This window comes from Streptomyces sp. NBC_01298 (assembly GCF_035978755.1).
In the GTDB taxonomy this organism is placed as follows: domain Bacteria; phylum Actinomycetota; class Actinomycetes; order Streptomycetales; family Streptomycetaceae; genus Streptomyces.
The window spans coordinates 853,370-910,122 of the sequence record NZ_CP108414.1; the positions used below are offsets into that span (position 1 = coordinate 853,370).

A 56,753-nucleotide genomic window follows, 5' to 3' on the forward strand; every position below is an offset into this window, starting at 1 on the left:
CTGGGCTACGAGAGAAACCATAGCCAGACGACAGCCCAATGTCTACTCCAGCCAACATAGATTTCCGTGTACACCTCGATGAGGAATCCAAGTGCTCCGCAAGGAGGAAATCGAGGCGGGCTGAGTTGATCCACGGCGGCGGCGCCTACGCGCCGTGTCTGGCCACGCGCCCAGGCACCGCCGAAGCCGCCGTCGGCGACACCAGTCCCCGCACGCCGTACATGCGCCTACCGGACCTGCGGGCCCTCTCGTCGGCACGGCGCAGAAGGCACCCGTCCCCAGCCCGTGCGAACGGGACACGGGACTGCCGTACGTGGATCTACCGGGGTTTTCCGTCCCTCTCAGCCAGGACCTCGACGCCTGACGCTCCGCCTGGCCGGCATGATCACAGGAGGCGACCGGCCGGGTCCCCGTCGGGGTCGTCGGCCAGCCCTATGGTGACCTTCACCCGCTTGCCCACGGGCTCGCGCCGTACCTCGAAACTTCGGCACACCGCCATCGCGATCTCCAGGCCGTGCTGCCCGACCCGGCCCGGATCAGCCGAGCTCACCGCGGGCAGCTGCGCCGCGGTGTCCCACACGCTGATCTCCACGACGCCGGCGCCCACCTCCAGCTCCAGCAGACACGGCCCGGGCGCGTACTTGTAGGCATTGGTCACCAACTCGCTGACCACCAGCTCCACCATGCCCATCGCACGGTCCGACACCGGAAGCCCGTGAACGGCCTGCACATCGGCCATGAAACCGCGGGCAGCACGCCTGGCCCCAGCGATCGGCTCACTGCCATCCAAGGCCATGGCCGACACGATCGGCCGGCTGACCAGCAGCTCACACTCGTCTTGGAACACCACAGCAGCCATACGCCACCCTCATCCTGAGCAAGCCACACGGCTGCTTTCAGCCGGATGCCCCGAAACGGCAGCCCTACACGAGAGTCACGAAACGAAGATCTGACCGCCCCATCTCTCTGCGGGGTGCCGCGAGGACGGAGATCGACCACGGGAATGAAGTGGCCCGGGCACGCCATGCGTCCTGGGCAGCGTGCGGAGCAGGAAGCAGCAGGCGGCTACGGCGTCTCAGACCGCGACCTCGGGGTCCGCAGCGGCAGCGGCGCTCTGCCAGGCCCTGCTGTCTCTCCGGGCTACGAGAGAAACCATAACCGCGCCGCAGCCCACTATCTACTCCGACCACCGCAGATTTCCAGGTCCCCGCTACTCAGATTTTCGCGTGCCGTTGAGTTCGACAGCTGCGGGTGGGGGCACAACGCCCGACGCGGCCAGCACTCGAAGGAGCAGCGCCCAGGGCTAGGCCGTCTCTTTCGGATCTTGCCGGGCCCGCGACGCCTGGCACCGCGCCTGGCCGCACTGCCGAGGCGGCCACGTACGCCCAGTACGCGAGCGCCCCGGCAGCACGCCCAGGCACGGCACCAGACGCCGCGGGCTCGGCCGACAAGATCCGAAAGAGACGGCCTAGCGGGGCTCACTGTGCCCGCCGAACCATTTGGTGCGCCTGCGACCCGTGGCCGGGGCGGCCGTCGGGGTGGGGCGGTCCTCGCCGAGGGCTTGGGCGGTTTGCGCGCGGGCGGCGTCACGCTGCTCGATCAGGTCCTCGCGTTCGCGGTCCACGACCGCGCTCTCCCGCTTCGAGCTGAGGGAAGCTTCGTGGCGGGCGAGGCGGTTGCGGCGGGAGGCCCGGCGGGCCGCCGCCAGGACGAGAGCAAGGCCCAGGACGGCGGCCGCTCCGACAGCGATGCCGTAGAGGAACAGCGCACCGGTCGAGCTGGTGACGTGGTAACCGAAGACAGAGAAGTCATTGGTGAGCTCGTGGGCACTGCCGAGATTCGCCATGACCCCTGCCACGGCGAAGATCAGGGCAGCGATCAAAAGGATGAGACCGAGGATGAGGATCATGGAGCACTCCCTGCTCCGCACCGCCACGTGCGAATGAGCCGCGACCGGCGGAAGCCCGCCGTTCCAATCAGCGTCTGCCCTGAGGCGACGGGGCCAAGCATCCCGGCCCGGCTTAACCGGCGGCCCACTGTGTCTCCTCATTCCTCTCCCTCGCGCCGGATGAGCCCGGGGCCGATCAGCCGCGGTGGAAGATGTCCACGCCTGCGGGCCAGCGCCTGTCTCGCGGTGCGGGATCCTGTCGGCCGGGGACCTCTCGGCCCTCGCACAGCCACTGCTGCTCAACGGCGTCGTAGATCGGCGACTCCGAAACCCACCCGCCGCCGGCCCGCGGGTCAGTGAAACCGAGCTGCGCCGGAACGTTTCTCTGATCCATGCCCAACCCAACGACCGACGCGGGATGCCGTGGTGGGCCGTGATCCACCCGTCACCACTCCGCGGCCCTTCCACCCGGACGGCGGCGCCGGGGTCGGGGTCCCCCGCTGTCGGCGCCGGCGGCGGACTCCTCGATCTCCCAGGCCCGGTCGGCCAAGGTGGAGGCCGAGCTGGTGCCGTAGAGAGGCTGCCGGCCGGGCCGCATAAAGCGGAATCTTTCATTCACGCCAGCTGAAACGATCCGGCAGGCACAAGCGTCACCGGGTCCGGGTCCGGGGATATCCGCTCCCGCTCGACCCGGATCCGGTCCGCCCTCAGACGAGGACACGCATCCGAACGCCAGGTCACCGACACGTGGCCCCCGCGAGACGCACACCGTGCGGAAATCGCTGTGCCGGCCCGTGGCACCGGTGGCGCGCGTGGGTGCGCCCACGCGCCGGTCGGTAACCAGCCAGAAGCGGCCTGCTTGCGCCCCTCCGCCGATACCGGCACCGGGCTATGCTCCGAACAGAGCGTTCCCGTTCCAGACCCTGACGGCGCGTTGCATGCCAGATTTCCGCGTCGCGGCCGGTCACCATCCGTCGGCCCCGGCGCATCCGAGGGCTTGGTCCGTCCCTTTCCTGGAACGCAGGTTGCCGGACCGGCCCTGCCCGCCGCGCGCACACCCGCACCGGGAAGCGACAGGAGGAGCCGGAGAGTCCGGCTCCGACCGGTACGTACCCGGCTGGTCCCGAACCGAGGCACCCCATCATGCGTGTCCCCGATACGAACGCCCACAGGTATGACAGGAACGGCCGGGTGCTGATCGCTCCGGCCGGTGAACTCGACATCTCCACCGTCCACTCGCTGCGCACGGCACTGGCGCGACACCCGCGGGACGGCGTCCGCGCCATCGACATCGACCTGTCCGCCGTCACCTTCTGCGATTGCAGTGCCCTGGGCGTCCTCCTCGCCGCATGGTGGCGCATCACGGCGGCCGGAGGAACCCTGAGGCTGCACCACCCGCCGCCCGCACTGGTCCGGATCATCGACATCACCCGTTCCGGCTTCCTGCTCGGCGACCGTCCGGCTCCCGCCGTCCCCGCCGTCCCTGTACTCCCCGCCCTCCCCGCCGCCCTGGGTGGTGTGCGGTGACGGACACGTCGCCGATGGGGCGTGCTCAGAGGGGCCGCCGCGGGGCTCCGTACGGTCCCGAGGACATGGCCTCGATCCGCCTGCGGCGGCTGAACCGGTGGCAGGCCGAGGCGCTGAGGGAGGATGTCGCGGACCTGTACGTGGAGTCCTCCCACCTGTTGGCGTTTACGGCCCACAGCAGCCGGGAAGCCTTCCTCCGCCGCCTGACCGGCGATGTCCGGCGACCCGGATTCGCCATGCTGGTCGCGGAGCGTGCCACCGTGCTCGGATGCGTCTTCGGCTTCCCCCTGCGGCGCGACGGTTCCTGGTGGAGGGGATTCCTCGGCCCCTTTCCCCGGGACATCGAACAACTCACCACCTCCGGCCACGTCTTCGCCGTCACCGACGTCGTGGTCGCCCCGCACGGACAGGCCCTCATCCTCGGCCGACGGCTGCAGGAGCGGCTGCTGGACGACCACGGTGCGTCCCTCGGTGCCACCCTCGTGCCCGAGTCCGACGTCAGGAGCCTGGCAGCCTTCCGGTCCTGGGGATGGCGCGAGGTCGGCGAGGTCCACAGGCCGCCCGGCACCACACGGCAACGGGCGCTGGTTCTGCCGCTCGGGAGGGCGCCGGCAGGTGCGTCCGGCCAGAGACTCCCCACAGGCACCCGGCGGCCGCAGCGGTGACGGGTGGCCGGTCGGCCAGGATCCGGGTACTGGTCGCCGAGCAGGCGGCTCGGCGCGGCGAACGGATCGCGGTGATGGACGTGTGCACGGCCGCGGTGGCCGCGCTGCCGATCGACGGAGCAGGAGTGTCGGCCATGTCCAAGGCCTCGGCCGGCCATCCCCTCTACGCCACCGGCCTGGTCAGCGAGCGGATCGAAGAACTCCAGCTCACGCTGGGCGAGGGCCCGGGTGTGGATGCCTTCGCCTTCGGGTCGGCCGTCCTGGCGCCCGATCTGCGGGCCGACGGGGAACGGCTCCGATGGCCCGTCTTCGCCCTGGAAGCCGTCACCGCCGGAGCGGTGGCGGTGTTCGCGTTCCCCTTGCGGATCGGCGGGATCAGCCCCGGTGTGCTGGACCTCTACTCCGGTGCACCGGGCGAGCTGGACTCCGCGGCACTGGCCGATGCCATGGTGTTCGCGGACACGGCCACGCTCGTACTCCTCGGGGCCCGGATCGACGGGGTGGGCGGCGAGGAACTCGGCGGCTACCGGGCCGAGATCGATCAGGCGACCGGCATGCTCACCGTCCAGCTCGGTGTGGGCATCGAGGAGGCGTTCGTCCGTCTGCGCGCCTACGCCTATGCCCACGGACGGCGGCTCGCCGAAGTGGCGGCCGACGTGGTGGCCCGCAGACTGCGGCTGTCGCCGGACCGAAACGCGAACGAGGAACGGAGCGCCGCCGACGATGCCTGACAACGGAAGGTGTACACGATGAATGAACAGCTCCTCGCCAAGGCATTCGTCGAACTTGCGGACAACCTGGTCGCGGACTTCGACCTGATCGACTTCCTCCGCATGCTGACCGACAGATGTGTCGGCATGCTCGACGTGAACGCGGCCGGCGTGCTCCTCGCTGACCGCAACGGCGAACTCCGCGTGATGGCCGCCTCCGACGAGCAGGTCCGCCTCCTCGAACTGTTCCAGCTCCAGAACGACGAAGGCCCGTGCCTGGAGTGCTTCCACACCGGCGCACCCGTCACCATCCCGGACCTGAGCACGGAAGCCGGCCGATGGCCGCGCTTCACCGCGCAAGCCCGCCACAGCGGCTACTCGGCGGTCCAGGCCCTGCCGATGCGCCTGCGGGACGAGGTCGTCGGAGCGCTGAACCTGTTCCGCGCCCGCCCCGGACCCTTCGATCCGGCCGCCACGCCCGTAGCCCAGGCCCTGGCCGACGTCGCCACCATCAGCCTCCTCCAGCAACGCTCCTCCCGGCAAAGCACGGTGCTCAACGAGCAGTTGCAGTCCGCGCTGAACAGCCGTGTGCTGATCGAGCAGGCCAAGGGCAAGCTCGCCGAACGCCAGGGCATCGGCATGGAGGAGGCCTTCACCGCACTGCGCAGCTACGCCCGCTCGCACAACCGGCGCCTGTCCGACCTGGCCGGCGCCTTCATCGACGGAACCGAACCCCTCGCCGACCTGGCCGTCTGACGGTCAGTGCGGTTCTTCGCGGTCACGGTCACGGTCGCGGTCGCGGTCGCGGCGGTTTTCACGGCCCTGGCGGCCACGGTGCTGTCGGGCATAGCGGCGGTCCCAGCGGTGCTGCTGGTCACGGTGGTCCCGGTAGTCGCCGTAGTCGTCGTAACCGTGGTGGTCGTGGTGGTCGTGGTGGTCGTCGTAGCCCCGATGATCGCCCTGCCGTCCCGAGCCGCCCCGCCGTCCGCGGTGCACGAGTGTGAAGAGCAGTACGGCAGCGGCCACCCACAGCAGGTGGCTGGAGTAGCCGAGGATGAGCAGAGCCACCAGGAGCACGAGAAGCAGTACGGACACGAGCGGTCCCTTCCACAGCGGAACAGATCATCGCTGCCGGGGACCAGGGCTTCACCCCGCAGCTTAGTCTCCCGGGGAGCGCAGCGACAGTCGTCGGGCCCATTGACAGGCGACACCGCCCGGCGTTCACTGACGCAGACGGTGTTGGGCCGTACCGCCCGGAAAAGCTCCGGAGCCAGGCCTTCCGACCCTCCGCTTCGCCCGGACCCCGCGGAACGCAGGTACCACCCCCTGTGACCGCTGTGCAGGTCCCGGCCATGCCCTTCCGGATTCTCCTCCTCCTGCCGGCACCAACGCGCCATCAACCGAGGAGAGTCGACGCGTATGCGGCAGAACGACTTACGGGCCGGGGACAGCGGGGGGCCGCCATGTCCAGGGCCGTGATCATCATCGCGGCCCTCGTCGTCGCGACCCTCGTCGTGGTGACGGCCGTCCTCCTGGCCGCGCTCGGCCACCGCCGGATCGGGGGCGGTCTGAGACGGCGCTTCGGCCCCGAGTACGAGCGCCTCGTGACCCGCCACCAAGGGGACACGAAGGCCGCCGACCGAGAACTCGACCAACGCCTGAAGCAGCACGGATCCGTCAGGGAACGGCCGCTCTCGTCGGCTTCCCGTGAGCAGTACGCGGTCCAATGGGCCGGAATCCAGAAGCGGTTCGTCGATTCCCCTCAGGAGGCGGTCGCCGAGGCCGACGCGCTGCTGGCGCGATTGACCGCGGACCGGGGCTTCCCGGCAGACGGGCCGTTCGAAGAGCGGCTCGCCGCGCTCTCCGTCCACCACGCGCAGCACGTCGACGGCTATCGCGGCCTGCACGGAGCCGCCCGCGCCCGTGGCAGCACGGAGGAGAACCGCATGGCCATGACCGGGGCGGGGGAGCTCTTCGACGCGCTGGTCGCGGAGCAACCGGCCGACTCGGGCCGGCACCGTCCACAGCGCCACCACGCCCCGGGAAGCGGTCCGCGATGACGTACGACCAGGAACGCGCACAGCAACTCCCGCCCCCCGGTCCGCTCCCCGGGCGGCACGATCCGCGCGGGGGCCCGGTTCCACGGCCCCTGCCCCCCGAGGGGCCGCCCGAGACCCGCACGGACATCCCGGCCTTCGTGTCGCTGCTCCCGCAGAGCGACCGGGACCGGCTGACCCTCCGCCTCCAGCACGCCCTCGGCACCTTCGTCCGGAGCCCGCGCGAAGCGGTCGACGAAGCCGACACCGCGTTCGCCGACGCCACCACCCGCGTGACGGCCGCGCTCGTCGAGCGCCGGCGCGTCATCGACTCCGGCCACCGCGACCTCGGATCCGAAGCCGAGACGGAGGACCTGCGCCTCGCCCTGCGTCAGTACCGGGAGATCACCTTGCGCCTGCTGCGCATGTGAGTTCTCCCGCTCCGACCGGCCCCTGACAGCCGGCGGGAACGGCCCGTCCTCCCCGACGGGCCGCCCCCGCCGGCCTCTCGTCGTCGCCAAGGCCGTTTCGCTTCAGCCGTGGGAAAGCGTCGTTCTCGGCTGCGCGTGGAACGCGGACCGTACGAAGCGGGCCGCGGTGAATCCGATCAGGGCTGTGGCTGCCGCCAGTCCGATGCCGGTCGCGTTGAGCGGTTCGGTCTCCAGGATCGACCGGAGCGCCGGGAGGTACAGCGCGGCTGCCGCGAGGAGTACGGAGGCGAGGACCGCCAGCGGGAGGAAGAGGTTCTCCTTCGTCAGCAGGCGGGCTCGCAGGCCCAGGACCACTCCGAGCTGGCCGGCGAGCAGGGCGAGGAAGAGCACGCTCTGCCAGGGCAGGTTCCAGGCGCGGGCGAGGAGCGCCGCCGCGAGACAAGAAGCGGTGACCACAGTGGCGAGGAGGAGCAGCCGCTGCCAGGCACCGGCGCCGAGGATGTGCTGTCCGGGTGGACGGGGCGGCCTGTTCATGGCGCCCGGTGAGACGGGTTCGGCGCCCATGGCGACACCGGTGAGGCCGTGGGTGAGGAGGTTGACCCAGAGGATCTGGCCGGCCCGCAGGGGCAGGGGGAGGCCGATGAGGGGACCGGTGAGCATGACGAGGATCTCGGCCGCTCCGCCGGCCAGGCCGTATACGAGGAAGCGCCGGATGTTGTCGTAGACGCGACGGCCTTCCTCGACCGCGGCGACGACGGTCGACAGTTCGTCGTCGGTGAGCACGAGGTCGGCGGCCTGCCGTGCGACCTCCGTGCCGCGTGCGCCCATCGCGACGCCGATGTCGGCCTGGCGCAGGGCGGGTCCGTCGTTCACACCGTCGCCGGTCATCGCGGTGACGGCACCGTGGGAGCGCCAGGCTTCGACGATGTCCAGCTTCTGCCGCGGAGTCGTACGCGCGAATACGCGGACGGTGGTGAGGTCCGTGACCCGGCCGGCGGCGAGGTCCGCACCCGTGACCACATTCTCGTGCGGGCTGTCGGCGGACAGCAGGCCGACCTCGGTCGCCACGGCGCGCGCGGTGGCGGGGTGGTCGCCGGTGATGAGGATGGGGGTGATGCCGGCGGCCCGGCAGGCGGCGATCGTGGCCGCGGCCTCCGTTTTGGGCGGGTCGCTGATGGCGACCAGGCCGAGCAGGTGGAGGCCGGACTCGGCGTCGGCGGGGTGGTCGGGGACCTCGTTGCGCGTACCGGAAGCGATGGCGAGGACGCGGAAGCCATGGACGGCCAGCAGAGCGGCCTGCTGTTCCGCCGTGTGGAGCAGGTCCGTGGGGTCGGCGAGGACGGCGGGGTCGAGGATCGCTTCGGGCGCGCCCTTCAGGCACACGAGCACTCGGTCCTCGGGCGTGGTGTGCAGGGTGGTCATGCGTTTGCGCAGGCTGTCGAAGGGGGCTTCGTCCGCGCGCGGGTGGCTTTCGTGGAGGTCGGACTGATCGGCACAGCCCGCTTTGGCCGCGGCCGTCAGGAGGGCAGCCTCGGTGGGGTCGCCCACCGGGGTCCAGCGGTCGTCGGGCGGGACCGGTCCCGTCGGAGGGCGGAGGGAGGCGTCGTTGCAGAGCACCGCGGTGGTCAGCAGTTCGCGCAGAGGATCCATCTCCGTCGGCGTCGGGCGTCGGCCCGCGATCAGGACCTCGCCTTCGGGCTCGTAGCCGACACCGGAGAGGTCGGCCGTGGCCTGGGGCATCCAGACCTGCTGGACCACCATGCGGCCTTCGGTGAGGGTGCCGGTCTTGTCCGTGGCGAGGACCGATACGGAGCCGAGCGTCTCGACGGCGGGAAGGCGGCGTACGAGCGCGTGCCGGGTGGCCATGCGGCGGGCGCCGAGGGCGAGGGCGAGGGTGACGACGGCGGGCAGCGATTCCGGTACCGCGGCGACCGCGAGACTGATGGCGGTCACTGCCATGATCCCGACGGGCAGGCCTCGCAGGAGGCCGAGCGCGAAGACGACCAGGCAGAGTCCGAGTGTGGCGGCGGCCAGGATCCGTCCGAGAGAGGCGAGGCGGTGCTGCAGCGGGGTCGGTTCCCGCCCGCCTTCGAGGAGGGCGGCGATCCGGCCGAGTGCGCCGGCCGCGCCGGTCGCCGCCACGGTGGCCACTCCTCTCCCCCGTACGACGACGGTTCCGGCGCTCAAGGTCGTACCCGGATCCTTGTCCACCGCGACGGACTCGCCGGTGAGCATGGACTCGTCGACGAGGAGGGCCGATGCTTCGGTGAGCTCGGCGTCGGCGGCGACGATGTCGCCTTCGCCGAGGAGGAGCACGTCACCGGGTACGACCTCGGTGGCCGGGACCTCGCGCGGCGTGCCCTCCCTCAGTACACGTGCTCCCGGGGCCGACATGGCCGAGAGGGCGGCCACCGCGTTGTCGGCGCGGATCTCCTGGGTCACGCCGACGGTGGTGTTGAAGAGGATCACCAGGCCGATGACGATGGAGTCGGCGTGGTCGCCGATGGCGAGCGTGAGCAGGACCGCGCCGATCAGGACCGTGACCAGGGGGTCTCGGAGCTGTGCCAGGACCCGCGCGTACAGGGGTGTCGGCGACCGGGCGGCGATTTCGTTGCGGCCGTGCTCGACGAGGCGGCGCTCGGCTTCCCGTTCGGTGAGTCCGCGGGGCTTCAGTGGGGCGGCGGGTGCTCGGCCGGCCGCGGGCGCGGACATCAGGTCCCTTGCGCTTCGGGGACCGTAATGACGGGGCAGTGGGCCCGGTGCAGCAGTCCATGGACGACGGAGCCGAGCCTCATGCCGGTGTAGCCCCCGTTTCCGCGGCGGCCCAGGACCAGGGCCAGGGCGTGTTCGGCCGCCTTCGCCAGCTCCTCGACCGGGTGGCCTGCGAGCACTTCGTGGGTGAGCGCGACGTCCGGGTACTTCTCCGACCAGCCGGCGACGGTCTCGGACAGCATGCGGCGCTGCGCCTGGACACCGTCGTTTCGGTCCTGGAACGAGAGCAGGGGCTGGTGCCACACCGAGATGGCCCGCAGCATGCATCCGCGTACGCTCGCTTCCTCTAAGGCCACCGCCAGTGCCGCCTTCGAGGACTCACTGCCGTCGACCGCGACCACCAGGTACGGCGACAGTTGGCTGACGTGCTCCGCATCGCCGACGACCACGACCGGACAGCGCGCCTGCGCGACGACGGGCACCACCAGCGACCCGGCGCTGAGGAACTCCTCGGTGCGGCTGAGGTGTCGCGAGCCGAGCACCAGCATGGGGGCCTGCAGGGAGAGCCGGCCGAGTACGGGGGCGGGAAGCCCGTCGAGCAGGTGGGTGGACGGTTCGAGATCCGGGTGCCGCGAGCGCGTCCAGACGGCGGCTGCTTCGAGGGTTTCCGCTCCGGTCCGGCGCAGGTCGATGCGGTGCGTGCTCCCGTCGGCGTGCTGGGTGTTGTGCTGCGGTGGCACCACCAGTGCGAGACCCAGTCCGAGCGCCCGGCGGTGCGCCTCGTCGGCGGCCCACGCCAGGGCCATGTGCCAGTCCCTGACCGGGTCGATTCCGACGACGATCTCACGGCCTGTCATGTTCTCCATTACGACTCGCTCCCCTGATCGTTGCCGTGCCGCGGGATGAGCAGCACGGGACAGCGCGCGTGGTGCAGGAGGCTGTGGGTCACGTGCCCCAGCGTCCGGCCGATGTAGCCCGGCGATCGCCTCCCCCCGGCGACCAGCAGGTCCGCGTCCTGTGAGGCCTCGGCCAGTACACCGGCCACCGAGAAGCTCTTCGCCAGGTCGGCGTGCACGGTCAGATCCGGGAACTCCTCGCGGATCAGGACGGCCATGGCCGTCAGGCGCTCCGCGTGCCGGCCGCTGATCTCCTCGACGTCGTCGAGCATGCTCGCGACGTTGCCGACGGATCCCAGCAGGTTCCATACGTGCAGCAGCCGCAGCGAGGACTTGCGCAGCTCTGCTTCGCACGCGGCGTACCGGACGCAGTCGAGGTCGTGTTCGTCGCGGACACCGGCCAGCACGCTGCCCGTCTCGACCCGCGGGTCCGTACCCCGAACCACGGCCAAGGGGGTGGTGGCACTAGCGGCGGCCTTGAGTCCGACGGAGCCGAGCATCAGCGAGGCGAACCCGCCGAAACCGCGGTTGCCGACGACGATCGTGCCGTGGACGCCGGCGGCCCGGTGGAGGCTGGGTACGGGTGCGCTGCGGCTGAACTCCGTGGTGACGTGCAGATCGGGATGGAGTTCCGCTACGGCCGCGGCGGTGTCATCGAGTAGTTCGCGGCCCGCCGCGCGGACCCGTTCAAGGGTTTCCGCCGATGCGTATACGGCTCTGCTGTCCGTGTCGGCGGCGTGGAGGACGTGCAGGGTGCTCCCCCGCCGTGCTGCTTCGGCCGCGGCCCACAGGACTGCCCCGCGTGCGGGGTCCGACCCGTCGACGCCGACGATGACCGTCCCGAGTTCCGGACCGGCAGTGATGCCTTCCATGGTGTCTCCTGATCGAGGGCCATCGCGCTTGCGCTCTCACGCTGGCATCGCGGGCGTGGGGTCGGCGAGGGCCATAGGGGCCAGGGGAAGGGCCGACCGGTCCCTCCCCGGCTCCGGGAACCCGCATGAGGCTTCGCGGACGGACCCGGTCGGCCCTCGTACAGGACCGTTCGGCCCTCGATACGGGCGCCGGCCGGGCGGATGGTGGCCCTGTACGGGTGGTGCACACCAACCCTCTGCGCCCCGCATGACGACGTACAGGAGGTCCGCTCGTGAAGCACACTCAGGTCGGCCAGGTGATGACGGCAGATGTCGTCTCGGTGGACCGTTCGACGACGTTCAGGGAGATCGCCAAGCTCCTCGCCGACTACGACATCACCGGACTGCCCGTCGTGGACGAGGAGGACCGGGTGGTCGGCGTCGTCTCCGAGAGCGATCTGCTCGCCCGCAAGGCCCTGACGGCCGCGGACATCATGTCGGCTCCCGCTGTCACGGTCCACGCTCAGGAGAGCGTCTCGGAGGCCGGGCAGCTCATGACGCGCCTGGGCCTGCAACGCATTCCGGTCACCGACGAGCAGGAACGTCTCGTCGGCATCGTCACCCGGCGTGACCTCCTGCGCGTCTTCCTGCGCCCCGATGCCGAGATACGGCGGCAGGTGAGCGAGGACGTGCTGTCCGGCAGCATCGGGGCGCCCACGGGGGCGGTGGACATCCACGTCCTGGACGGTGTCGTGACCCTCGCGGGCCGGCTGGAACGGCAGAGCCAGGTCCCCCTCGCCCTGCGGCTCACCGCACGACTGGACGGTGTCGTCGTCGTGGTGGACGAGCTCACCGCCCGCACGGACGACTCCCGTCTGATTCCGCCGGAGCGCGGAGCGCAACCCATCACCTGGTGACCGCGAAACACCCGCACGGCCTGAGGAGGCCACCGTCATGAACCACCACGTAACCGTCGGCGTCGACGGCACCCCCCAGAGCCTCTCCGCAGCCCGCTGGGCAGCCCGCGAGGCCACGCTTCGGCAGGCCCCTCTGCGGATCGTCCACGCCGAGGACTGGTCCTCCGGCACGCTGATCCCCGAGCTGGACCCCGGGACGCGCGACCGGTGGGCAGACGAGGTCCTTGGCTCTGCCACCGACGAGCTGAAGCAGGCGTATCCCCGCCTGGAGATCTCCACGCGCCGCCTCTCGGGCAGGCCTTCCGTGGCTCTGGCGGCAGAGGCCGAGAGCGCCGGCCTCCTGGTCCTCAGCTCCCGCGGACTGGGCAGTGTGGTGGGCTTCATCGTCGGCTCCGTGAGCCTGTCCACCCTCACGGCCACCGAGACACCTGTCGTCCTCGTACGGGCGGAGGAGGACGACGGGGAGAGCGCGGCCGCCACCCCGTACGGCGAGATCGTCGTGGGCGTCGACATCCACCAGTCCTGCGACAGGGTCCTGGCCTTCGCCTTCGAGGAAGCCTCGCGCCGCGACTGCGCGTTGCGGGCGGTGCACGGCTGGAAGCTCCCTCCCGCGTCCGGCTACTCGCCCGTCCTCAATCCCTCGGTCGCGCGCGAGGTCGACCGCACCGTCGCCCAGATGCTCGACGACATGCTCATGCCGTGGCGGCTGAAGTTCCCGGACGTGCGACTCGAGGAGAAGACGTTCATCGGATCGGCGGGACGGGAGCTCGTCCAGGCCACCACGGGCGCGGACCTCGTCGTCATCGGACGCCGCATCCGCCGCTCCCCCATGGGCACGCACCTCGGCCCGATCGCCCACGCGGTGCTCCACCACACGGCCGCGCCGGTCGCCGTACTCGCTCACGACTGACAGTGAGGATGTACGGGAGCGTTCCCCGGCGGGGTCTGACCCAACGACTGACTGACTCAGGGTCCTCAACTGGATCTGTCGGCTCCGGCCGGGGGACGCTCACGTGCATCCGCCGGACCGGGGGACGTGACTTCATAAGAGCCTGGCCAGAGGCCCCATCACTGTCTTGTCCGCCCTCCCGGCCGGCGGGTGCCATCCTGCCCGGTCGAATGGAGAGGACGGCACGATCCACGATGGCACAGCATGAGGTCGAGGTCACCGGCGGCGTCGACACCCACAAGGACACCCACACCGCGGCCGCGATCGACTCGGCAGGGCGGGTGCTGGGGTCGGCCCAGTTCCCAGCCTCCACAGTCGGCTACCGCACACTGCTGACCTGGCTCCGCTCCTTCGGTGCCCTGCTCCTGGTCGGGGTGGAGGGCACCGGTGCCTACGGCGCCGGCCTGTCCCGCTACCTGCGCGAGAACGACGTCACAGTGGTCGAGATCGACCGGCCAGACCGCAAGACCCGTCGCTGGCAGGGCAAGTCCGATCCGGTCGATGCCGAGGCAGCAGCCCGGGCCGCGCTCGCAGAACGCCGCACTGGGACCCCGAAGTCCCGTGATGGCCGTGTCGAGGCCCTGCGGGCCCTGCGGGTCGCCCGTCGCAGCGCGGTCCAGCAGCGGGCCGACGCCACCCGGCAGATCAAGACCTTGATCATCACCGCGCCAGAGGGAGTCCGCACCATGCTGCGGCACCTGAACGACAAGGACCTGCTGACCATCTGCGCGGGTTTCCGCCCCAGCCTCGACCAGGCCGGCGACCCGGTCACCGCGACGAAGATCGCCCTGCGCTCCCTCGCCCGCCGCCACCGCGACCTGGGCCAGGAGATCGACGAACTGAACGAGCTGATAGCCCCGCTCACCCAGGAGATCAACCCGGCCCTGACCGAGCTCAACGGCGTCGGCCCGGACGTCGCCGGCCAGCTGCTGGTCACCGCGGGCGACAACCCCGACCGGCTCCGCTCCGAGGCGGCCTTCGCGATGCTCTGCGGCGTCGCCCCACTGCCGGCCTCATCCGGTCGCACCCATCGACACCGCCTCAACCGTGGCGGCGACAGGGCCGCGAACGCGGCCCTCTACCGGATCGTTCTCTGCCGCCTGCGCTGGGACCAGCGCACCAAGGACTACATGGAACGACGCACCAAAGAAGGCCTCTCCAAGAAGGAGACCATCCGCTGTCTCAAGCGGTTCGTCGCCCGCGAGATCTTCCGCGTCCTGACCGCTACCCATGCCGCAACAGCAACCTCAAGTCACCTCACAACCCCTGCTTGACATCCATAAGAGCATCCAAGGGCCGGCCGGCTCCACAACGGACTCCTCGGCCCTCTCGGCACCCGTGGCCGGGGCGGAGCCTGGAACTCACACGTCAACCGAGGGAGATGGGAACCATGGCCAACCTTGTGACCGCGGGCCTCGACGGCTCGCGCGAAAGCGTCGCGGCGGCCCGATGGGCCGCGCACGAAGACCACCTCCGAGGGGTGCCCCTGGCCCTGGTCCACGTCGAGGAGTGGCTGGAACAGCCCCCTCTCGCCGTCGCGACCACCGAGGTCCAGCGCCAGTGGGCCGAGGGACTGTTGCGCGAAGCCTCCGAGGAGATCAAGCGGCTGTATCCGGATCTGGAGATCACCTCCCGCCGGCTGTCGGGGGTCCCGGCCACGGCCCTGGCCCACGCGGCCGCCTCTTCGGACATCCTGGTGCTGGGTTCCCGAGGGCTCGGCGGCATCGCCGGATTCGTCCTCGGGTCCATCGGCGCCGGCACCATCGCCGCGGTCGATCAGCCGGTCGTCCTCGTGAGAGCGCCGCACGGTGAGGCGGCGCCTGCCGAGGGATCCGGTGCCGACGGCCCGGTCGTGGTGGGAGCGGACATCGGGCGCCCGTGTGACGCGCTCCTCTCCTTCGCCTTCGACGAGGCAGCACGCCGCGGGTGCGCCCTACGGGTGCTCCATGCCTGGGCACCACCGCCGATCATCGGCTACGGCCCCCCTCTCGACCCCGGTGCCCAGGAGGAGATCGGGCAGCGGATCGCGACGGCCGTGGAGGAGCTGATCCGCCCCTGGTGCGACAAGTACCCCTCGGTGGCGGTAACTCCCGAGGTGCGCATAGGACAGTCCGCGATCCAGCTCGTGGACGCCTCCAAAGGTGCCGCGCTGGTCGTCGTCGGCAGGCGGATCCGACGGTCCGCCTACGGCACCCACATCGGCGCGATCGCGCACGCGGTCCTGCACCACGCCACCTCGCCCGTCGCCGTCATCGCCCACGAGTAGGAGACGGCCTAGTCCACGGGAAGCCGGAACCAATGCTCGTCTCCTGCCGCCACCACGACGGCCTGTTCGCCGGGCAGCATGAGGGCCAGAGGACCTTGGCGGGATTCCGGCACGGTGATGCCGAACCTGCCGTGGAGCAGTCGGACACGGACACCGCGGTGTCCCCGGTGGCAGAGCGTGAAGGAGACGGGCTCGATCTCCCGTAGGGGGACGGGATCGATGTACAGGCCTTCGGGGCCGGTCTCCAGGCCCGTGACTCCGCGCTCCGCGAGGTCGAGGGTGCCGGCCATGGCGCCCAGGTGGATCCCCTCCCCGGTGGTCCCGCCCTGAATGTCCGTGACGTCGCCGAGGAGTGCCTCCTGGCAGTACTTCCAGGCGTCCGGGTCCTTCTGGCGGGCCAGCACCCAGCCGTGGACGAGGCTGCTGAGCGTCGATCCGTGGCTGGTGCGCGGCAGGTAGTACGAGACGGTCTCCCGCCACACCGCATCGTCGAGCCGGTAGCCGAGCCGGGCGAACAGGCCGTACAGCTCGGCGGGCCGGAAGAGGTGACCGAGCATGATCACATCGGCCTGTTTCGACGCCTGGTAGCGGTTGACCGTATCCCCTTCGGCTTCCAGGATCCGGTCGAGCCGGCGCACATCGCCGTACCGGGCGCGGTAGGCCGCCCAGTCCAGCTCGGCCAGGTCTCCGTATCCTTCGAACTGGCTGATGACTCCCCGGTGGAACGGGACGTGCAGGCGGCGGGACACCTCTTCCCAGTGCTCCAGCGCGCCGCGGTCCAGGGCGAGTCGCTCGGTCAGTTCCGTCCGTCGAGCGGGGGGCAGTTCGTCGAGCAGTTCGAGCCCCTGCTGGATCACCCAGGCGGCCATCACGTTGGTGTAGGCGTTGTCGTCGATTCCGGGTTCCGCGGCCGCGGGATAGGCGTCGTGGTACTCGTCCGGGCCCAGCACGCCGCGGATGCGGTAGCGCCCCCGTTCCGCGTCGTAGACGGCGGCGCCGGCCCAGAAGCGGGCGATCTCGAGCAGGAGTTCCGCGCCGGGGCCGTGCATGAAGCCGGTGTCCCCGGTGGCCCGCCCGTAACGGCAGACGTTCAGGGCTATGGCGGAGCCGACATGGCGCTGCAGGTGCGAGTGGTCGGGAAGCCAGCGGCCCGAGCGGGGATTGAGGTGCAGGGCCTGACTCTCCTCCTGTCCCGAACTTCCGCTCTGCCAGGGGAACATCGCTCCGCTCTGTCCTGCCAGCCGGGCAGCGTCGCGGGCGGCCGGCAGCCGTCGGTGGCGGTACATGAGCAGGGCCCGCGCCACTTCGGGGAAGTGCAGCGTGATGTAGGGCAGGACGAAGAGTTCGTCCCAGAAGACGTGGCCCCGGTAGGCCTCACCGTGCAGGCCCCGCGCGGGGACACCCACGTCCAGCTCGGCGGTGTGCGGGGAGAGCGTCTGCAGCACATGGAAGAGATGGAGGCGCAGGATCCGACCGGCCTCCCCCGACACGGTCAACTCGCCCTGCTCCCAGAGCCGTTCCCAGGCCGAGCGCTGTGCCGTGAGCAGGGCCGGGAATCCGGGTGCCCCCGAAGCGTGTTCGATCGCGCGCGGCAGGAGGTCTCCGGCCGGCCTGTCGAGGGAGGTGTGCAGGGCCGCGGTCTTCACCACCGTCGCGGACCGTCCGGGAGCCATGGGCAGTCTGTACGTCTGCGCCGTCCCGGCCGCGGTGTGGCTCGTCATGACGGGTGCGCGAGGTCGGGTGACCGTCCTGACGGCAAGGCCGATTTCAGTGTGGGAGGAGGTGGTCCGGCAGGTGATCCACGCGACGCCGTGCGGCGCGAAGCCCGTCCGATGGTCCGTGAGGTGGTGGCCGTCGAGCCCGCCGTAACGCTCCACTCCCGCATTGGCCACGTCTCCGTCCAGCCCTGATTCCACTTCGATCAGGCCGCTCCATCCGTACGCGTGGAAGGTGGTCCGCTGGGCCGCGAGGTAGGGGTCTCCCATGTGCACGACGCGGACGTGCGTGACGCCGAGGCGGCGGCCGCGGCCGTCCTGGAAGAGCATGTGCCGGGTGAGCGTCCCTCGGCGCAGGTCGAGCACCACCTCGTAGTGCAGCATGCCGGGGTCGTCGGGAGTCAGCCAGTCGCCCTGGAGACCGTCGTCGGCGATGCAGCGGTACCGCAGCGACGTCCAGTTGGGCAGGTTGACCATGTCCTCGTTGTCGACCTGCTGTCCGGCCACGTGCGAGGTGAGCCGGTTGGAGCAGCCGGCGGCGTACGTGGCGGGATAGTGCACGGGGCCCGCCGGGGTCTCGGGGGCCGCACCGCGCGTGGCGAACCTGCCGTTGCCCAGCGTGCACAGGGCTTCGACGAGTCGCTCCGTTTGGGGGTCGTAGTGGTCGTACCCCCAGGTCCACGGGCCCGTCACGGTCGCGCCCCGCAGACGAGGTCGGCGATCGTGAGGAGTTCGGCGGCGACCAGGTCCGCCCCGCGTTCCCGCAGTGCCCGTTCCGTGTCGGGGTTCTTCGTCCGGTCGAGGCCGATGACGAGGCCGAAGTTGCCGCGTCTGCCTGCTTCGACACCTGCGAGGGCGTCTTCCACCACCGCGCAGCGGGCGGGGTCCGTCCCGAGCCGTACGGCCGCTTCGAGGAACAGGGCGGGGTCCGGCTTGCCGGCGAGCCCCAGGTCGGCAGCGTTCGTACCGTCCACCACGGCGTCGAAGCGGCCCAGCAGGGAGGCCGATCCGAGAAGCGGCCGGGCATGCCGGGAGGCCGATACGGCGGCACAGCACACGCCGTGCGCCCGCAACCGGGCGAGCGCCGGAGCGACGTCGGTGAAGGCGTGGACGGCCCCGGACCGCAGTCTGCGTACGAACGCCGTCTCCTTGCGCGCGGCCACCGCCCAGACCGTGTCGTCGCCCGGTGCGTCGTCGGGGCTGCCGGTCGGCAGCTGGATGCCGCGGGAGTTCAGGAAGGAACTCGCCCCGTCCAGCCGGGGCTTGCCGTCCACCCACCGACGGTACTCACGGTCCGCGTCGAAGGGAGGCTGCCGCCCGTTCCCGGACGCGGCCCAGGCGTCCAGACAGCTGTCGAAGGCAGCCTTCCAGGCCGCGGCGTGCAGCCGCGCCGAGTCGAGCAGTACCCCGTCCGTGTCGAACACGACGGCGTGCGGGGCGCTCACCCGGATCCCACACGACGGCCGGTCATCCTGGTGGGGGTAATGGACATCCAGTGCGTACGGGGTCCGCCGGCCCAGGGCAGCGAGCGGGCGACCGAGAACAGGTGGCTGACCCGCGCCCCGTCCGTGACACCGGACACCTCGCCGACGGCCATGACGCTCCAGCCCGCTCGCATCACGTCGTCGATGTGGTCCACCTCGAAGGCGACCTCGGTCCCGGACGCCCCGGCGAGCCGCGAGTCGGCCGCCGTACGGAACGCGATCTCGTCTCCCACGACGACATAGTTGACGGGGAAGACGGCGAGTCCTTCCATGCCGGAGAACCCGACCCGGCCGATGCCATGGGTGGAGAGCAGGCGGAGGCACTCGGCCTCGCTCAACACTTTCGACTCGGAACCGCGCATCGCGGTCCCCATGCCGGGGGGACTGCCGGTCGTTCTCCCGGTCAGCTCGGCAACGGTGGTCCCCAGCCCGTCCGCGAGACCCACGAGCATGCCCATGCTGGGCCCCGCCGCCCGCTCCTCCACGTAGGCGATGTACGACGCGGCGGCCCCGCAGCGCTCCCCGAGTTCCTCACGCGTGATTCCCAGCTCTTCGCGGCGGGCGCTCACGCGTCGTCCGAGGTCACCACGGGCAGCCGGAGCCTTGATCGGGGACGCATCTGCTGTGGTCTCTCCCATGATCGTCACACCCTTGTCGTTCGAATCCGGTACGGGAACTTGGCGACGCGCTGGGCGTCAACCTCAGGCTGTACCCGCCACCGGTGCTCGGCACAGGGCCGGACGGTCCCCTACCGGGGCCTGTCGGGCCCATGCGGCCCTCTCCTCGGGGTGTGACGGTGGAGGCCGGTTTCCCCTGCCGGGGGAAGGGCTGTCATCTCCGGGGCGGCTTCGATTCCGCCGGCCGCTTCCGGAACCAGTCGGCGGTGAAGTTCCGTGGTCATCGCGTGGATGGCACGGGTCAGTTCCGTATTGGTCTTGAGTTCCAGCTCCTGCTCGACGAAATCGTGGTCGGCCTTCGCCTGCTGGAACGCTGTCTGCCGGTTCTGTCCGATCATCACGAACGTCGACAGGAAGATCGCCTCCAGGGAGACGACGAGCGTCAGCATCGGCCAGGGATTCGCCTCCACGAACAGCATCCAGAGGGCGAAGCCGATCGCGTGGAGATAGACGAAGGGCATGGAGCCGGCGAACTTCGTGATCGCGTCAGCGACGCGCGACTGGACACCGGCGGCCTGACTCGTGCGGTGTGCGACGACAACCGGATGGTGCCGCGCCTCGTCCTCGGTCGCGTTCACCTGCCTGCCTCCTCGGAACGAGCACCCGTGACACGGCTCTGTGTCCCGCATCGTCTCCACACCATCGGCCCTTCTCGGCGTACCGCCGGAGTCCGCCGTCGGCCGGGGCGGCGTGACCCGGCAGAGACCCGGCCGCTCACACTCCCCCCTCCGCCGGTGGCGCAGAAGGGGCCGACCGGCCCCATGTGGGGGCCGGTCCTGCCCTTCCCGCCTCCGGCCGCGTAGGAGCACGGTTCACGCATCGACTCAACCGGCGCATGGCCCGGCCCACGGTTCGAAGGAGCTCTCATGACCACCACGTACCGGATCCCGGAACTGGACGCGCACTGGCGCGCCGCGAACTACCTGGCCGTCGGCCAGATCTACCTCATGGACAACCCGCTGCTCGCCGAGCCGCTGCGGCCGGAGCACATCAAGCCGCGGCTGCTCGGCCACTGGGGCACCGCCCCCGGCCTGAACCTCGTCCACACCCACCTGAACCGGGTGATCAAGGAGCGTTCCCTGCAGGCCCTGTGCGTCTGGGGACCCGGCCACGGCGGGGCGGCCGTCCTCGCCAACTCCTGGCTGGAGGGCACGTACGGCGAGACCTATCCGGACATCGGCCGGGACGCGGACGGGATGCGCAGGCTGTTCCGCCAGTTCTCCTTCCCCGGCGGCGTACCGAGTCACGTCGCGCCGGAGACGCCGGGCTCCGTCCACGAGGGCGGTGAGCTCGGCTACTCGCTGGCCCACGCGTACGGGGCCGCCTTCGACCATCCCGGCCTGCTGGTGGCATGCGTCATCGGCGACGGCGAGGCGGAGACGGGGCCGCTGGCCGCCTCCTGGCACTCGAACAAGTTCCTGGACCCGGTCCACGACGGCGCCGTCCTGCCGATCCTGCACCTCAACGGATACAAGATCGCCAATCCGACCGTGCTGTCGCGGATACCGGAGCAGGAGCTGGACGCGCTGCTGCGCGGCTACGGGCACGAGCCCCTCTACGTCTCCGGCAGCGACCCCGCCCTCGTCCACCCGGCCATGGCCGGAGCCATGGACCGGGCCCTCGACCGCATCCACGCAATCCAGCGGGAAGCGCGGGCCGCCGGCACGGATCCGGGTGCCGAGCGCGCGCCCTGGCCGATGATCGTCCTGCGGACCCCCAAGGGCTGGACGGGTCCCGCGGCCGTCGACGGGCAACCCGTCGAGGGCACCTGGCGCGCGCACCAGGTGCCGCTCGCCGGGGTGCGCGAGAACCCCGAACACCTGAGGCAGTTGGAGAGCTGGATGCGCTCCTACCGGCCGGAGGAGCTCTTCGACGCCGAGGGCCGTCCCGTCTCCTCCGTACGGGCCTGCGTACCGGAGGGGGAGCGCCGCCTGGGCGCGAGCCCGTACGCCAACGGCGGCCGGCTGCTGCGCTCGCTCCCGCTCCCCGCGCTCGACGCGTGGGCCGTCCCCGTGGAGAAGCCCGGAAGCACCCTGCACGAGCCGACCCGCGTCCTGGGCCGCTACCTCGCGCAGGTCATGGCGGCCACGGCCGGACGACGAGACTTCCGGGTCGTCGGACCGGACGAGACCGCGAGCAACCACCTCGACGACCTGTACGACGTCACCGGCAAGGCCTGGCAGGGGCTGACGGAGCCCACGGACCAGCACCTGTCCCGCGACGGCCGGGTCATGGAGATCCTCTCCGAGCACGTGTGCCAGGGCTGGCTGGAGGGCTACCTCCTCACCGGCCGCCACGGACTGTTCTCCACGTACGAGGCCTTCGCCCACATCGTCGACTCCATGGTCGGCCAGCACATCAAATGGCTCAAGAACGCCCGCGAGCTGAGCTGGCGCGCGCCCGTCGCCTCTCTCAACTACCTGCTCACCTCGCACGTCTGGCGCCAGGACAGCAACGGCTTCTCCCACCAGGACCCCGGCTTCGTCGACCACGTCCTCAACAAGAGCCCCGAGGTCGTACGGGTCTACCTGCCGCCGGACGCCAACACCCTCCTCGCGGTGGCCGATCACGCGCTGCGCAGCCGTGACCAGGTGAACGTGATCGTAGCGGGCAAGCAGCCCTGCTTCGACTGGCTGCCCATCGAGGAGGCCCGCGCGCACGTGGCGCGCGGCGCCGGAGTCTGGGAGTGGGCCGGTACGGACGACGGCTCCCACGAGCCGGACGTCGTGCTCGCCTGCGCCGGCGACGTGCCGACCATGGAGGTCCTGGCCGCCTCGGCCCTGCTCCGCGAACACCTCCCGTCGCTGGCCGTCCGGGTCGTCAACGTCGTCGACATCGCCCGGCTGATGCCCCACGAGGAACACCCGCACGGCATGACCGACACCGAGTACAACGCCCTCTTCACCACCGACAGGCCGGTGGTCTTCGCGTACCACGGCTATCCGTGGCTCATCCACCGACTCGCCTACCGCCGGACCGGCCACGCCCAGCTGCACGTCCGCGGCTACAAGGAGTCCGGAACCACGACCACCCCCTTCGACATGGTCGTGCGCAACGACCTCGACCGGTACCGGCTCGTCATGGACGTCATCGACCGCGTCCCCGGCCTCGCCGGCCGCGCGGCGGCCCTGCGCCAGACCATGTGCGACGAGCGGATCCGCCACCACGACTGGATCCGTGCCCACGGAACCGACCTGCCGGAGGTCGCCGACTGGTCCTGGCCCCACTGATCTCCCCGCCCGGGGCGGTACGGGTGGGCCGCCCGGGTCGGGAAGGTACCGAACGGCCCTTCCCGGACGGGCCGACGGCGGTGGAGGGTGGAAGCGGACCCGAACGGAGAACCGCCATGAGCACCTCTTCCCCCCACCGGCTCACCTCCTCCCCCTTGCGCTTCGACCACGCCCTCTCCCCGGAGCACCGCGGCAGTCTGCTGGCCCTGGCCCACGAGGCGAACTTCGAGGCCGGCGCGCGACTGTTCAACCAGGGCGGGCACGCCGGCCGGTTCTGGGTCGTCCGGTCGGGCAGCGTCGGCATGGACGTGCACGTACCCGGCCGGCAGGCCGCCGTGGTCGAGACGGCCGGCCCGGGCGAGCTCGTCGGCTGGTCCTGGCTGTTCCGTCCCTACACCTGGCACTTCGGCGCCGAGGCCATGACGCCGGTGCGCACCGACGAGTTCGACGCCGCCGCCGTACGGGCGCTGATGGACTCCGACCCCGCACTCACCTCCGCCATGTGGCAGTGGGTGGGGCAGGTCCTCGCCCACCGGCTCGTCTCCGCCCGGATCCGGCTCCTCGACCTGTACGCACCCCACGGCAGCGGAAGCCGTATCTGAGACAATTGTCCCCAGACGTATCCGACCCGAGGGTGTGGCGTGGATGTCCGATGCACCAGTTGCCGCCCCGGCGCCCATCCGGGTGTTCCTCCTCGACGACCACGAGGTCGTCCGGCGCGGACTGCACGACCTGCTGGACTCCGAGCCGGACATCGAGGTGGTGGGTGAGGCGGCGACGGCCGCGCAGGCCCTGGCCCGGGGGCCGGCACTGCGGCCGGACGTCGCGGTCCTCGACGTACGGCTGCCCGACAGCGACGGCATCAGCGTCTGCCGCGAGCTGCGCTCGCGCATGCCGGATCTCGCCTGCCTCATGCTGACGTCCTTCGACGACGAGGACGCCCTGCTCGACGCCATCATGGCGGGCGCGGCCGGGTACGTACTGAAGCAGATCAAGGGCTCGGACCTGGTCGCCGCCATTCGGACGGTGGCGACGGGCCAGTCGATGCTCGACCCCGCGACGACGGCCCGTCTGATGAGTTCGCTCCGGGACCCGACCGCCGGGAAGCCGCCCGGGGACAAGCGGCTGACGGTGCTCTCCGAGCGCGAGCGAGCCGTGCTCGAACTGATCGGCGAGGGCCTCACCAACCGTCAGATCGGCAAACGGCTCTTCCTGTCCGAGAAGACGGTCAAGAACCACATCTCACGGCTGCTCGCCAAGCTGGGCGTCGAACGCCGCGTGCAGGCCGCAGTCATCGCCGCCGAGGTGCGCGAGCACGACGAGACCGGCCGCTGAGGCTCGAACTCACCTGATGGGCCCGATCGGGATCCGCCAGTCCAGACGGGTTCCACCACCGTCAGGGCCCGGCGAGACGGACAGCCCTCCCCCGCGGGCCTCGGCGCGCTCCGCGAGGTTGCGCAGACCGCTCCGACGGCCACCGTCCGTGACGCCCACGCCGTCGTCACTCACCGTCACGGCCAGCACGCCGTCCGCCAGGACGATCCCGACCTCCGCCCGCGCCGCTCCCGCATGGCGGGCCACGTTGGTCAGGGCCTCTCCGAGCACGGCGACCACGTCGTCGGCGACCGGCACCGGAACATCGGTGTCGATCAGCCCCTCCATGCGCAGGGCGGGCGCGAAACCGAGCAGTGCCGCCGCCTCGCCCACGGCCCGAACCGCACGGACCCGGAGCCTCGGGGTACTGCCCGCCCCTTCGTGGTCGCGGAGTCCGAAGATCGTCGACCGGATGATCTTGATCGTCTCGTCCAGGTCGTCGATCGACCGGCCCAGCCGCTCGGAAGCCTCCGGGTGCGCCACGAAGCGCTGGGCGCTCTGCAAGGTCATTCCCGTGGCGAAGAGCCGCTGGATCGCGAGATCGTGCAGATCCCGGGCGATCCGGTCGCGGTCCGCCAACAGGCTCACCTGCTCACTGTCCCGGCGCCGGTCGGCCAGCTCCAGCGCGAGGGCCGCCTGCCCCGCGAAGCCGGGCAGGGGCGCGACCTCGGCCGCGGCGAACGCCGGCCGCCCCGTACGCCGTGCCAGCATCAGCACTCCCCGCAGCTTCGCCCTCGTGCCCACCGTGACCGCCACGCCCGGCCCGAAGCCCGTCCACGTGTCCGGCTGCGCCGCGGCCCGGGCATCGGTGGCCACATCGGCCAAGGTGATCAGTCCGTCCGGTGCCAGGACGACGGCGGCCAGGATCCCCTCGCTGCCGGGCAGCACGATCCCGCGGTGCGCCTCGGCGCCCTCCCCCAGGGCCAGCGAGCCGCGCAGCTCGCCGCCGGGCCCCACCTGGTAAAAGACGCACATCTCGGCCGAGATGATGTCCCGGGCCCGCTCCAGCATGCCTTCCAGCACCTCGATCTCGGAGGAGCCGGACAGCAGCGCGCTCGTGAAATCGGAGCTGGCCGCCAGCCAGCGCTCCCGGAGCCGGACCTCCTCGTACAGACGGGCGTTGTCCACGGCGACGCCGGCGGCGACCGCGAGGGTGGACAAGACCCCCTCGTCCTGCGCGTCGAAGCCCTTGCCGCCCCGCTTCTCCGTCAGGTAGAGATTGCCGAACACCTCGTCCCGGACCCGGATCGGTACGCCGAGGAAGGAACGCATCGGCGGGTGGTGCTCCGGGAATCCGGCGGAGGCCGCGTGCTCCGAGAGGTCTCCCAGGCGCAGTGGCCGCGGGTGCCTGATCAGCTCGCCCAGCAGTCCGTGTCCGGTGGGCAGGGCCCCGATCCGCGCCCGGAGCTGGTCGCTGATGCCCACCGGGAGGAACTCGGCGAGTTTCTCGTCGTCCCCCACCACGCCCAGCGCACCGTACTCCGCGTCCACGAGGACCACCGCGGCCTCCACGATGCCGCGCAGCACCTGGGCCAGGTCCAGCCCCTGCCCCATCGACATGACGGCCTCCAGCAGGCCCGTCAGCCGGTCACGGGTACCCCGCGCGTCGGTGATCTGCGCCTGGAGCGCGTCCAGCCCCGGCTGCGGAATCCGGCTCGCCGACGCGTCTCGATCGTCCCCGGCCATGGACACCTCCGGCGGCGTCGAAGGGCTCCGCTCACCCACCCGGCCTTCAGCCTAGTCCTCCCGCGCCCGGCCTGCGGCCGTCTCGATCGGCATGCGGCGCTGGGGACCCGGGCGATGCCCTCGGAGCGATGTCGGTCATTCCGCGTCGCTCCCTCGCTCCCCGTCGTGCCGTGGAACGAGCTCCACGGGGCAGTGCGCGTGGTGCAGGAGACTGTGCGTCGTACGTCCCAGGGTGGGCCCGAAGTACCCGGGCGATCGCCGTCCTCCCATGACGAGCAGGTCCGCATGGCGCGATGCCTCGACCAGGACCGAAGCCACCGACACGCTCTTCTCCGCGTCGGTGTTCACCGTCAACGCGGGAAACTCCTCGCCCACGCGGTCGGCGACGGACTTCAGAGCGCGGACGTGGCGGCCGGCGAACTCGTTGACGTCGTCGAGCATGGTGACGACGGTTCCGGCGTGCTGGAGTACGTTCCACACGGTCAGCAGGTGCAGCGTTGCTGTGCGCAGCTCTGCTTCGCGGGCGGCGCGGCGCGCGCATTCGAGGTCGCACTCGTCGCGAACCGCGGCCAGCACCACGCCGCTCTCGGCGAGGTCCTGGCCGCCGCGCACCACGATGACGGGGGTCGTGGCGGCTGCCGCGATCCTCAGACCGACCGAACCCAGCATCAGCGACTCGAAGCCGCCCAGCCCGCGGTGACCGACCACGGTCATGCCGTACTTCGCCCCCACTCGGTGCAGGCCGGAGACGGGGTCCCGGCGGCTGTACTCCGTGGTGACGTGGAGGGTCGGGAACCGCTCAGAGACCGTGGCGGCCGTGAGCTCCAACAGGTCACGGCCCTCCACGCGGACGCGTTCGATGATCTCCGCCGACAGGTAGAAGACCCCGTCGGCGGTGTCGGCCGCGTAGAAGAGGTGAAGGGTGCTGTCGCGGCGGGCTGCCTCGGCGGCGGCCCAGAGCGCCGCTGCCAGCGCGGTGTCTGATCCGTCGACACCGACGACGACCGAACCGGGGTCCGGACGGTGCTGGGTGGAGCCTTCCATGGCTTCCTCCTCTGTCGAACAGCGACGGGGTCGTCTTCACACTGCCACCCCGGCCCGCGCGGGGAATGGGCCGCAGGGGCCGGGCAAGGGACCGAAGGTCCCTTGCCCGGTGCACACCGCCTCATCGGCCCCTCGCCGCCGGGACCGGTCAGTCCTGGCACAGGACCCGTTCGGCCCTCGCACCGCGGGCTGACGCGGCGGATGGTGGCTGGTGAGGGCGCTCCGCACGATGCGCTCACTGGCCGAAGCCGACAGGAGGGCCACAGATGAAGCACGCCAAGGTCGGCTTCCTGATGACCGACGAGGTCGTCTCGGTCCTCGGGAGGACTCCGTCCGCGGACGTGGCCGCGCTGCTCGTCGAGCACGACATCGGCGGCATGCCGGTCCTGGACGCGGACGAGCGCGTCCTCGGGGTCGTTTCACGGACCGATCTGCTCGTCCAAGACCACCTCACCGCTGAAGACTTGATGACCGCGCCGGCCGTCACGGTCCACGCCGACCAGACCGTCACCGAGGCCGCCCGCCTCATTACCCGACGCGGGGTGACCCGGCTGCCGGTCGTCGACGAGGAGGACCGCCTGGTCGGCATCGTGACGCGACGGGACCTGCTCCGCGTGTTTCTGCGCCCGGACCACGAGATACACCGGGTGCTGGTCGAGGACGTGCTGGCGGACACGATGGGCATCGGTGCCGATGCCGTGAGCGTGGATGTCGTGGACGGGGTCGTCACCTTGGACGGCCGACTGTCCAAGAGCAGCCAGATTCCCGTCGCGCTCCGGCTCGCCGGACAGTTGGACGGTGTGGTGGCGGTCATCGACCGGCTCACGGCCCACTCCAACGACACCCACACCCACACCCGCACCGCCCCGCCGGACCGCGGCGCCGAAGACGTTCGCCGCTGATGCGGGATGTGGACCGTTCGGCCCCTGCCCGCCCCCTGCGCACCGCGCGACCATGGAAGCGAGGCAGGCCCGCCGCACCCGGTCACACCCGTGCGGCGCCCTGCGGACGGACCCGGGCCATCCCCTCGCTCCGCCACCGCACTTCGTGAGGAGCACCTTCATGGAAGTCCTGATCTTCGCCCTGATCGCCCTGGCCGTGGTCGCCCTGATAGGGCTGACCATGGCCCTGAAGATCGTCAAGCAGTACGAGCAGGGCGTGCTGTTCCGCTTCGGCCGGCTCATCGGGACCCGCGCGCCGGGCCTGCGGGTCATCGTGCCGTTCGCGGACGTCCTGCACCGGGTGTCCCTGCGGATCGTCACCATGCCCATCCAGTCCCAGGGCATCATCACCCGGGACAACGTCAGCGTCGACGTCTCCGCGGTCGCCTACTTCCGCGTCGTCGACGCCGTGAAGTCGGTGATCGCGATCGAGAACGTGGGCGCGGCCATCAACCAGATCGCCCAGACCACCCTGCGCAAGGTCGTCGGCCAGCACACCCTCGACGAGACCCTCTCGGAAACCGACCGCATCAACCTCGGCATCCGCGAGATCCTCGACGTCACCACCGCCGAATGGGGCGTTGAGGTCACCCTGGTCGAACTGAAGGACATCCAACTGCCCGACAGCATGAAGCGCGCGATGGCCCGCCAGGCCGAGGCCGAACGGGAGAAGAGGGCAAAGATCATCAACGCGGAGGGCGAGTCGCTGGCCGCCGCCGCACTCGGCGACGCCTCCGACACCATGATGGCCCACCCCCTCGCCCTGCAACTGCGCAACCTGCAGAGCCTCGTGGAGATCGGCGTCGACAAGAACACCACCGTGGTCTTCCCCGCGCCGCTCATGAGCACCATCGGCGAACTCGGCGCCTTCCTCGCCCGCGAATCCGCGGCCGCGACCCTCCAGACGCCGCGCACGGCGGAGATCACCACGCCGCTCCCCAGTCCGTCCCCGCCGAACGGAGCGCGAGCGGTCAGGACCACCTGACCGAAAGTCGGCGGCGCCGCCGCGCGGAGGACGTTCTCCGTACGGCGGCGCCGCCGACTGCTGTGCTGTGGGGCGCGTTCAGTGAGTCGCCGCGAGTTCGGCGCCGATCCCGCGGGCCCAGGCGCGGATCCGTCGTCGCGCAGTGACCTGCCGATCTCTTCCGCGATGCCGGCGGTCGCGCCGAGCTTGCTGCCGTAGGCGACCAGTACCCGCTGTGCGCTCATGGGCCCGCCTCCTTCCTGTCTTCTCAGTACGGCAGGACGCGCCCCGACGGCGTGCGCAGGTCGAGGGGCGGCGGGCGCTGCGGCCGTGGCCGGGGTGCCGAGATCTGTATCCGAGGCATGGTGGGTCACCTCTTCGGGAGCGAGACCCGCAACAGGCCCGCACTCCAGAATCACCCGGTGGGACACTCGCTTGGCAGGGCCGACGGGGACTGGGGTGGGGGCCGACCGGCCCCCACCCCGGCACCGGCGACGTCGCGCACCGGAGCCTTCACACCTTCTGGACGCGCGACGGGTTCGATACGGCCAGGTCGTCGTGGCGCGGCCCGCCCAGCACGACCTTCAGCGCGCCCGTCTCACCGGCACGGGAGAACACCTCGTACGCCTCTTCCATCTGTCCCAGCTCGAAACGATGGGTGATCAGCGACGAGGTCGGCAGCCGGCCGGCCGCCAGCATGCGCAGCAGCATCGGCGTGGAGGAGGTGTCCACGAGCCCGGTGGTGATGGTGACGTCCTTGATCCACAGGTCTTCGAGGTGCAGGGTCGCCGGCTTGCCGTGGACGCCGATGTTCGCGACCCGGCCGCCCGGGCGGACCATGCGGGTGCACATCTCGAAGGTCTCGGGCACGCCGACGGCCTCCATGACGACGTCCGCGCCGAGTCCGTCGGTCAGGTCACCCACGAGCATCTCCGGTTCCTCGGCCGCGTTCACGACCGCGTCCGCCCCCAGCTCGCGCGCCGCCGCCAGCCGGGACGGCGCGAGATCGACGGCGATGACGCGGGCCGGCGAGTACAGCCGTGCCGTGGTGATGGCCGCGAGTCCCACGGGGCCGGCGCCGACCACGACGACGGTGTCCCCGGGCCGCACGTTCCCGTTCAGCACCCCCACCTCGTAGGAGGTGGGGAAGATGTCCGCGAGCAGGACGGCGGCGGCGCTGTCGACCGTGCTCGGCAGCGGGTGCACGGAGAGGTCGGCGAACGGCACGCGGACGTACTCGGCCTGCGTGCCGTCGATGGTGTGCCCGAGCACCCAGCCGCCGCCCCCGCGGCACTGCCCGTAGCGGCTCTCGCGGCAGAACCGGCACCGGCCGCATGAGGAGATGCAAGAGACCAGGACCCGGTCGCCGGGGCGCACCGAGCGGACGTCACCTCCGCACTCCACCACCGTGCCCACGGCCTCGTGGCCGAGCACACGGCCTGGATTCACCTCCGGCAGATCACCCTTGACGATGTGCAGGTCCGTCCCGCAGATCGTCACGGCGTCGACGCGCACGATCACGTCGGCGGGATCCTTGATCGCCGGATCCGGCACCTCCTGCCACGCGGTGCTTCCCGGTCCCTGGAAGACGAGTGCCTTCATGACGCCACCTCTCCATGTCTCCCGTGCTCCGGCAAGGTCACCTCAGGCTGTCCCCGTCGCCCGGTTCCCGGACAGGGCCGGACGGTCCCGCACCGGGGCCCGACAGGCCCCTCCGGCCCGTGGCGTGGACGTGTGAGGGTGGATGGCGGGGTCTCCTTCACCGGGGGACGGTCGCCGATCTCCGGGACGGCCCCGGGAACCCTTCGCCTTCTCATTGAGGACCACCACGCCATGACCTCCAGTCCACGTCTCGTCCGCGACGTGATGACGAGAACCGTCGTCAGCGTCACGCCCCTGGCCGGCTCAACCCTGGCCAAGGACCTGATGACGGCTCCCGCCGTCACCGTTGGGCCCGGTGCCACCCTGTCCCAGGCGGCCCGGCTCATGGCGGAACGGCACATCAAACGGCTACTGGTCGTCGACCCGGACGGCACCCTCCAGGGCATCGTCAGTCGCACCGATCTGCTCCGGGTGTTCCTGCGCCCGGACAGTGAACTCGTGGACGAGATACGGCGCGAGGTGGTCGGCCGACTGTTCCCGCTCGCACAGCACAGGGTGCGGGTCGACGTCCACCACGGCGTGGTCACCCTCTCCGGCGGCATCCTCGACGCATCGCTCATTCCGGTGGCGGCACGTCTCGCACGCGCCGTGGAAGGCGTGGTCGACGTCAACTGCGCGCTGACCCCGTCGGTCGCGCGGACGGCCGGGGCACAAACGCTCCGCCTCAGCGGAAACACCTGATCAGAACCCCTTTCGATCTCCGTACCGGAGTAGAATGGAGCTACCGGGAGTACTTCGCGCATCGGATGCAACTCAGGTGTCATTTCCGGCGATCAATACGCTGGGCCGTCGAACTGCGGGCGGCCCGGGGACAGGTCTCCACCATGACCGTCATCCTGGAACGCACCACGCCTCCCACGCCACTCGCGCCTCCCGCTGACGCGTCTCCTCGCCCCGCTCGCCTCGTGCTCACGCCGAAGACCATGCTCTCCGGGCAGCTGGACGGCGCCTGGTGGCCCCGCTCTCGTGACCTCTCAGCCGAACTCCCCGCTCTCATCGCCGCCTTGGCCGAGCCCTGGGGGCGCATCACCCGCGTCACCGTGAACCCCACCCGCTGGCCCCTCATCCCGCACAAGGTCCCCGTCGCCGGACACACCCTGCGCGTGGGCTGGTTCACCGAACAGGACCCCGACAAGCTGATCCTGCTCTCCTACACCGTCGGCCGCTGGGACCTCCTCGTCGTCCCGCCCCAGACCGCACCCGCTTCCGCGGCCCGCCTGATGGCTGCCGCCGCCGTCCCCGGCAGCGTCCTGACCTCCCGCGCGCTGATCGCCGCCGAAGCCGTCATCGGCCGGATTCCCGACCTCCGGAACCGCGAAGACGCCTGGGAGAGCGAAGGCGGGGCGCGCGCGTCCGACATCGGCTCCCTCGCCAGGCTGCCGGTCGGCCCACTGTCCGCCGGCGCCTGGTGGTGAGCGCCGCCGTGCCTGGCCGGTCAGCGGCCGAAGGTGTCGATCCCCTCCACGAGCCAGTGCCCGTCTCGATCCAACAGGTCCAAGGCGAACATCGCTCCCGCGTAGACGCCCTGGTCCTGGGGGCTCCGCCCCTCGGTTCCCGCCGTACTGACGCTGCTCTGGTCCGCGTAGACCAGGACGCGCGCCCGGTCGCCGTCGATGCGCTCGACGGCACTGTCCGTGAGCGTCGTCGTGATCACTGTCTTCTGCTTCTCCGCCTGGGCGAGGACGTCGTTGAACAGCGCCCGGTGCTGGGTGACGGCCTTGCCGGTGAGCAAGGTCTTCGCCGCGCTCTCGAAGGCGGCGGGCCGCGCGTGGTCGTAGGAGAAGAGGGAGGCGACGGCACTGGCGGTCTGGCCCTTGATCTCGCTGGTACGGGCGACGTCGGTGAGCGCCGTGTTGGCCCGTACGGGATCGTCCCGCAGCGCCGCTGCCCGGCTGTGGGCGAATCCGGCGCCGGAGCCGAGCAGGACGGTGAGGGCGCAGAGGACGAGGAGGGGGGCGAGGCGTTTCCCTCCGCCCCTGCGCGTGCGGTCGGCCGTTCCGGCCCCTTCGTCCGGCTCGGGTGCCTCCTGCCGCTTCGCGTCGGCGGCCCCGCTCGTCGGCGTCCGCGTCCGCGTCCGCGAGGATGCAGGCCGGTGGCCCACGGGTGGGCGGGAGGCGCCGGCCAGGGACTCCTGTGAGCCGGTGGCATCGGCCGGGCGCACGGCGGGGACGGTCTGGTCGCCGGCGGCCTGGCGGCGGCGCTGGCGGTTGATGAGGTGGCGGGTCGTCGACATCGTGCCTGTCCTTCTCGGGTGCGGGCGGCTCTCGGATGCGGCTTGCTCTCGCGGTACGGCGGCCGGTCAGCCGGTCGCCGTGCCGCCCACGGGGGCCTGGCCCAGCGCGCTGAGCTTCCAGTCGGTTCCGGTGCGGCTCAGTTCCCCGAGCATGCGGCTGTCCTTCTCGCTGCTCTTGTCGTCAGCGGCCTTTACGGTGATCCGCAGGGCGACCAGCACCTTGGCCCGCCCCGCGCGGTCGTCCAACTCGGTGACGGCACCGGACAGCACCCGGGCGGTGGTCACCGTCTTCGCCGCCTTGACCTGTTGCGCGAACTCGACGCGCCCTTTAACGAGTTGGTCGTGCAGGTCGCCGGTCGTGGACGACTCCCACAGATCCAGGCCCTGGTCCACCTTGGTGTGGTCGAGGGTGTTGAGGTTCTGCACGGCCTGTTCCGCCGCCGCGAGCGCCCGGTCGCGCTGGACGGCGTACGCGGCGGACTCGTCGTGGCTCGCCCCGTACCAGTCCTGGGCCGCCCACGCGGCGATACCGCCCGCGACCAGGGTGAGTGCGAGGGCGACGGCCAGGATCGGCCGGGTGCCCACGAGGGCGCGGACCGCGAGTGTCATGGGGTGTTCCCGTCTCCCGCTCATCTCTCAGCGGGTCTTGATGTCGACGATCTGCCAACGGTTCTCTTGGAACTGGGCGGTGACGGTCAGCTGGGCCGCGGCCGAGGTCGTGGCGCCCCCGTCCCGCCTTGAGGTCTGGTCGAGGAGGACCAGGAGGCGCGCGGTGTCCCCGTCGAGTTCGATCACCCCGGTGCGGACGGCCCTCGTGTTCAGGGTGATCTTCTGGGTCTCCAGGTTGGCGCGGAGCTGGGCGAACAGGTCGCCGTACTGCCGGGCCGCCTTCCCCCCGAGCACCGTCCGCGCCGATCGCGCGGTGGCGTCGGCGCCGGTGGGGGTGTACGAGAAGATCCTGGCGAGGCCGTCACTGACGTCGCCGCTCACCCGTTCGGTGGTCGCGGTGTCGGTGAGGGCGCGGTTCTGGGCGGACGGGGTCGCGCGCAGTCGGTGTGCGCCGTAGAAGAAGGCGCTGCCGCCCAGGAGCAGGAGGGCTACGGCCGCCGCCACGGCCGCGGGGCGCCACCGGCCGGCCAATCGGGAGCGGGAACCCCGGACGTCCGGTTCGCCCTCGGAATCGGCATCGGCATCGGCCGCGCCCGCGTCCGTGGCCGTCGGTCCGGAGCCGGCCGTCGTGTCCCGGACGGCCGGCCCCTGCGTCTCCGCGGGCCCGTTCCTCGTCTTGCGCCGCAACAGCGTCACGGCGCCTCGCTTCCCGCGCCGGCCGTGGCGGAAGCGGTGGCGCCAGCGCCCGCCACCGGTACGGCGCTCAGTGCCTTGACCTTCCAGGTGTCGCCGCCCGTACGCTCCAGGACGGCTTCGAGGCGCTTGCGGTCGCTCGTCGCCTTCGAGGTGCCCTGGGGCGTGACGTCGACGCGGACCGTCGCGATGAGCTTCGCCGTACCCGCCCGGGCGTCCAGCGCGGTCACGGCCGCTTCGGTGACGGTGGCGCGGGCCGAGGCGCCCACCACCGGCCGGGTGGCGCCCAGTTCGGTGAGCAGCGGCCCGGTGGAGGCGTGGCGCCACGCCTCGATGCCGGCCTCCGCGTGCTCCCGCGTGGACGCGTCCAGGGTGTTGAGCACCGTGAGGTGATCGCGGCCCTGGGCGAGGACCTCGTCCCGCGCCCGGCCGAAGGCGAGGGCGTCGTCGGTGCGGGCCTGTGCGTAGGTCCAGGCACCGGTCCCGCAGAAGGCGAGCGCCACTGCCAGGGCCGCGCCCGCGAGGACGCGCGCTCGCCTCATCGACCGCTCCCGGCGCCGAGGCCGAGCAGCCCGGCCAGGTCCGTGGGGCCGCCGGCCTGGCCCGGCAGGGCGAGTGCGCCGGGCAGGGGCTGCGCGGCCGGTGCGGTGGCGGAGCCGGCGCCGCCCGAGGGCAGGGACCCCGGTGTGGCCGGGGTGGGGACGGGTCCGCCCTTCGGGGCGTTCGCGGAGCCGCGCACGTTCTTACCGGACGAGGCCGGGCTCGTGCAGGAGGCTGCGGTGTTGAGGGCGGGTGCGGTACCGAGGTCCAGGCCGTTGCGGTAGCGGGTGCCGCCGTAGCCGGAGGTGCAGGGCAGGGGCTTGAAGAAGGTGACGGCCATGCCGAGGTTCATCCGTCCTCCGTCGACGGTGGTGGCGCCCGCGGAGACGGCCACGGGGAACTTCACGAGCAGTTCCTCCAGGCCGTGCTGCCGGGTGACGGCGATCTCCGAGGTGGTGAGCAGGTTGGCGAGGACCACGCCGAGGCTGGGGTCGAGGTCGCGCAGGAGGCCGCTGATCTGGGTGGCCGCGTCCGGCGTGACGGCGAGCAGGCGGCGGACATCGCCGTCGGATCCCTTGAGGGTGGCGGCGAGTTCGCGTGCGCCGGTGGCGAAGTCGATGATGGCCCGGGCTTCCTCGGCCTGGGTGCGCAGGACGACCTCGCCGTCGTTGATGAGGCGGGTGGTCTCGGGCAGGGAGCGGTCTGCGGCCTGCACGAACGCGCTGCCGCTGTCGATCAGGGCCTGGAGGTCGTCGCCGTGGCCTTCGAACGCCTTGCCCAGCTCGTCGACGACCGTGCGCAGCGAGTCGAGGGGAACGGACCGGGTGAGGTCGTTCATGCTGGCCAGGAGGTCGGTGACGGGTGCGGGGACCTCTGTGTCGGCCTGGTCGATGCGGGCCCCCTCCGTGAGGTACGGGCCCTGGTCGCCGCGGGGCCGCAGGTCGATGTACTGCTCGCCGACGGCGGACAGTCCGGCGACGACGGCCTTGGCGTCGGCGGGGACGCGGGCGGCCGCCTTCTTGATGTGCAGCCGGGCCACGACTCCGTCGGCGGTGAGGTCGATGGCGCCGACGCGTCCTACGGAGACGCCCCGGTAGGTGACGTCCGAGTGGGGGAACAGGCCGCCGGTCCGGGAGAGGTGGACGTCGACGGTGTAGTAGTCCGCGACGCCGATGTAGCGGCCGAGGTCGGCGTAGCGGATGCCGAGGAGACCGAGGACGAGGACGGAGATGACGAGGAACGCGAGGTTCTTCAGTCGTACGGCGAGGGTGATCACCGGGTCTTCCCTCCGTCCTGTGCCCCATCGGTGGTGCTCCGCCCGCTCGGGGAGGACGAGGCTCCCGGCGGTTCGAAGCTCTGGACGGGCGGCAGCGGCAGCGGTGCGGGCGACTTCGTGGAACCGCGGCCGGACGCGCCCCCGCGGCCGGTGGTGCCCGGATCGGTGGGAGGGGTGGGGGTCGGCGTCGGGTCGGGCGTGGTCTGCGGGACGAGCGGCGGGATGACCTGTGTGCCCGGTTCGGCGGCGATGTACAGGTAGGTGTTGAGGTAGTCGCCCTTGATGCCCCGCATCACCTCGTCGGTGAAGGGGTACGTCAGCAGCGCCTGGAGGGAGTCGGGCAGGTCGGCTCCGGCGTCGGCGAGTGCTTGCAGGGTCGGCGCCAGTGCCTTGAGGTCAGCGACCATGTCGTCCTTGCCCGCGTTGATGGTGGAGACGGCGACGCCGGACAGCGTGTCGAGGGCGCGCAGCATGGTCAGGAGCGAACCCCGTTGGTTCTCCAGGGTCTTGAGGCCGGGCGAGAGGCCGGTGATGACCTTCCCCACGTCTTCCTTGCGCCCGGCCAGGGTGGTGGAGAGCCGGTTGACCCCGTCGAGGGCCTGGGTGATGTCGTCCCGGTGCGCGTCGAGGTCGCTCACCAGCGTGTTGACCCGCTCCAGCATGGAGCGGACCTCGGGCTCGCGTCCGCCCAGCGCGGCGTTCAGCTCCTTGGTGATGGTCTTCAGCTGGTTGACCCCACCGCCGTTGAGCAGCAGGGACAGGGCGCCGAAGACCTCCTCGACCTCGGTGTCGCGACTGGTGCGGGCGAGCGGGATCGTACTGCCGTTGGTGAGACGCGCACCGCCCGCGTCCTTGGCGGGGGCGGTGAGCTCGATGAACTTCTCACCGAGCAGGCTGGACTGCTGGAGGCGGGCGCCCGCGTCGGCGGGCAGCCGGATGTCTCCGTTGATCTTCATGGTGACGCGCGCCGTCCAGTCGCCGGTCCCGAGGCGGATCTCGGTGACGCGGCCGACGGCGACGTCGTTGACCTTCACGGCGGACTGCGGGACGAGGCTGAGGACGTCGGCGAGTTCGGCGGTGACCGTGTACGGGTGGGAGCCGAGGTCCGCGCCGCCGGGCAGCGGCAGGTCCTCGATGCCGTCGAAGCGGGGCAGGTCGGCGGGGAGCATGGTCACGGTGAGGACCACGACCGCGCCCAGGGCGACGATCCCGGCGATGCCCGCCCCTGCGGCCTTGCCGGTGAGGTGTCCGCGGCGCTTCACCGGTCCCCCGCCCCGCCGGCGGCCGAGGAGCCGCCCGCCACGGGCAGCGGGAGCAGCGGTCCGCCCACGCTGATCTCGTTGAGGTTGGCCCGGCCGTCGAGGGTGCGGGTGTCCTTGTTGTACGCGCCCACCACGTTGGACGCCGCGAGCGGGGCCACGTCGAGGGCCTCGGCGAGGGAGGCCCGCTGGTCGACGAGGGTCTGGGTCAGGGGGACCAGCCGGTCGACGTTCTGCTTCAGCTCGCCCCGGTTGTTCTGGATGAAGGTCTTGACCTGGGCGAGGGCCTTGCCGAGTTCGGTGAGGGCGCCCGCGAGGTCGTCCTTGTTGTCGGCGAAGAACGTCACCACGTCGTCGAGGCGTTCCTGGGCGGTACGGACGTCGCCGTCCTTGTCCTTGAGCATGGTCGTGAACGTCTGGAGCTGGCCGAGCGTGGCGAACAGGTCGTCGCTGCTGCCGTCGAGGGTCTTGGCCGCCTTGCCGAACTCCTGGATGGACGTGCCGATCGCCTCACCGTTGCCGCCCAGGTTCTTCGCGCCGGTGTCGATCAGGCCGGCCAGGGCTCCGCCCGCATTGGCGCCGTCGGGGCCGAGGGCCTTGCCGAGGTCGGTGATCGAGGCGTACAGCTGGTCGATCTCGACGGGGGTCCGGTTGCGGGACGCGGCGAGCCGGGCTCCGTTGGCGAGGGCGGGGCCCGAGGCGTAGGCCGGCGTGAGTTGGACGTACCGGTCCGCGACGATGCTGGGGGCGACGATGACGGCCCGCGCGTCGGCCGCGACGCGTACGCCGTCGTCGACCTGGAGTCGGACGCGTACCCGGGTGCCCTCGGGCTCCACGGACTCGACCTCGCCGACGCGCACCCCGAGGATGCGCAGGTCCGAGCCGGCGTAGATGCCGACGGCGCGGTCGAAATAGGCCGTGACCCGGGTGCCCTCGGAGCCGAGGGCGCGTACGGCGACGAGGCCGCAGGCCGCGAGCACCACCATGGCGAGCCCGATGACGAGGGGTCTTCTGAGTTCGGTCATCGGGCACCGCTTCCCTTCGCCGCCGCCGACGTCTGCTGCGGCGGCTGGCATCCGGTCTTGGGCTGTGACGCCTCGGGCAGGTAGTTGCGCGGCACGACTCCGCAGAGGTAGCTGTCGAACCAGTGGCCGTTGCCCAGGGTGTTGCCGACGAGCCGGTAGTACGGGCCGACGAGGGCGAGGGTCTTGTCGAGCTGGCCGCTGTTCTTCTCCAGGACCTCGGTGACGCGGCTGAGGGCCTTGAGGGTGGGGCCGAGTTGGCGGTCGTTGTCGGCGACGATGCCGCTGAGCTGCGTGCCCAGCTCACGGCTGCCCTTGAGCAGGGCGCGGATGGCGTCGCGCCGGCCCTTCAACTCGCCGAGCAGTGATCCGCCGTCCTCGATGAGGGTCTCGAAGCTGGACTTCTTTCCCTCCAGGGTCTTGGTGAACGTCCGGCTCCCCTGAAGGAGTTGGGACAGTTGGGCGTCACGGCTGGAGACGGACTTGGAGAGTTCGGACAGGCCGGTGGCGGCGCTGCGCACGCTCGGCGGCGAGTTCTTGAAGGTGGCGGAGATCGTCTCGAAGCTTTCGGCGAGCTTCTTGGTGTCGATGGCGTCGACGGTGCCGCTCAGGTCCTGGAACGCCTGGGTCACGTCGTACGGGGACGTCGTGCGCGTCAACGGGATGCGGCTGCCCGGATCCTGGCGTTCGGCGCCCAGCGGGTCGAGGGCCAGGTACTTCTCGCCGAGCAGGGTCTTGATGGCGATGGCGGCGGTGGAGCGGTCACCGACCCAGGCGTCGCCGACCCCGAAGGTCACCTTCACCTTGGGCCCGTCGAGGGCGACCCCGGTGACCGAGCCGACCTTGACGCCGGCGATGCGCACCTCGTCGCCGGTGGCGAGTCCGGCGGCCTCGGTGAAGTCGGCGCTGTAGGTGGTGCCCGCGCCGGTGAACGGCAGGCGGTCCACGTTGTAGGCGAGGACGGCCAGTAGGGCGAGCACGACGAATCCGACGACGGCCACCGCGACGGGGTCGCGGTCCTTGACGGGGGTGAACCGGGGCGGGCGGCTCATCCGCGGCACCTCGATTCGGTCACGATGATGCCGGTCGGCGGCTTGGAGCCGTCGGAGGTGCTCACACCGCTCACGCGGGCCTCGCAGAGGTAGAGGTTGAACCAGGACCCGTACGAGGACAGCCGTGCCAGGGCGGCCATCTTGGCCGGTGTCCTTTCGAGGAAGTCCTCGATCTGCGGCGTGTGGTCGCCGAGGGTGTTCGAGAGGCGGCCCAGTTCGCCGATGCTCCGCTTGAGGGGGGCCCGCCCGTCCTGGAGGAGTCCCGCGGTCACGGTGGTGAGGTCACCCATCGCCTGGACGGCCTCGCCGAGCGGCTTGCGGTCGTCATTGAAGCCCGTGACGAGCTTCTGGAGGGTGACGACGAGATCGCCGAAGGCGGCCTCTCGGGTGTTGAGCGTGTCCAGGACGGTGTTGAGGTTCGTGACCACCTGGCCGATCACCTGGTCCTTGGCGGCGACGGTCCGGGTGAGCGACCCGATGTGCCGAAGGAGGCTGTCGACGGTGCCGCCCTCGCCCTGGAGGACCTGTACGAGCGACTCGGCGAGGTCGTTGACGTCACTCGGCGACAGGCCCTCGAAGAGCGGCTTGAACCCGTTGAACAGCAGCGTCATGTCGAGCGCGGGCGTCGTGCGGTCCAGCGGGATGGTGGAGCCGGGCGGCAGGACGGAGCCCACGTCGCCGCTGCCCCGGTCGAGGGCGACGTAGCGCTGCCCGACCATGTTGAGGTACTTCACCGCGGCGGTCGCCGAGACGGGCAGCGTGCGGTCGTCGCGGATGCGGAAGGTGACCTGGGCGGTGCGCCGGTCGACGACGCGGACGTCCGTCACCTCGCCGACCTTCACGCCCGAGATCCGTACGCTGTCCCCGTCGATGAGCCCGGTGACGTCGGTGAACAGCGCCTTGTACGAGCGCGTACCCGAGTCCACGCCGGTGTCGGCGATGCTGAGCGCGAGCACGGTCGTGGCGAGGGCCGTGACCAGCACGAAGATCAAGGATTTGACCACCGGGCCGGTCAGGGGGCGCCGTCGGGTGTGTGCGAGGTCGTCCCTCACTTGAGGACCACCTCCGCTCCGCGGTACGCGGGTCCGGCCAGCAGGCTGCTCCAGTCGGGCAGGTCGCCCGGCGGCTTCTCGGCGGCGGGCGCGAGGAGTTCGTTCAGGATGTCGTTCTCCTGCGCGGAGTTGGCGGGACCGAGGTCCTGGTCGGCCGCCGCCGTGGCCCGCGCGGCGGGTGCCACGGGGACACCGAGGTAGGGCACGGGGTAGCAGTGCGGACCGCCGCCCGAGGTGTACGAGGGGGTGTCACGGCCGGGTGCGTAGGCCCCGCGCGAGGGCACGGTGACCACGTTGACGTGCAGCCCGGGCCGGTCGGTGCCCTTGCCGAGGGCCTTGTCCATGGCCGGTACGAATTCGGCGAGGGTGCGCAGGGTGCAGGGGAACGACGAGGAGTACTCGGCGAGCAGTTCCAGGGTCGGCCTGCCGGTGGCGCTGAGCCTGATGATGTTGTCCTTGTTCTGGCGCAGGAAGGTGGTGATGTCCTGGGCGGTTCGGGTGGTGGCCCCGAAGGTGGCGGCCAGCTCGCTCTCCTTCTCGGCGAGCGTGCCGCTGGTGGTGGTGAAGTCGGTGAGGGCCGTGACGATGTCCGGGGCCGCGTCCGCGTACACGTTGCTGACCTTGACGAGTTCCTTCAGGTCCCGGTTGAGCGCGGGCAGTTCGGGGTTGAACTTCTTCAGGTGCGCGTCGAGTTGGGCGAGGGTGTCGCCGAGCTTGTCGCCGCGCCCTTCGAGTGCCCGGGAGACGGCGGACAGGGTGGCGGAGAGCTTTTGCGGCTGGACGGCGGTGAGCATGGGCAGCACGTTGTCCAGGACCTGCTGGAGTTCCACCGCGCTGCTGGAGCGGTCCTCGGGGATGACGGCGCCGGCGCCGATCGGTTCGGACGAGGGCGACGTCGGCGGTACGAGCGCCACGAACCGTTCGCCGAACAGGGTCGTCGGCAGCATCTGGGCGCGCACGTCGGCGGGAACCTCGTGGAGGGTGTCGGGATCCATCGCGAGGGTGAGCCGGGCTCCCGTGCCGGTGGCGGCGATGGAGCGGACCTCGCCGATGACGACGCCGCGCATCTTCACCTCGGCCCCCGGATGCATCTCGTTGCCGACGCTGCCCGTCTCGATGGTGATCGGGGTGCTGTCGGTGAACTGCTTGTCGTAGACGGCGATCGCCAGCCAGACCAGGAGGGCGGGGACGAGCAGGAAGACGAGGCCGGCGGTGCGGCGGCGCAGGGTCGTCACGCGGGGACCGCTCATCTCACCCCGCCACCTTCACGGTCGTGGTCGCGCCCCACAGGGCCAGCGACAGGAAGAAGTCGGTGACGCTGATGAGCACGATCGCGTTGCGCACGGACCGGCCCACCGCGACGCCGACCCCGGCGGGGCCGCCGGAGGCGCGGAACCCGTAGTAGCAGTGGGCGAGGATCACCATGACGCTGAAGATCAACACCTTGAGGACCGACAGCACGACGTCCGTCGGGGAGAGGAACAGGTTGAAGTAGTGGTCGTACGTTCCCTGGGACTGGCCGTTGAACAGGACGGTCACGTAACGGGAGGCGAGGTACGACGAGAGGAGGCCGATCGCGTAGAGCGGGATGATCGCGGCGACGCCCGCGATGATGCGGGTGGTGACCAGGTACGGGATGGAGCGGATGCCCATGCCTTCGAGGGCGTCGACCTCCTCGTTGATCCGCATCGCGCCGAGCTGGGCGGTGAAGCCCGCGCCGACGGTCGCGGAGAGGGCGAGCCCGGCGACCAGGGGCGCGATCTCCCGGGTGTTGAAATACGCGGAGACGAAGCCGGTGAACGCGGCGGTGCCGATCTGGTCGAGGGCCGCGTACCCCTGGAGGCCGACGACGGTGCCGGTGAACAGGGTCATCGCGATCATCACGCCGATGGTGCCGCCGATGACACCGAGCCCGCCGGAGCCGAAGGCCACCTCGGCGAGCAGCCGCTGCACCTCCTTGAGGTAGCGGCGCAGGGTGCGCGGAATCCAGGCCAGTGCCTTGACGTAGAACAGGAACTGGTCGCCGGAGCGGTCGAGCCACAGGAACGGGGAGGCCATCGACCTCAGCCTCCCTTCGGCGGGACGATTTGCAGGTAGATGCCCGTCAGCACCATGTTCACGAAGAACAGCAGCATGAAGGTGATGACGACGGACTGGTTGACGGCGTCGCCGACCCCCTTGGGGCCGCCGCGCGGGTTGAGGCCGCGGTAGGCGGCGACGATGCCCGCGATGAACCCGAAGATCAGGGCCTTGAATTCACTGATGTACAGGTCGGGCAGTTGGGCGAGTGCGGAGAAGCTGGACAGGTAGGCGCCCGGGGTGCCGCCCTGGAGGATGACGTTGAAGAAGTAGCCGCCGAGCGTGCCGACCACGGACACCAGGCCGTTGAGGAGCACGGCCACGCCCATCGTCGCCAGCACCCTTGGCACGACCAGGCGTTGGACCGGCGAGACCCCCATGACCTCCATCGCGTCGAGCTCCTCGCGGATCTTGCGGGAGCCGAGGTCGGCGCAGATGGCAGAGCCGCCCGCGCCGGCGATGAGCAGGGCGACGATGAGCGGGCTCGCCTGCTGTATGACGGCAAGGACGCTGGCGCCTCCGGTGAAGGACTGGGCACCCAACTGCTGGGTGAGCGAGCCGACTTGGAGGGCGATCACCGCGCCGAACGGGATGGAGACGAGCGCGGCGGGCAGGATCGTGATGCTGGCGATGAACCAGAACTGTTCGACGAACTCCCGGAACTGGAAGGGCCGTCTGAAGACGGACCGCCCCACCTCGGCCGCGAGGGCGAAGAGCCGGCCGGTCTGCCGCAGCGCGCCCGTGATCACGAGCCGCTCCCGGTGGCCGGAATCCGCAGGGTCGGCGCCTGCGCCCCGCGCGCGTAGGTGTCCTCGATGGCGGTACGGGCCGCGGGCGGCAGCGTGTCGAGCATGGCGAGGACGCGTTCGCGACGCCTGAGGGCGGCCTGGCGCGGCGGGAGTCCGGGCGAGGGCTCCAGTTGCGGGACGATGACCCGGGGCGCGGCGGGTACGACGCCGGGCACGGCGGCCTCGGCGGCGAGGGTGGCCGCGTCCTTCTCCTCGGACATCCCGATGGGCCCTTCGCGCCGCCCCGCGAGGAACTGCGCCACGACCGGTTCGTCGCTGGTGAGCAGCAGTTCCCGCGGGCCGAAGGTGACGAGGTTGCGCCGGAAGAGCATCCCCATGTTGTCGGGGACGGTCGCGGCGATGTCGAGGTTGTGGGTGACGATGAGCATCGTCGCGTCGATCTGCGCGTTGAGGTCGATCAGCAACTGCGAGAGGTTGGCGGTGCGGACGGGGTCGAGACCGGAGTCCGGCTCGTCGCACAGCACGATCTGCGGATCGAGCACGAGCGCGCGGGCCAGTCCCGCCCGCTTGCGCATGCCGCCGCTGATCTCGCCGGGGAGCTTGCCCTCCGAGCCGAGGAGCCCGACGACGTCGATGCGCTCCATGACGATCCGGCGGATCTCCGACTCCTTCTTCCGCGTGTGCTCGCGCAGCGGGAAGGCGATGTTGTCGAAGAGGGACATGGACCCGAAGAGGGCGCCGTCCTGGAACATGAGACCGAAGAGTTTGCGGGCCTCGTAAATATCGCGCTCGGGGCTGTTCACCATGTCGACGCCGGCCACGAGGACGCGTCCTCTTTCCGGCTTCAGCAGGCCGATGAGCGACTTGAGGAAGACCGTCTTACCGGTTCCGGAAGGGCCGAGCATGACGCTCACTTCCCCTGCGGGCAACGTCAGGGTCACGTCCTGCCAGATGTTCTGCTTGCCGAAGGACATGGTCAGACCTTCAACAGCCACTTCGATTCCCACTCCACCTCCAGCAGTCGCGCGCCACGTGTGCGTCGCGGGCCGCACGTTAGGTCGTTCACGATCACCGGACAATAGGCGTGACACCAATTCGAACCGGGGCCGGGGAACTTGTCACCGCGTGGACAAGTTCGGGTGCGTCACTTGTCTCCGCCGTCAGGACTCCCATGTTCAGGGGCCGCCGACCAGGGGGCGAGCATCGCACCCGGAACGCTACGGCCGAGTAACATCGGACGGCAATAAGTGGGTTGCGAGTTTTTCGCGGGGCGGCCCGTGACCCGAATTCCTTGTCACGTGGATTACACATGCGCGCCGCCGATTGTCACGACGCAGAGCACCCCCGCTCCCCCCCGCCGGGATGCATACGCCCTGCACGAGGGGAAACAGGGTGGAGCGGCGCCCGATCGACCGGAATTATCGACTTTACGCACCCGGTGGCTAATGCGATACCGAGGACCGCTCACCCCGTGAACAGTTAATGCGGGCTCTTCAAAGAATCTTGAACTACGCCATTGTTCAGCCAAGTTTCCCGCAAGTAACGTCAGCGTCGCGGCCGAGGAACACCGAGCCGCGGGCCGCCTGCGTCTCCCCCATCGCACAGCTGCGGCCCACCTCCGCCGGTCAATCCCCAAGGAGTCCCACAGCCATGAAGAACACCCTCAGAAACCTCGCGTTCGTCACCGGCGCCGCTGCCGCCGCACTCGCCCTGACCGCGGGCACGGCATCGGCCGTGCCGTCCACCACGTGGACCGTCAACCCCTCCCCCGCCGCCTTCACGGCGACGAACAGCGGGAACATCGTCCTCAGCGTCAACGGCATCGCCATGACGTGTACGACCTCGGGCGGGTCCGGCTCGATGGCCAGCGCGACCGGCAACCCCGCCACCGTCGCCTCGATCAGCGCCATCACCTTCGGCGCCACCGGCTCGCCCTGCACCAGCGTCCTGGGCAACGTGACGACCGTCGCCACCACCCCGTGGACCGTGGTGGCACAGGACTACACCGCCGCGACCGGCGTCACCAAGGGCTACATCGGCAACGTCGACGCCAAGGTCACCGTCGGCGCCTGCGTCTTCCGCGTGACGGGCAAGGCGTCCGGCACGTACACCAACTCGACGGGCAAGCTCGCGGTCTCCAGCACCACCGGTGAGCTCAACGTGGTCTCCTCGACCAACTGCGGCAGCGCCGTTCCGGTCGGCGCCAAGCCGATCTTCAAGGGCGCCTACCTGGTCAAGAAGACCGGCACCGCGATCATCCCGACCATCGTCGGCTCCAACCCGTAAGACGTGCGGGAGTGCCCCCGGCACTCCCCGGGTTCGTACGCCCGACCGGTGGGACCCGGCCGGGCGTTCGCCGACCCACGACGCCCGCCAGACACGCCGACCCCAGGCACGCCGACCGGCCCCGCCGGCCGTCGTGCCCCGGACGATCCCCGAGCGGAGCAAGTGATGAGAGGCCACCGTCCCGCCCTGCGGACGCCGCGCGGGCGCGCACGCGGTGCGGCGATCGCCGCCTTCGTGGCGCTCGCCCCCCTGTTCTCCTCGGCTGCCGCCGCGGTGGGGTCGCAGGAGGTCACCGCGAAGCTGCCCTACGACTGCGCGCTGCCCTCGGGACCGCAACGCGTCGCGGTACGGATCAAAGCCACCTTCCCCGGCCGGGCCACCACCGGTGAGGCGATCCGCCCCACCGCGGTCACCACGACGGTCGAGCTCCCGGCCCCGGCCGTCGCCGATCTCGCGGCCCTCGAGGCCACCACGGTGGTGCCCGAGACCAGGCTGTCCCTCGAAGTCGCCCAGCAGGGAGCGAAGGCACAGGCCCTCTGGCGCGGCACCGGCGCCGCCCGGCCCGTCGCCGTTCCCGCCGAGGGCCCGTTGACCGTCACCACCAGCGGCGAGGCCCCGACCGTGACGGCCGTCGCCGACGGCGACCTCACCCTCACGGCCACGGACCTCGGCCTCGACCTCGCCCTCGGTACCGCCGACGGCGCTCCCGCCGTTCCCCCGTCCCTGACCCTGGCCTGCACCCTCGCGAAGGACGCCGACGGCCACGGCCTACTGGTCACCGTCCCGGTCGGTCCGACCTCCCAGACCCCGGCCCCGAGCGGTTCGCCCTCCCCGTCGGTTCCCACGGCCCCGGCGACCGAGCGACCGGAGGACCCCGCGCCATCGACCGGCCCCGGCACTCCGAAGGGGCCGACCGCGCCCGGGGCCCCGGCGGCACCGGCGCCCGGGGACAAGGGCAAGAGCAAGGGCAAGAGCAAGGCGCCGAAGGTCGGCGATGCCCGCTCCGGCCCGGCGGCCGGCAGGCCGCCCGCGCCGCGCTGCGTCAAGGAGAACCCGACCAGCCAGTCGCTCACCGGATACATCACGGGCTACTCCAACGTCACCAAACTGGGCGGCGCTTCACTGATCCCGTTGTCCTGCGTGCAGATCGAACAGGGGCCCGCGGACTTCGTCCCGTTCCCGGACGGAACCTTCCACATCATCCAGAACTCGGAAGGCAATCTCGACCACCAAGGCCGCAAGCAGACCCCGCCGTTCACCTCGACCTTCCTGACCTTCGGCTTCACCCCGACGACGGCGACCATGGTGCTGGAGCAGGCGGGGCCGATGAGCGTCGCGGCGGACGTCCTGCTCGACTTCAGCACGGGCAACAACTACGCGACCACCTATGTGCGCGTTCCGCTGGTCCTGCGGGTACTGGACGCCAAGGTCAACGGCACGCGCCTGGACGTCGGCCCCTCCTGCCGCACCGCGGGCCCGCTCAGCTCCCCCGAGCCCGATCCGCGCGCGCACCCCGGCCCGCACCTGGTGATGCTCGGCAAGGGAGTGATCATCTCCGGCGAGCCGGCCACGGGTTACCAGTTGTCCTCGGGCGGACCCCTGACGGGCGAGGTGACCATCCCCGCGTTCACCGGCTGCGGGGCGGGCGGTGAGGACTTGGACCGGCTGCTGACCGCGTCCATCTCCGGCTCCGGCAACTACATCAAGCAGATGCAGGGCCAGACCTGCAGTGTGGCGCAACCGACCGAGGGCGAGTGCACCGAGGACCGCCAGCCGTACGTGGTCCCGACGCCCGAGCGCTGATCCCCACCCTCGCACCACGCACGTCCCCACCCGTACCGCCGCACCTCCGTACCGCCGTACCCCCGCACCTCCGTACCCCCGCACCCCCGCACCCCCGTACCGCAGACCTGAACGTCCCCCGTCATCGAAAGGCACCTCCATGCCACTCGCCTCCGCACGCACCCGGCTCGCCACCCTCTCGGCGCTGACCGCGTTCGGCGCGTTCGCCTCCCTCGGTTCGGCGACCGCCGCCACGCCGGCGCTCAACGGAAGCTGGGGTCCGTTCACCCGCTGCCCCGTCGACTCGCCGACGATGCTCGGGGCGGACGGCCTGGACAAGGCACCCCAGTGCGTCGTCTCCTACTCCACCAGCGGGTCCATCAAGCTCGGCAAAACGACGGTCCTCACCGGCAACAGCAACCTCCAGATGGGAGTCGTCCAGAACGCCGACGGCACCAGCGTCGTGGTCGCGCCCGCCTCCGGGGCGATCATCGCCGACTCCGCGACCGTGCCCGGCGGCCTCCTCGGGCTGATGTGTCCGAGCAACATCCCGGGCATCACGGCCATCTGCCAGCAGCTCTCGGACGCCAAGCTCAACAAGATCACCGCGACCCTGGAATCGGTGGGCACCCCCTCGAACTTCGACCAGATAGCGGGCGTCGTCACCGACCAGACGATCGTGAACATCCCCGTCCGCATCCACCTGGAGAACCCGTTCCTGGGCAGCAACTGCTACATCGGCACCAAGACCAACCCGATCGTCCTGCAGCCGAAGAACCTCAACTACCCCGAGTTCGGGGTGGATCGGTTCAACGGTGACGGCAGCGCGAACGAGGAGGGCGACATGAGCCGCCTCAACCTCCTCGGCTCCACCCAGTACGACACGTCCTTCGCGGTCCCCGGCGCCAGCGGCTGCGGCCTGGGGATCTTCGGCCTGATCGACGCGGCGGTCAACCTCAAGACCGGCCTGCCGTCGGCGGCCGGCAAGAACAGCCTGACCCTGAACAACACCCAGACCTACCTGGGCGGGCTCTACGCCCCGGGTACGGTGGCCCCCGACGCGGGCAAGCAGCTCTCCCTCAACTGGCACTCCGCGGTCAAGTAACCGCCATCCAGGGCCGATTCCCGGCCGATTACGCCGACCCCGCCTCTTCCTCCGGCGCAACTCGTGCTCACGTGGTGTACAGCGCAAGCAACTTGATTTAGCGTCAGCACCACAAAACAGGTATGGACCTGACGGGCCGCGCCCGCTCCCTCCAGTCAGCCAGGGTGCTGCCACGCCGCTCCCCATCGGGCGCGCAGGAGAGCAAGGGACCGGTCATGCCCTCAATCGCACAGACGCCGGACATCGGCGAACCGCTCGATCCGCTCCCCAAGGAGTTCGCAGCCTTGATGAGGCCCGAGGTCCCGGGCCTCATCAAGGAGATCAGAGTAGAAGTCCAGCGCGCCTTTCCCGTGTACACCCGGCTCCTCAACGGCCCCAACGCGGACGCCATCCGCCAGGGTGTGGAACAGGCGCTGGGCACGTTCGTGGACCGCGTCGCCGACCCCGGCGCGAGCTCGGTCCTGCGCGACGAACTCCTGCGCAAGTTCGGCCGGGTGGAGGCCTACGAGGGCCGCGACCTCGAGACCCTCCAGGGGGCCTACCGACTCGGCGCGCGCATCGCGCTCCGCCGGGCCAAGACCCTCGGCCGCCGGTACAAATTATCCCCCTCCCTCATCCTCGCCTTCGCGGACGCGCTCTTCGCCTACGTAGACGAACTGGAGGCCCTCGCGCGCGAGGGGTACGCGGAGGTACGGGCGCGTGCGGCCTCCGAGGTGTCGGCGTTACGCAGGCAACTGCTCCACCTCATCCTCGTCGGCTCGCCCCTGCCGCAGGCGACCATCGCCGAGCTGTGCGAACAGGCGGCGTGGGAACTCCCCACCCAGTGCACCCTGGTGGCCTTACGGGCCCCGGCACCCGACGCCATACGGACCTGCCTGGACCGGGACGTCCTCGCGGATCTCGGCATCCCGCATCCGCACCTGCTGATCCCCGGCCCCCTCACCCCCGAGCGTCTGGCGATGCTCGAATCCGCCCTCGCGGGCGCCTCGGCCGTCATCGGCCTGACCGTGCCACCGCCGCAGGCCGCCGACTCCATCCGGTGGGCCAGGAAGGTGCTCCAGCTCATCGACGACGGGATCGTGCCCAACCGACCGGTCGTGCGCTGCGAGGACCACCTGACAACGTTGTGGCTCCTGTCCGACCCGGCGCTCGTCACCCACATCGCCGCCCGCGAACTGGCCCCGCTCAGCGGACTCACCGGCTCCCGGCGCGGGCGCCTGGTCGAGACGCTGCGCGTCCACATCTCCACGCGCGCCCCCGCCGATCAGGTCGGCGAGGTGCTCGGTGTCCACGCGCAGACCGTCCGCTACCGCCTGCGCAACCTGGACGCCCGCCTGGGCGACCGCATCACGGACCCGGACCACCGCTTCACCCTGGAGGCGGCCCTGCGCTCGCTCCATCTCCAGGGCAACGACTACGCGGAATGACCCGGCACCCCGGCCGCTTCGACCGGACGTCAAACCTTCACGGGCGTCGCCGGTTCCCGTCCCGATCCACACCCGACGGCATCGGCGCGATCCGGGGAGGACTGCGACCAGGAAGATTCGTTTCCCCCGGCATTGGATCGGAGCGCGAGCAGTTCTTCTTCGAGTGAGCCGGCCGCTCGCCCACGGGGCCCTTGAGGCAGCCTTGACCCCTGCCGGGAGGAGCGTGACCTTCGCGGTAACCGTCACGAACACCGGCAGCCGTCGCGGCACCGAGGTCGTGCAGATCTACGCCGCCCTGCCCCCGCGCGGACACTCGTTCAACGTGAGGGCAGAGAGGAACCGCGCACCACCAGTTCCGGCTGCAGCACGATGTGCCGGTGCTCGTGTGCGGCCCCGGCCTCACCCGTCTCCTCGAGGAGCATCTCGGCCGCCATCATGCCCATCGTGACGGCCGGCTGCCGGACGGATGTCAGCGGGACCGCGGCCGCCGCGGCGAATTCGATGTCGTCGTAGCCGACGAGGGCCACGTCGTCGGGGACCCGCACGCCGGCGGCGTACATGGTCTGGAGGAATCCGAGGGCCAGCAGGTCGTTGGCGCAGAAGACCGCGGTCGGCCGGTCGGACAGGCCCAGGAAGCGGGATCCCGCGTCCCGGCCCGCGGCCACGTCGAGGGTTCCGGCCGGCAGCTCCAACAGCGCCGACCGCGCCAGGCCGGCTTCGGTCAGCGCGTTCCATGCCCCGGTGCGCCGGTCCCTGACCTGGCTGAGCTCCTCGGGCCCGGACACGTAGCCGATGGAACGATGCCCGGCATCGATGAGGTGGCGTACGGCCAGGGTCCCGCCGACCACGTCGTCGACCGAGACCGAACACTGGTCGGCGCCCTCGGCGACCCGGTCGACGACGATGAAGGCAATGCCGTGCCGCCGGAACGCCTCGAGGTTGCGGCCACTGGCGTCGGCGGGTGTGAGGAGGACGCCCCGCACCCGCTGCTCCGCGAAGAGCGCGAGGTATTCGGCCTCCTCGGCGGGGCTCTGCCCGCTGTTGCACACCATGACGCCCAGCCCCGCCCGGCGCGCGGCCCGTTCGGCACCCTTCGCGATGTCGACGAAGAAGGGGTTGGCCATGTCCAGGACGAGCAGCCCCAGGATCCGGCTGTGGCCGGCGCGTAGCTGGCGCGCGGACTCGCTGCGTACGTAGCCGAGCCGGTCGATCGCGGATTGCACCCGGAGCCTGGTGCTCTCGGAGACCGAATCCGGTCGGTTGATCACGTTCGAGACCGTTCCCACGGACACCGCGGCAGCGCGGGCGACGTCCTTGATCCCCACCGATGGGGCCATGGGCCCAGACCTCCAGGCAGTACGGGCTGACAACGACACGGACGTCCAGGTTACTGGATGAATCGTTTTAATCGCGCCTCCCGCATCAGCGGAAGGCGGCCGCCGCTGCGCGAGACAGGGAGGCTTGACAGGTTCCCAGCCAAGCTCTTAGCTTCCGAGCAAGAAATTGAATCGTTTCATTTCATCTTCATGCCGCAGGAGCGCCCAGTGACCGACCACGCCGCCGTGAAGGCTGCCCTGAAGACCCAGGCCATCGAGACGCCGTCGTGGGCGTACGGCAATTCCGGCACGCGCTTCAAGGTCTTCTCCCAGCCCGGGGTGCCCCGTACCCCGCAGGAGAAGCTCGACGACGCCGCCAGGGTCCACGAGCTGACCGGGGCCGCGCCGAGCGTCGCCCTGCACATCACCTGGGACCGCGTGGACGACTACGGGGCTCTCGCCGCGGACGCGGCCCGGCGCGGACTGCGTCTGGGCGCGATCAACGCGAACGTCTTCCAGGACGACGACTACAGGCTGGGCAGCGTCTGTCACCCCGATCCGAAGGTCCGGAAGAAGGCGGTCGGTCACCTCCTGGAGTGCGTGGACATCATGGACGCCACCGGGTCCAGGGACTTGAAGCTGTGGTTCGCGGACGGCACCAACTACCCCGGCCAGGACGACATCCGCGCACGCCAGGACCGACTGGCCGAGGCCCTCGCCGAGGTCTACGGCCGGCTGGGCGAGGACCAGCGGATGCTTCTGGAGTACAAGTTCTTCGAGCCCGCCTTCTACGCCACGGACGTACCGGACTGGGGCACCGCCTACGCGCACTGCCTGAAGCTGGGCGAGCGGGCGAAGGTCGTCGTGGACACCGGGCACCACGCGCCGGGCACCAACATCGAGTTCATCGTCGCCACGCTGCTGCGCGAAGGGAAGCTCGGCGCCTTCGACTTCAACTCGCGCTTCTACGCCGACGACGACCTGATGGTGGGCGCCGCGGACCCCTTCCAGCTCTTCCGGATCATGTACGAGGTGATCCGCGGCGGCGGCTTCACTCCGGACGTGGCCTTCATGCTCGACCAGTGCCACAACATCGAGGCGAAGATCCCCGCGATCATCCGCTCGGTGATGAACGTGCAGGAGGCGACCGCGAAGGCCCTCCTCGTCGACCGGGACGCGCTGGCCGCGGCCCAGCGTTCCGGCGATGTCCTGGCCGCGAACGCGGTCCTCATGGACGCCTACAACACCGATGTACGGCCCCTGCTCGCCGAGGTCCGGGAAGAGCTGGGCCTGGACGCCGACCCGGTCGGCGCGTACCACCGCTCCGGCTGGGCGCAGAAGACCGCCGCCGAGCGAGTCGGCGGCGCGCAGGCGGGCTGGGGTGCGTGAGCCCCGCCACCGCCCGTACCCCCACTCCCCCCGTCACGGACCTGAGGACACGTAGCGATATGACTCTGCACCCCGAAGCCGCCGCTCTGCTGGAGCGCTCTCACCAGCTCGGCGCGGACGCGCGCAACACCAACTACGCGGGCGGCAACACCTCCGCGAAGGGCACCTCGACCGACCCCGTCACCGGCGGCGACATCGAGCTGATGTGGGTCAAGGGCTCCGGCGGCGACCTCGGCACCCTCACGGAGGACGGGCTCGCCGTCCTGCGCCTCGACCGGCTGCGCGCCCTCGTGGACGTCTATCCCGGCGTGGAGCGCGAGGACGAGATGGTGGCCGCCTTCGACTACTGCCTGCACGGCAAGGGCGGGGCCGCGCCTTCCATCGACACGGCCATGCACGGCCTGGTGGACGCCGCGCACGTCGACCACCTCCACCCGGATTCGGGGATCGCACTGGCCTGCGCGGCGGACGGTGAGAAGCTGACCGCCGAGTGCTTCGGCGACACGGTGGTGTGGGTGCCCTGGCGGCGCCCCGGATTCCAGCTCGGCCTGGACATCGCCGCCGTCAAGGAGGCGAACCCGCAGGCCATCGGCTGTGTCCTCGGCGGCCACGGCATATCGGCCTGGGGCGACTCCAGCGAGGACTGCCGGCGCAACTCGCTGCACATCATCCGTACCGCCGAGCGGTTCCTCGGCGAGCGTGGCCGGCCGGAGCCGTTCGGTCCGGTCATCAGCGGATACGAGCCGCTGCCGGAGGAGAACCGCCGGGCCCGGGCCGCCGCCCTGGCTCCGCACATCCGGGCCATCGCCTCCCAGGACCGGGCGCAGGTAGGGCACTTCAACGACGGCGAGGCCGTACTCGACTTCGTCGCCCGCGCCGAGCACCCGAGGCTGGCCGCGCTGGGCACCTCCTGCCCCGACCACTTCCTGCGCACCAAGGTACGGCCCCTGGTCCTCGACCTGCCGCCCACCGCACCCCTTGAAGAGGCGGTCGCCCGCCTGCGGGAACTGCACCTCGCTTACCGCGAGGAGTACACCGCCTACCACCGGCGCAACGCGACCGCCGACTCCCCCGCCCTGCGCGGTGCGGATCCCGCGATCGTGCTGGTGCCCGGGGTCGGCATGTTCTCCTTCGGCAAGGACAAGCAGACCGCGCGCGTGGCGGGCGAGTTCTACGTCAACGCGATCAACGTGATGCGCGGCGCGGAGGCCGTCTCCAGCTACCTGCCGATCGACGAGGCCGAGAAGTTCCGCATCGAGTACTGGGAGCTGGAGGAGGCCAAGCTGCGGCGGATGCCCGCGCCCAAGCCGCTGGCCACCCGTATCGCGCTGGTCACGGGCGCGGGCAGCGGCATCGGCAGGGCGATCGCCCACCGGCTGGCGGCGGAGGGGGCCTGCGTGGTGGTCGCCGACCTGAACGAGGACAACGCCGCGGCCGTCGCAGAAGAGCTCGGCGGCTCCGACCGGGCCGTGGCGGTCCGCGTCGACGTCACCTCGGAGGAGCAGATCACCGGCGCGTTCCAGGAGGCTCTGCTCGCCTTCGGCGGCGTCGATCTCGTCGTCAACAACGCCGGCGTCTCCATCTCCAAGCCGCTCCTGGAGACCACCGCCAAGGACTGGGACCTCCAGCACGACATCATGGCCCGCGGCTCCTTCCTCGTCTCCCGAGAGGCCGCGCGGATCATGCGGGACCAGGGCCTGGGCGGCGACATCGTCTACATCGCGTCCAAGAACGCCGTCTTCGCCGGCCCGAACAACATCGCCTATTCCGCCACCAAGGCCGACCAGGCACACCAGGTCCGCCTGCTCGCCGCCGAGCTCGGGGAACACGGCATCCGCGTGAACGGGGTCAACCCCGACGGCGTCGTCCGGGGCTCGGGGATCTTCGCCGGCGGCTGGGGAGCCCAGCGCGCGGCCACGTACGGCATCGAGGAGGAGAAGCTCGGCGAGTTCTACGCCCAGCGCACCCTCCTCAAGCGCGAGGTCCTGCCCGAGCACGTCGCGAACGCGGTGCTCGTGCTCACCAGTGGCGACCTCAGCCACACCACCGGCCTGCACGTCCCCGTCGACGCCGGCGTCGCCGCCGCGTTCCTGCGATGAGCACGGAGCCGCAGCCGTTCGCCGCGGTCGACCTCGGCGCGTCCAGCGGACGCGTCATGGTCGGCCGCGTCGGCCCCGGCACCCTGGAACTGACCGAGGCCCATCGCTTCCCCAACCGGCCGGTGCGCGCCGGTGCCACGCTGCACTGGGACATCCTCGGGCTGTACGCGGGCGTCCTCGACGGGCTGCGCGCGGCCGGAGCCACCACCGGTGGACGCCTCGCCTCGGTCGGGATCGACAGCTGGGCCGTGGACTACGGGCTGATCGACGACGACGGCGCCCTGCTCGGCAATCCCGTGCACTACCGGGACGCCCGCACCGAGGGAGTGCCTGAAAAGGTGTGGTCCAAGGCCCCGGCCGAGCGACTGTACGCGCAGACCGGCATTCAGCACGCGCCCTTCAACACGCTGTACCAACTGACGGCCGCCCGGAGCACCGCGCAGTTGGCCGCCGCTCGGCGGCTCCTGTTGATCCCGGACCTGGTCTCCTACTGGCTGACGGGCCAGGAGGGGACCGAGCTCACCAATGCCTCCACCACCCAGCTGCTCGACCCGCGCACGGGAAGCTGGTCGTACGCCGTCGCCGATGCCGCGGACATGGACCTCAGCCTGTTCCCGCCCCTGCGGCATCCCGGCGATCCCGCGGGCCTCCTGCTGCCCGAGGTCCTCGACGCCACGGGGGTGGCCGGTCCGGTGCCGGTCACGACGGTCGCTTCGCACGACACCGCGTCGGCCGTCGTCGCCGTACCCGCGGGGCGTGACGAGCGCTTCGCGTACATCTGCACCGGCACCTGGTCGTTGGTCGGCCTGGAGCTCGACTCGCCCGTCCTGACCGGAGCAAGCCGCCGCGCGAACTTCACCAACGAACTGGGGATCGACGGGACCGTGCGCTACCTGCGCAACGTCATGGGGCTGTGGCTCCTGCAGGAGTGCATGCGGGAACGGGAGTGGGAAGGCGCCGGTCTCGTTCCGCTGCTGAAGGCCGCCTCGGAGGTTCCGGGGCTCGTCTCCGTGGTGGACGCCGCCGACCCCGCCTTCCTTGCCCCCGGCCGGATGCCGCAGCGCATTGCCGAGGCCTGCCGAAGGTCGGGCCAGCCGGTGCCGCGCACACCCGCCGAGACGACGCGGTGCATCCTCGACTCCCTGGCACTCGCCCACCGTAAGGCCGTCCAGGACGCACAGCGCCTCGCCGACCGGGAGGTCGACGTCATTCACATCGTGGGCGGCGGAGCACGCAACGCCCTGCTGTGCCAGTTGACGGCCGACGCGTGCGGGCTGCCGGTGGTGGCCGGTCCGGCGGAGGCGGCAGCCCTCGGGAACGTGCTCGTACAGGCGCGCGCCCAGGGACTCGTCGGCGATCGCGCGGCCATGCGGGAGCTGTTGACGCGCTCCCAGCCCCTGACCCGCTACGAACCGGCCGGCGACCGGGCGGCCTGGGCCGCCGCAGCCGAGCGGATCACCCCTCCCTGACCGCTGTGGGCGGGCGCGGGTCGAAGTGTCCCCCGCGCCCACCCGCGGTCCAACCGTCGCTACGAAGGAGCACCATGCGCGTCGCCCTGTTCCTGACGTGTCTGAACGACACGTTGTACCCCGACACCGGCAAGGCGGTGGTGAAGCTCCTGACCCGGCTGGGCGTCGACGTCGACTTCCCCATGGCTCAGACCTGTTGTGGGCAAGCGCACTACAACACCGGCTATCGGCACGAGGCCGAACCGCTCGCCCTGCACTTCGCCGACGTGTTCACCGGCTACGACGCGATCGTCACACCGTCCGGGTCGTGCGCCGCGATGGTGCGCGAGCTGTACCCGCGGATGGGCGAACGGGCGGAGGCCGAGGGCCGCGGCGGGACCCTGTCCGCCCACCTGGCCCCCGTGGTGCCCGCGACGTACGAGCTGACGGAGTTCCTCGTGGACGTGCTGGGGGTGACGGACGTCGGCGCGTACTACCCCCGCACCGTCACCTACCACCCGACCTGCCACGGGCTGCGCAGCCTCGGCCTGGGAGAGCGTCCGTACCAGCTGCTGCGGGCCGTCAAGGGACTTGAGCTGGTCGAGCTGCCGGGTGCGGACGAGTGTTGCGGCTTCGGCGGCACCTTCGCGGTGAAGAACGCCGACGTCTCGGCCGCGATGGGTGCCGACAAGATCCGCAACGCCGAGTCGAC

General features: G+C 70.9%; 52 protein-coding genes (1 of these 52 cut by a window edge). 25 read left to right on the forward strand and 27 right to left on the reverse strand.

Features of this window, described 5'->3' with window-relative positions; genetic code table 11:
• Positions 1–385: 385 nt before the first annotated feature.
• Together OG730_RS03810 and OG730_RS03815 are read right to left on the reverse strand one after the other, a co-directional pair.
• Positions 386–859 carry an ATP-binding protein gene (locus OG730_RS03810; protein WP_327302803.1) on the reverse strand — a complete coding sequence of 158 codons (474 nt, stop codon included), beginning with the start codon at positions 857–859 and terminating at the stop codon, positions 386–388.
• A gap of 609 nt (positions 860–1,468) precedes the next feature.
• The gene (locus OG730_RS03815) at positions 1,469–1,909 is read right to left on the reverse strand and encodes a hypothetical protein (protein ID WP_327302804.1); all 441 of its coding nucleotides are present in this window, start codon (positions 1,907–1,909) and stop codon (positions 1,469–1,471) included.
• Positions 1,910–3,079: 1,170 nt separating this feature from the next.
• Between OG730_RS03815 and OG730_RS03820 the strand changes: the two genes are divergently transcribed.
• The 4 genes from OG730_RS03820 (at position 3,080) to OG730_RS03835 (ending at position 5,546) form a co-directional block, all read left to right on the forward strand.
• Complete coding sequence (locus OG730_RS03820; protein WP_327302805.1) at positions 3,080–3,415, forward strand: STAS domain-containing protein; 336 nt, start codon at positions 3,080–3,082, stop codon at positions 3,413–3,415.
• A 65-nt stretch (positions 3,416–3,480) separates the two neighbouring features.
• Positions 3,481–4,080: a hypothetical protein gene (locus tag OG730_RS03825; protein WP_327302806.1), complete on the forward strand. Its 600-nt coding sequence runs from the start codon at positions 3,481–3,483 to the stop codon at positions 4,078–4,080.
• Positions 4,077–4,811: a GAF and ANTAR domain-containing protein gene (locus OG730_RS03830; protein WP_327302807.1), complete on the forward strand. Its 735-nt coding sequence runs from the start codon at positions 4,077–4,079 to the stop codon at positions 4,809–4,811. The genes OG730_RS03825 and OG730_RS03830 overlap by 4 nt, the downstream gene beginning before the upstream one ends.
• An 18-nt stretch (positions 4,812–4,829) precedes the next feature.
• A complete protein-coding gene (locus OG730_RS03835; protein WP_327302808.1) occupies positions 4,830–5,546 on the forward strand; it encodes a GAF and ANTAR domain-containing protein in 717 nt (238 codons plus the stop codon).
• 3 nt (positions 5,547–5,549) lie between these two features.
• On the opposite strand, the gene OG730_RS03840 is transcribed toward OG730_RS03835, so the two are convergent.
• On the reverse strand, positions 5,550–5,885 hold the full coding sequence (locus tag OG730_RS03840) for a hypothetical protein (RefSeq protein WP_327302809.1): 336 nt from the start codon (positions 5,883–5,885) through the stop codon (positions 5,550–5,552).
• A 368-nt stretch (positions 5,886–6,253) separates the two neighbouring features.
• On the opposite strand from OG730_RS03840, the gene OG730_RS03845 reads away from it, so the two are divergent.
• The gene (locus OG730_RS03845; RefSeq protein WP_327302810.1) at positions 6,254–6,850 is read left to right on the forward strand and encodes a hypothetical protein; all 597 of its coding nucleotides are present in this window, start codon (positions 6,254–6,256) and stop codon (positions 6,848–6,850) included.
• A complete protein-coding gene (locus tag OG730_RS03850; protein WP_327302811.1) occupies positions 6,847–7,257 on the forward strand; it encodes a hypothetical protein in 411 nt (136 codons plus the stop codon). Before OG730_RS03845 ends, OG730_RS03850 begins: the two co-directional genes overlap by 4 nt.
• A gap of 102 nt (positions 7,258–7,359) precedes the next feature.
• On the opposite strand, the gene OG730_RS03855 is transcribed toward OG730_RS03850, so the two are convergent.
• The 3 genes from OG730_RS03855 to OG730_RS03865 are packed head-to-tail and all read right to left on the reverse strand — an operon-like array spanning position 7,360 to position 11,737.
• Entirely contained in the window at positions 7,360–9,969 is a 2,610-nt protein-coding gene (locus OG730_RS03855; RefSeq protein ID WP_327302812.1) for a cation-translocating P-type ATPase, read from the reverse strand.
• Entirely contained in the window at positions 9,969–10,835 is an 867-nt protein-coding gene (locus tag OG730_RS03860; RefSeq protein ID WP_327302813.1) for a universal stress protein, read from the reverse strand. The genes OG730_RS03855 and OG730_RS03860 overlap by 1 nt, the downstream gene beginning before the upstream one ends.
• On the reverse strand, positions 10,835–11,737 hold the full coding sequence (locus tag OG730_RS03865) for a universal stress protein (RefSeq protein WP_327302814.1): 903 nt from the start codon (positions 11,735–11,737) through the stop codon (positions 10,835–10,837). Before OG730_RS03865 ends, OG730_RS03860 begins: the two co-directional genes overlap by 1 nt.
• A 272-nt stretch (positions 11,738–12,009) precedes the next feature.
• On the opposite strand from OG730_RS03865, the gene OG730_RS03870 reads away from it, so the two are divergent.
• The 4 genes from OG730_RS03870 (at position 12,010) to OG730_RS03885 (ending at position 15,848) form a co-directional block, all read left to right on the forward strand.
• Complete coding sequence (locus OG730_RS03870; RefSeq protein WP_327302815.1) at positions 12,010–12,633, forward strand: CBS domain-containing protein; 624 nt, start codon at positions 12,010–12,012, stop codon at positions 12,631–12,633.
• Positions 12,634–12,670: 37 nt separating this feature from the next.
• Complete coding sequence (locus OG730_RS03875; protein ID WP_327302816.1) at positions 12,671–13,543, forward strand: universal stress protein; 873 nt, start codon at positions 12,671–12,673, stop codon at positions 13,541–13,543.
• A gap of 209 nt (positions 13,544–13,752) precedes the next feature.
• Complete coding sequence (locus OG730_RS03880; RefSeq protein ID WP_442814818.1) at positions 13,753–14,856, forward strand: IS110 family RNA-guided transposase; 1,104 nt, start codon at positions 13,753–13,755, stop codon at positions 14,854–14,856.
• A 116-nt stretch (positions 14,857–14,972) separates the two neighbouring features.
• Positions 14,973–15,848, forward strand: a complete 876-nt coding sequence (locus OG730_RS03885; RefSeq protein WP_327302817.1) for a universal stress protein — start codon at positions 14,973–14,975, stop codon at positions 15,846–15,848.
• A gap of 8 nt (positions 15,849–15,856) precedes the next feature.
• Here OG730_RS03885 and OG730_RS03890 read toward each other — a convergent pair whose 3' ends face one another.
• From OG730_RS03890 to OG730_RS03905, 4 genes are all read right to left on the reverse strand, one after another.
• Positions 15,857–18,256 carry a glycoside hydrolase family 65 protein gene (locus OG730_RS03890; RefSeq protein WP_327302818.1) on the reverse strand — a complete coding sequence of 800 codons (2,400 nt, stop codon included), beginning with the start codon at positions 18,254–18,256 and terminating at the stop codon, positions 15,857–15,859.
• Positions 18,253–19,008, reverse strand: coding sequence for an HAD family hydrolase (locus tag OG730_RS03895; RefSeq protein WP_327302819.1), 756 nt, complete (start codon positions 19,006–19,008; stop codon positions 18,253–18,255). Before OG730_RS03895 ends, OG730_RS03890 begins: the two co-directional genes overlap by 4 nt.
• Complete coding sequence (locus OG730_RS03900) at positions 19,005–19,685, reverse strand: helix-turn-helix domain-containing protein (RefSeq protein ID WP_327302820.1); 681 nt, start codon at positions 19,683–19,685, stop codon at positions 19,005–19,007. Before OG730_RS03900 ends, OG730_RS03895 begins: the two co-directional genes overlap by 4 nt.
• A 110-nt stretch (positions 19,686–19,795) precedes the next feature.
• Positions 19,796–20,302 (reverse strand): DUF1003 domain-containing protein, encoded by a 507-nt coding sequence (locus OG730_RS03905; protein WP_327302821.1) that lies wholly within the window; start codon positions 20,300–20,302, stop codon positions 19,796–19,798.
• A 288-nt stretch (positions 20,303–20,590) separates the two neighbouring features.
• Between OG730_RS03905 and OG730_RS03910 the strand changes: the two genes are divergently transcribed.
• From OG730_RS03910 to OG730_RS03920, 3 genes are all read left to right on the forward strand, one after another.
• Positions 20,591–22,954 carry a phosphoketolase family protein gene (locus OG730_RS03910; RefSeq protein ID WP_327302822.1) on the forward strand — a complete coding sequence of 788 codons (2,364 nt, stop codon included), beginning with the start codon at positions 20,591–20,593 and terminating at the stop codon, positions 22,952–22,954.
• A 116-nt stretch (positions 22,955–23,070) separates the two neighbouring features.
• On the forward strand, positions 23,071–23,556 hold the full coding sequence (locus OG730_RS03915) for a Crp/Fnr family transcriptional regulator (protein ID WP_327302823.1): 486 nt from the start codon (positions 23,071–23,073) through the stop codon (positions 23,554–23,556).
• Between the two features lie 43 nt (positions 23,557–23,599).
• Entirely contained in the window at positions 23,600–24,289 is a 690-nt protein-coding gene (locus OG730_RS03920) for a response regulator (RefSeq protein ID WP_327302824.1), read from the forward strand.
• A gap of 9 nt (positions 24,290–24,298) precedes the next feature.
• Here OG730_RS03920 and OG730_RS03925 read toward each other — a convergent pair whose 3' ends face one another.
• A complete protein-coding gene (locus OG730_RS03925; protein WP_327302825.1) occupies positions 24,299–26,014 on the reverse strand; it encodes a sensor histidine kinase in 1,716 nt (571 codons plus the stop codon).
• Between the two features lie 135 nt (positions 26,015–26,149).
• Positions 26,150–27,058, reverse strand: coding sequence for a universal stress protein (locus tag OG730_RS03930; protein WP_327302826.1), 909 nt, complete (start codon positions 27,056–27,058; stop codon positions 26,150–26,152).
• A 266-nt stretch (positions 27,059–27,324) separates the two neighbouring features.
• Here OG730_RS03930 and OG730_RS03935 point away from each other — a divergent pair, with 266 nt between their 5' ends.
• Both OG730_RS03935 and OG730_RS03940 read left to right on the forward strand, forming a co-directional pair.
• The gene (locus OG730_RS03935) at positions 27,325–27,960 is read left to right on the forward strand and encodes a CBS domain-containing protein (RefSeq protein ID WP_327302827.1); all 636 of its coding nucleotides are present in this window, start codon (positions 27,325–27,327) and stop codon (positions 27,958–27,960) included.
• A gap of 160 nt (positions 27,961–28,120) precedes the next feature.
• The gene (locus tag OG730_RS03940; protein ID WP_327302828.1) at positions 28,121–28,984 is read left to right on the forward strand and encodes a slipin family protein; all 864 of its coding nucleotides are present in this window, start codon (positions 28,121–28,123) and stop codon (positions 28,982–28,984) included.
• A 492-nt stretch (positions 28,985–29,476) separates the two neighbouring features.
• On the opposite strand, the gene OG730_RS03945 is transcribed toward OG730_RS03940, so the two are convergent.
• Positions 29,477–30,565 carry a zinc-dependent alcohol dehydrogenase family protein gene (locus OG730_RS03945; RefSeq protein WP_327302829.1) on the reverse strand — a complete coding sequence of 363 codons (1,089 nt, stop codon included), beginning with the start codon at positions 30,563–30,565 and terminating at the stop codon, positions 29,477–29,479.
• A gap of 231 nt (positions 30,566–30,796) precedes the next feature.
• On the opposite strand from OG730_RS03945, the gene OG730_RS03950 reads away from it, so the two are divergent.
• On the forward strand, positions 30,797–31,306 hold the full coding sequence (locus OG730_RS03950) for a CBS domain-containing protein (RefSeq protein WP_327302830.1): 510 nt from the start codon (positions 30,797–30,799) through the stop codon (positions 31,304–31,306).
• A 224-nt stretch (positions 31,307–31,530) separates the two neighbouring features.
• Entirely contained in the window at positions 31,531–32,040 is a 510-nt protein-coding gene (locus OG730_RS03955; protein ID WP_442814819.1) for a DUF5994 family protein, read from the forward strand.
• Between the two features lie 20 nt (positions 32,041–32,060).
• On the opposite strand, the gene OG730_RS03960 is transcribed toward OG730_RS03955, so the two are convergent.
• The 13 genes from OG730_RS03960 to OG730_RS04020 all read right to left on the reverse strand — a co-directional run bounded on the left by OG730_RS03960 (position 32,061) and on the right by OG730_RS04020 (position 44,196).
• Positions 32,061–32,858 carry a hypothetical protein gene (locus OG730_RS03960; protein ID WP_327302832.1) on the reverse strand — a complete coding sequence of 266 codons (798 nt, stop codon included), beginning with the start codon at positions 32,856–32,858 and terminating at the stop codon, positions 32,061–32,063.
• 66 nt (positions 32,859–32,924) lie between these two features.
• The gene (locus tag OG730_RS03965; protein WP_327302833.1) at positions 32,925–33,467 is read right to left on the reverse strand and encodes an Rv1363c family protein; all 543 of its coding nucleotides are present in this window, start codon (positions 33,465–33,467) and stop codon (positions 32,925–32,927) included.
• Positions 33,468–33,494: 27 nt separating this feature from the next.
• Positions 33,495–34,163, reverse strand: a complete 669-nt coding sequence (locus OG730_RS03970; RefSeq protein ID WP_327302834.1) for a hypothetical protein — start codon at positions 34,161–34,163, stop codon at positions 33,495–33,497.
• Positions 34,160–34,702, reverse strand: a complete 543-nt coding sequence (locus tag OG730_RS03975) for a hypothetical protein (RefSeq protein ID WP_327302835.1) — start codon at positions 34,700–34,702, stop codon at positions 34,160–34,162. The genes OG730_RS03970 and OG730_RS03975 overlap by 4 nt, the downstream gene beginning before the upstream one ends.
• On the reverse strand, positions 34,699–35,976 hold the full coding sequence (locus tag OG730_RS03980) for an MCE family protein (RefSeq protein ID WP_327302836.1): 1,278 nt from the start codon (positions 35,974–35,976) through the stop codon (positions 34,699–34,701). The genes OG730_RS03975 and OG730_RS03980 overlap by 4 nt, the downstream gene beginning before the upstream one ends.
• Positions 35,973–37,238 carry an MCE family protein gene (locus tag OG730_RS03985; protein ID WP_327302837.1) on the reverse strand — a complete coding sequence of 422 codons (1,266 nt, stop codon included), beginning with the start codon at positions 37,236–37,238 and terminating at the stop codon, positions 35,973–35,975. Before OG730_RS03985 ends, OG730_RS03980 begins: the two co-directional genes overlap by 4 nt.
• Complete coding sequence (locus OG730_RS03990; protein WP_327302838.1) at positions 37,235–38,260, reverse strand: MCE family protein; 1,026 nt, start codon at positions 38,258–38,260, stop codon at positions 37,235–37,237. Before OG730_RS03990 ends, OG730_RS03985 begins: the two co-directional genes overlap by 4 nt.
• The gene (locus OG730_RS03995) at positions 38,257–39,309 is read right to left on the reverse strand and encodes an MCE family protein (RefSeq protein ID WP_327302839.1); all 1,053 of its coding nucleotides are present in this window, start codon (positions 39,307–39,309) and stop codon (positions 38,257–38,259) included. Before OG730_RS03995 ends, OG730_RS03990 begins: the two co-directional genes overlap by 4 nt.
• Entirely contained in the window at positions 39,306–40,361 is a 1,056-nt protein-coding gene (locus tag OG730_RS04000; protein ID WP_327302840.1) for an MCE family protein, read from the reverse strand. The genes OG730_RS03995 and OG730_RS04000 overlap by 4 nt, the downstream gene beginning before the upstream one ends.
• Complete coding sequence (locus OG730_RS04005) at positions 40,358–41,611, reverse strand: MCE family protein (RefSeq protein ID WP_327302841.1); 1,254 nt, start codon at positions 41,609–41,611, stop codon at positions 40,358–40,360. Before OG730_RS04005 ends, OG730_RS04000 begins: the two co-directional genes overlap by 4 nt.
• 1 nt (position 41,612) lies before the next feature.
• A complete protein-coding gene (locus tag OG730_RS04010) occupies positions 41,613–42,419 on the reverse strand; it encodes an MlaE family ABC transporter permease (protein ID WP_327302842.1) in 807 nt (268 codons plus the stop codon).
• A gap of 5 nt (positions 42,420–42,424) precedes the next feature.
• Complete coding sequence (locus OG730_RS04015; protein ID WP_327302843.1) at positions 42,425–43,189, reverse strand: MlaE family ABC transporter permease; 765 nt, start codon at positions 43,187–43,189, stop codon at positions 42,425–42,427.
• On the reverse strand, positions 43,186–44,196 hold the full coding sequence (locus OG730_RS04020) for an ABC transporter ATP-binding protein (protein WP_327302844.1): 1,011 nt from the start codon (positions 44,194–44,196) through the stop codon (positions 43,186–43,188). The genes OG730_RS04015 and OG730_RS04020 overlap by 4 nt, the downstream gene beginning before the upstream one ends.
• 643 nt (positions 44,197–44,839) lie before the next feature.
• Between OG730_RS04020 and OG730_RS04025 the strand changes: the two genes are divergently transcribed.
• From OG730_RS04025 to OG730_RS04040, 4 genes are all read left to right on the forward strand, one after another.
• Positions 44,840–45,475, forward strand: coding sequence for a PraA/PraB family alkane oxidation protein activator (locus OG730_RS04025; protein WP_327302845.1), 636 nt, complete (start codon positions 44,840–44,842; stop codon positions 45,473–45,475).
• A gap of 165 nt (positions 45,476–45,640) precedes the next feature.
• A complete protein-coding gene (locus tag OG730_RS04030; RefSeq protein ID WP_327302846.1) occupies positions 45,641–47,278 on the forward strand; it encodes a DUF6801 domain-containing protein in 1,638 nt (545 codons plus the stop codon).
• Positions 47,279–47,417: 139 nt separating this feature from the next.
• Complete coding sequence (locus tag OG730_RS04035; protein ID WP_327302847.1) at positions 47,418–48,362, forward strand: hypothetical protein; 945 nt, start codon at positions 47,418–47,420, stop codon at positions 48,360–48,362.
• Between the two features lie 215 nt (positions 48,363–48,577).
• A complete protein-coding gene (locus OG730_RS04040; protein ID WP_327302848.1) occupies positions 48,578–49,789 on the forward strand; it encodes a PucR family transcriptional regulator in 1,212 nt (403 codons plus the stop codon).
• 317 nt (positions 49,790–50,106) lie between these two features.
• Here OG730_RS04040 and OG730_RS04045 read toward each other — a convergent pair whose 3' ends face one another.
• Positions 50,107–51,126: a LacI family DNA-binding transcriptional regulator gene (locus OG730_RS04045; RefSeq protein WP_327302849.1), complete on the reverse strand. Its 1,020-nt coding sequence runs from the start codon at positions 51,124–51,126 to the stop codon at positions 50,107–50,109.
• A gap of 207 nt (positions 51,127–51,333) precedes the next feature.
• Here OG730_RS04045 and rhaI point away from each other — a divergent pair, with 207 nt between their 5' ends.
• The 4 genes from rhaI to OG730_RS04065 all read left to right on the forward strand — a co-directional run.
• Complete coding sequence (rhaI, locus tag OG730_RS04050; protein WP_327302850.1) at positions 51,334–52,494, forward strand: L-rhamnose isomerase; 1,161 nt, start codon at positions 51,334–51,336, stop codon at positions 52,492–52,494.
• Between the two features lie 59 nt (positions 52,495–52,553).
• Positions 52,554–54,593 (forward strand): bifunctional aldolase/short-chain dehydrogenase, encoded by a 2,040-nt coding sequence (locus OG730_RS04055; protein WP_327302851.1) that lies wholly within the window; start codon positions 52,554–52,556, stop codon positions 54,591–54,593.
• Positions 54,590–56,062: a rhamnulokinase gene (locus tag OG730_RS04060; protein ID WP_327302852.1), complete on the forward strand. Its 1,473-nt coding sequence runs from the start codon at positions 54,590–54,592 to the stop codon at positions 56,060–56,062. Before OG730_RS04055 ends, OG730_RS04060 begins: the two co-directional genes overlap by 4 nt.
• A gap of 74 nt (positions 56,063–56,136) precedes the next feature.
• Positions 56,137–56,753, forward strand: partial view of a (Fe-S)-binding protein gene (locus tag OG730_RS04065; protein WP_327302853.1) — the 5' portion only. 139 nt of this gene lie beyond the right edge of the window; 617 of the gene's 756 nt are visible here — the first part of the coding sequence; it begins with the start codon at positions 56,137–56,139; its stop codon lies beyond the right edge, outside the window.

Bases quoted from the DNA above. Each gene is read 5' to 3' on its own strand.
- OG730_RS03825 (WP_327302806.1), top strand. From the start codon at position 3,481: ATGGCCTCGATCCGCCTGCGGCGGCTGAACCGGTGGCAGGCCGAGGCG.
- OG730_RS03915 (WP_327302823.1), top strand. From the start codon at position 23,071: ATGAGCACCTCTTCCCCCCACCGGCTCACCTCCTCCCCCTTGCGCTTC.
- OG730_RS04055 (WP_327302851.1), top strand. From the start codon at position 52,554: ATGACTCTGCACCCCGAAGCCGCCGCTCTGCTGGAGCGCTCTCACCAG.
- OG730_RS04005 (WP_327302841.1), bottom strand. From the start codon at position 41,611: ATGAGCGGTCCCCGCGTGACGACCCTGCGCCGCCGCACCGCCGGCCTC.
- OG730_RS03810 (WP_327302803.1), bottom strand. From the start codon at position 859: ATGGCTGCTGTGGTGTTCCAAGACGAGTGTGAGCTGCTGGTCAGCCGG.
- OG730_RS03860 (WP_327302813.1), bottom strand. From the start codon at position 10,835: ATGGAGAACATGACAGGCCGTGAGATCGTCGTCGGAATCGACCCGGTC.
- OG730_RS03930 (WP_327302826.1), bottom strand. From the start codon at position 27,058: ATGGAAGGCTCCACCCAGCACCGTCCGGACCCCGGTTCGGTCGTCGTC.
- OG730_RS03900 (WP_327302820.1), bottom strand. From the start codon at position 19,685: ATGGGAGAGACCACAGCAGATGCGTCCCCGATCAAGGCTCCGGCTGCC.
- OG730_RS03990 (WP_327302838.1), bottom strand. From the start codon at position 38,260: ATGACCGAACTCAGAAGACCCCTCGTCATCGGGCTCGCCATGGTGGTG.
- OG730_RS04060 (WP_327302852.1), top strand. From the start codon at position 54,590: ATGAGCACGGAGCCGCAGCCGTTCGCCGCGGTCGACCTCGGCGCGTCC.
- OG730_RS03920 (WP_327302824.1), top strand. From the start codon at position 23,600: ATGTCCGATGCACCAGTTGCCGCCCCGGCGCCCATCCGGGTGTTCCTC.
- OG730_RS03935 (WP_327302827.1), top strand. From the start codon at position 27,325: ATGAAGCACGCCAAGGTCGGCTTCCTGATGACCGACGAGGTCGTCTCG.
- OG730_RS03940 (WP_327302828.1), top strand. From the start codon at position 28,121: ATGGAAGTCCTGATCTTCGCCCTGATCGCCCTGGCCGTGGTCGCCCTG.
- OG730_RS03960 (WP_327302832.1), bottom strand. From the start codon at position 32,858: ATGTCGACGACCCGCCACCTCATCAACCGCCAGCGCCGCCGCCAGGCC.
- OG730_RS03815 (WP_327302804.1), bottom strand. From the start codon at position 1,909: ATGATCCTCATCCTCGGTCTCATCCTTTTGATCGCTGCCCTGATCTTC.
- OG730_RS03850 (WP_327302811.1), top strand. From the start codon at position 6,847: ATGACGTACGACCAGGAACGCGCACAGCAACTCCCGCCCCCCGGTCCG.
- OG730_RS03975 (WP_327302835.1), bottom strand. From the start codon at position 34,702: ATGAGGCGAGCGCGCGTCCTCGCGGGCGCGGCCCTGGCAGTGGCGCTC.
- OG730_RS03880 (WP_442814818.1), top strand. From the start codon at position 13,753: ATGGAGAGGACGGCACGATCCACGATGGCACAGCATGAGGTCGAGGTC.
- OG730_RS03885 (WP_327302817.1), top strand. From the start codon at position 14,973: ATGGCCAACCTTGTGACCGCGGGCCTCGACGGCTCGCGCGAAAGCGTC.
- OG730_RS04035 (WP_327302847.1), top strand. From the start codon at position 47,418: ATGCCACTCGCCTCCGCACGCACCCGGCTCGCCACCCTCTCGGCGCTG.
- OG730_RS03855 (WP_327302812.1), bottom strand. From the start codon at position 9,969: ATGTCCGCGCCCGCGGCCGGCCGAGCACCCGCCGCCCCACTGAAGCCC.
- OG730_RS03995 (WP_327302839.1), bottom strand. From the start codon at position 39,309: ATGAGCCGCCCGCCCCGGTTCACCCCCGTCAAGGACCGCGACCCCGTC.
- OG730_RS04025 (WP_327302845.1), top strand. From the start codon at position 44,840: ATGAAGAACACCCTCAGAAACCTCGCGTTCGTCACCGGCGCCGCTGCC.
- OG730_RS04045 (WP_327302849.1), bottom strand. From the start codon at position 51,126: ATGGCCCCATCGGTGGGGATCAAGGACGTCGCCCGCGCTGCCGCGGTG.
- OG730_RS03865 (WP_327302814.1), bottom strand. From the start codon at position 11,737: ATGGAAGGCATCACTGCCGGTCCGGAACTCGGGACGGTCATCGTCGGC.
- OG730_RS04010 (WP_327302842.1), bottom strand. From the start codon at position 42,419: ATGGCCTCCCCGTTCCTGTGGCTCGACCGCTCCGGCGACCAGTTCCTG.
- OG730_RS03950 (WP_327302830.1), top strand. From the start codon at position 30,797: ATGACCTCCAGTCCACGTCTCGTCCGCGACGTGATGACGAGAACCGTC.
- OG730_RS03965 (WP_327302833.1), bottom strand. From the start codon at position 33,467: ATGACACTCGCGGTCCGCGCCCTCGTGGGCACCCGGCCGATCCTGGCC.
- OG730_RS04040 (WP_327302848.1), top strand. From the start codon at position 48,578: ATGCCCTCAATCGCACAGACGCCGGACATCGGCGAACCGCTCGATCCG.
- OG730_RS04030 (WP_327302846.1), top strand. From the start codon at position 45,641: ATGAGAGGCCACCGTCCCGCCCTGCGGACGCCGCGCGGGCGCGCACGC.
- OG730_RS03925 (WP_327302825.1), bottom strand. From the start codon at position 26,014: ATGGCCGGGGACGATCGAGACGCGTCGGCGAGCCGGATTCCGCAGCCG.
- OG730_RS03945 (WP_327302829.1), bottom strand. From the start codon at position 30,565: ATGAAGGCACTCGTCTTCCAGGGACCGGGAAGCACCGCGTGGCAGGAG.
- OG730_RS03875 (WP_327302816.1), top strand. From the start codon at position 12,671: ATGAACCACCACGTAACCGTCGGCGTCGACGGCACCCCCCAGAGCCTC.
- OG730_RS03845 (WP_327302810.1), top strand. From the start codon at position 6,254: ATGTCCAGGGCCGTGATCATCATCGCGGCCCTCGTCGTCGCGACCCTC.
- OG730_RS03910 (WP_327302822.1), top strand. From the start codon at position 20,591: ATGACCACCACGTACCGGATCCCGGAACTGGACGCGCACTGGCGCGCC.
- OG730_RS03835 (WP_327302808.1), top strand. From the start codon at position 4,830: ATGAATGAACAGCTCCTCGCCAAGGCATTCGTCGAACTTGCGGACAAC.